The sequence below is a fragment of the Amycolatopsis echigonensis genome, assembly GCF_014174495.1.
In the GTDB taxonomy this organism is placed as follows: Bacteria; Actinomycetota; Actinomycetes; order Mycobacteriales; family Pseudonocardiaceae; genus Amycolatopsis; species Amycolatopsis echigonensis.
Genome location: NZ_JACJHR010000014.1, coordinates 54679 through 109923, shown reverse-complemented (window position 1 = coordinate 109923; position 55245 = coordinate 54679). Strand labels below are relative to the sequence as shown.

Genomic DNA, 55245 nt, shown 5'->3' with positions numbered 1-55245 from the left:
CGGTGAGGACTCCTTGTCACTCATGATAAGCGACCGCACGGAAGAAGGCCGGGTCCAGACGGCCCCGGCCTCCTCCCTCGCCGGCTGGCTCAGACGAGTTTCTGCGCCTCGAGCAGCGCGTCCCGCAGGATCTGTTCCATTTCGTCGAACTCCGCCTGCCCGGCGATCAGCGGCGGGGCGAACTGGACGACGACGTCGCCCCGGTCGTCCGGACGGCAGTAGAGACCGCGGTCGAACAGCGCTCCCGGCAGGAAGCCGCGGACGAGGCGCTCGCGCTCGTCGGCGTTGAACGTCTCGCGGGTCGCCTTGTCCTTGACCAGTTCGACCGCCCAGAAGTAGCCGTCGCCGCGGACATCGCCGACGATCGGCAGGTCCAGCAGTTTGCCCAGCGTGGCGCGGAACGCGTCCTGGTTGTCCAGTACGCGCTGGTTGAGTCCCTCGCGTTCCATCAGGTCGAGGTTCGCGAGCGCGACCGCGGCCGACACCGGGTGCCCGCCGAAGGTGTACCCGTGTGGGAAGCCGACCTTAGGCCCGAGGAACGGCTCCATCACCCGGTCCGACGCGATCAGCGCGGCGATCGGGCTGTACCCGGAGCTGAGGCCCTTGGCGCAGGTCAGCAGGTCCGGGTGGAGGCCGAACTTCTCGCTGGCGAACGTCGTGCCGTGCCTGCCGAACGCGCAGATCACCTCGTCGGCGACCAGCAGCACGTCGTGCCGGTCGCAGATTTCCCGCACCCGTTCGAAGTACCCGGGCGGCGGCGTGAGGCAGCCGCCGGAGTTCTGCACCGGTTCGAGCACGACCGCGGCGACCGTGTCCGCGCCCTCGAACAGGATCGCCTCCTCGATCCGGTCGGCGGCCCAGCGGCCGAACGCTTCGAGGTCGTCGGCGAACTCCGGATGCCGGTACAGGTTGGTGTTCGGCACGCGGTGCCCGCCCGGCGCGAGCGGTTCGAAGTCCTTCTTCATCGCGGGCAGGCCGGTGATCGCGAGCGCGCCGTGCGGGGTGCCGTGGTAGGCCACCGCGCGGCTGATCACCTTGTGCTTGCCGGGCTTTCCGGTCAGCTTGAAGTACTGTTTCGCGACCTTCCACGCGGACTCGACCGCCTCGCCGCCGCCGGTGGTGAAGAAGACGCGGTTGAGGTCGCCCGGGGCGAGATGCGCGAGCCGTTCGGCCAGTTCCGCCGCCGGTTTCGTGGCATAGCCCCAAATCGGGAAGTACGCCAGCTCGTTCGCCTGCTGTGCGGCGACCTCCACGAGTTCGCGGCGGCCGTGTCCGGCCTGCACGACGAAGAGCCCGGCCAGGCCGTCGAGGATGCGGCGGCCGCGGTCGTCCCACACGTGCACGCCCTCGCCGCGAGTGATCACCGGGACCGGCGAGCCGGGGTAATTCCCCATGCGGGAGAAGTGCATCCACAGGTGCCGGGCTGCTGCCGACTGAGTGTCCATCGCTGATCCCTCTCAGACGTTCCGCGGGAAACCGAGGTCGAGCCCGCCCTGGCCGGCGCCCGGCCAGCGGGTGGTGACGACCTTGGCGCGGGTGAAGAAGTGCACGCCCTCGCTGCCGTGCGCGTGGGTGTCGCCGAACAGCGAGTTCTTGCGGCCGCCGAACGAGTGGTAGGCCACCGGGACCGGCACCGGGACGTTCACGCCGACCATGCCCGCCTCGACGTCGGCGGAGAACCGGCGGGCCGCGCCGCCGTCGTTGGTGAAGATCGCCGCGCCGTTGCCGTACGGACCGGCGTTGATCAGCTCGATCGCCTCGGCGAACGTTTCCACGCGCACCACCGAAAGCACTGGGCCGAAGATTTCGTCGGTGTAGATCGGCATGTCGGGGCGGACGTGGTCGAACACCGTGGGGCCGACGAAGAATCCCTCGCCGTCCGCGTCGAACTCGCCTTCTCGGCCATCCAGGACGAGCGTCGCGCCGGCTTCGGCACCCGCGGCGATGTAACCGGATACCCGGTCCTTCGCCGCGGCGGTGACCAATGGGCCCATGTCGCACGAGCGAGTGCCGTCGCCGGTCACCAGCGTCTTCGCGCGGTCGGCGATTCGCGGCACCAGCGCGTCGGCGACGTCTCCCACCGCGACCACGACCGACACCGCCATGCAGCGTTCGCCCGCGGAACCGAAACCGGCGCTCACCGCCTGGTCGGCGACCAGGTCCAGGTCGGCGTCGGGCAGCACCACCATGTGGTTCTTCGCACCGCCGAGCGCCTGGACGCGCTTGCCGTTCCCGGTGCCCGTCTCGTAGACGTACCGCGCGACGGGCGTCGATCCGACGAACGAAACCGCCTCGATGTCCGGGCTGTGCAGCAGCGCGTCGACCGCGGTTTTGTCGCCGTGCAGCACGTTGAACACGCCTTCGGGCAGACCCGCTTCGCGCCACAGCTCGGCGAGCCAGTTCGCGGCGGTCGGAACCTTCTTCGACGGCTTCAGCACGACGGTGTTCCCGGCCGCGATCGCGATGGGGAAGAACCACATCGGGACCATGGCGGGGAAGTTGAAAGGCGAGATGATCGCGACCGGACCGAGCGGCTCGCGCAGCGACGTGACGTCGATGTCGGTCGACGCGTTGGCCGTCGCCGCGCCCTTGAGCAGTTGCGGGATCCCGCAGGCGAACTCGACGACCTCCAGTCCGCGCGCGACCTCGCCCGCCGCGTCGGAGAGCACCTTGCCGTGCTCGGCGGTGATGATCTTCGCGAGTTCTTCCGACCGCGCGTCGAGCAGTTCGCGGAACCGGAACAGCGTCCGGCTGCGCTTCGCCAGGGAAGTCTTGCGCCAAGCGGGAAACGCGGCTTTCGCGGCGGCGATCGCGGCCTCGGCGTCCGCGGCCGAGCCGAGCGGCACGCGCGCGGTGACCTTCCCGGTCGCCGGGTTCGTGACGTCCCCGTAGCCGTCCGGAGTGCCTGCCACCTCGCCGCCGGCGATCCACTGGGACAGCGTCGGCACGGAATCGCTCATCGAGCCACCTTTCTTCCGGGTATTCGCCCTCCGAGGGTCCCTTCCGCACCGGGCGCGGGTAACCGACGAATCGTCGGTTTGTCAGGGCTTTGCTTGACATTTCGTCGGGTTATGCTGACGTTGTGCACCTGACCCTGCGAGACGTCCTCGAGCTGCCGGTGATGGCCGCCGGGTCACCCGTCGTGCGCTCGGCGGCGGACGCGGTCGACGTGCCGGTGCGCTCGGTGCACGTGAGCGAGCTGAGCGATGTCGCCGGGACGCTGACCAGCGACGTCCTGGTGCTGTCGATCGGGCGCGCGTTCACCGAACCCGGCTTTGACCCAGTGGCCTACGTGCGCTCGCTGCGGGACGCCGGTGCGATCGGGCTGGTCGTGGAGCCGGGGCAGCATCTGAAGTCGTTGCCCGACTCGTTGGTGCAGGCCGCTCGCGCCGCGCGGTTTCCGCTGGTGGAGCTGCGCAGCACGGTGCGCTTCATCGAGGTGACCGAGATCGTGCACGCGCGGATCGTCAACGCGCATTACGAGCGGTTGCGGTTGGCCGAGCGTGCGCACGAGGCGTTCAGCACGGTGGGTTCGGCGTCGCAGGCACCGGACGCGGTCCTCGCGCATGCGGCGGATTTGATCGGGCTGCCGGTGGTGCTGGAGGACCGGACCCACCGGGCGCTCGCGTTCGCTGGCGTCGGTTCGGCGGAATCGCTGCTGCGGGATTGGCCTGCCCGGTCGCGGCGGGTGCCGTTTTCCGCGGCGACCGAGGTAGGCGGTCCGGAGGGCTGGCTGTGCACGCCGGTCGGGCCGCCGCGCGAACGCTGGGGCCGGCTGGTCGTGCCCGCGCGGTCGGCGGAACAACCCTCGGCGTGGATGGTGCTCGAACGCGCGGCCGAGGCGCTGACCGTCGGGAAGCTGCTGGAACGCTCACCGCTGTCGGTGGAAATCGAAGCGCAAGGCGATTTGCTGCGGGATCTGTTGCACGGTGCGGACGAGGGTTCGGTGCGTGCGCGGGCTCGGGCGTTGGGGCTGGCCTCGGCGGCGTACTACACGGTGCTGGTGTGCCGTCCGGCTCGGGCTGGGCAGGAGCGGGCGCTGCTGGACGCGGTGCTGACCAGCGACGGGATCGGCGGCGTGCTCGCGGAAGGCCGCGTGGCCGCGGTGTTCCCGTGTTCCTCGACGGCCGCGGAGAAAGCGTTGCTGGAGCGGGTGGTCGCCGGGGTTCCGGAGGGGTTGGCAGCCGCGTTCGGAGCGGCTGGGCCAGTGCGTCGGCTCGGCGAATTACCGGCGGCACTGCAGGAGGCGGTGCACGTCGCGGACGTCGAATCGCCTGGGGCGCCTGGACTTCGGCGCGCTGGAGACTTGGGCGTGCGCGGGTTGCTGTGGTGGTTGCGGGACCATCCGCGGCTGCACGAGTTCACCGAGGCTCAGCTGCGGCCGTTGCTGACGTTGCCGGAACCGCGCGCCAGCCGGGCGTTCGCGACGTTGCGGGCGTTTGTCGAATCGGGCTATTCGATGACGGAATTCGCGAAGACGCTGAACCTCAGCCGTCCTGCGGCGTACTCGCGGCTGGCGACGATCGAACGGCTGCTCGGCGTCGATCTGTCCAATCCGGACACTCGGCTTTCGGTGCACCTGGCCGTTCTGGCGCACGGCCACCGCGATTCAGCTTCCGGCTCCCCAGCGCAGTGACAGCCGGTCGGCGGCGCGTTCGGTGCTGATGTGCATCATGCTGCCGAGGATGGTCGCGCGGTCGATGACGACGATCGTGCCGTCCGGGGTGCTGGTGGTGCGCTCGCTGACCAGCACCGGGGTGTTGACGGGTTCGTCGAGCAGGCGGGCGAGTTTGTCGTCGAGAGAGTCCGGGCGGATGGTTTCGGCGGCCCGGTCCACCACGACGTCAGATTCGGACAGTGCGCTGTAGAGCGAGTTTTCGGTGAAATCGATGTCCCGCAAGCGTTCCCCGTGCGGGGGAGCGACCCAGGACACCTGGTGAATCGCCCGGCGACCGCCGAACTCGCGCACCCGCTCGAGCCGCAGGCCGGAATCGGTGGTCCGGGCTTGCAGCCGTGCGGCGACGCGAGTGGGCAGCCGCCGCACCGCCTGGCTGACGACCTCGGTGCGCACGACGTAACCCTGATCGCGCAGGTCCTCGGTGAAGCTGCGCAAGGAGCCCAGCTGGTACGAGGCTGGTGTCGGCGCCACGAAGGTGCCGCGGCCGGGTTGTTGCACGATCAGGGCTTCGTCGCTGAGTTCGCGCAGCGCCTGCCGGAGCGTCATGAGCGTGACGCCGTAGGACGCGCTGAGCTCCCGTTGCGGCGGCAAGGCCTCGCCGGGCGCGTACTCCCCGGCACGGATCTTCGCGGCGAGATCCGCGGCGATCGCTCGGTATCGGGCCATGCGCGTCCGTTCTGGTCCAGTTCTGGCTTGACCAGCGGATTCTAGTCCAGCGCGGCCCGCATGGTCGCGACGTACTCGCCGACCTGCTCTGGACCAGCGCCGTCGAGCACCCGCCGCATGATCGCCGCGCCCACGATCACGCCGTCGGCCACACGGGCCGCCTCAGCGGCGTGCGCTGGCTGCGAGATGCCGAAACCGACCAGGATCGGCAGGTCGGTGGTGGCCTCCAACCGGGCGGCCAGCTCGATCGCGGAGGCAGGCAGGTGGTCGCGTTCGCCGGTCGTGCTCATCGACGAGACGGCGTAGACGAAACCTCGGCAACGCGCGGCGATCTCGTGTGCGCGGTCGGCTGGCGTCGCGGGGGAGACCAGCAATGCCAGCTCGATTCCGGCGTCGACGGCGTCCGTCTCGATCGCGGGTACTTCCTCCAGCGGCAGGTCCGGAACGATCAGCCCGGTGACTCCGGCTTCTTTCAACTCGGCACAGAACCCCTTGCGGACGGCCAAGTTTGCGTAGGTGCTCACGATGACCGGAACGTCCACTGTGGTCTCTCGCAGGGCATTGAGGACGCTCTGCGGAGTCGTTCCGTTGGCGAGTGCGACGTTCGACGCCTCCTGAATGGTCGCGCCGTCCAAAGTGGGGTCGGAGAACGGGATTCCGACTTCGATCGCGTCCGCACCGGCTTGCGCCAACGCCGGAAGATAGGTAGTCCACTGTGGAGTGATTCCGCCAGTGACATACGGCATCAGGATCTTGCGGTCGGTTTTCATGCGCGGGACTCCTCGGAGCGGGCGATCAGCGTGGCGATGTCCTTGTCTCCGCGGCCGGACAGGGTGAGCAGAATCGTCGAGCCAGCCGGAAGTTCCGGCGTGCCAGCGGCTTCGGCCACCCAGGCGAGCGCGTGCGCGGATTCGAGCGCCGGGATGATTCCTTCAGTGCGAGCCAATTGCGCGGCCGCCGCGACTGCGGCTTCGTCGTTGACCGCGACATACCGCGCCCGGCCCAGGTCGCGCAGATGCGCGTGTTCCGGTCCGACACCGGGGTAATCCAGCCCGGCCGCGATCGAATGGGCTTCGAGGATCTGCCCGTGCTCGTCCTGCAGGAACAGCGACCGTGACCCGTGCAGCACCCCGGCCTGGCCGGATGTCGCGCCCGATCCGCCGACCGCTTCCACTCCGACCAGCCGTGCGCTGGTGTCGGCGAATCCCGCAAAAGTCCCCGCCGCGTTGGACCCGCCGCCGACGCACGCGACGACGAAATCCGGCACGGTTGCGTGCTGCTCGCGAGCTTCGTCGCCGATCACGCGCTGGAATTCCCGCACCATCCACGGGTACGGATGCGGCCCGACGACCGAGCCGAGGCAGTAGTGGGCTTCCTCGGTCGAGCTGACCCAGTGCCGCATCGCCTCGCTGGTCGCGTCCTTGAGCGTGCGGCTGCCGGAGCGGACCGGGACGACCTCCGCGCCGAGGTAGCGCATGCGGAACACGTTGTGCGACTGGCGTTCGACGTCCTGCTCACCCATGAACACCGTGACCGGGAGGTCGAGCAGCGCGCCCGCGGTGGCCGTCGCGACGCCGTGCATCCCGGCCCCGGTCTCGGCGATCAGCCGGTGCTTGCCCATCCGCTTCGCGAGCAGCGCCTGCCCGATCGCGTTGTTGATTTTGTGCGATCCGGTGTGCGTGAGGTCTTCCCGTTTGAGCACGACGCGCACGCCAAGTTCCGCGGACAACCGCTCGGCGGGCGTCACCGGCGTGGGCCGCCCGACGTGCCGGGCGAGCATCGTCTGGAGCTGCTCGCGGAAGCCGGGGTCGACCCAGGCCTTCTCGAACGCGTCGGCGACTTCGAGGCAGGCGGGCACCAGGGATTCCGGCACCCAGCGCCCGCCGTACTCCCCGAAGCGTCCTTTCTGGGTCGGGGTGCGCATGAGCATCTCCTTAGAGTTCTATAACTGTCTCCACTGTTATAGAACTCTTGGCGGTGGAGTGCAAGCCCGTCAGCGCCCCCGCAGGACCTCGACGCCGTCGCCGTCCAGGTCGTCGAGGAACCGGGAACGGCCGGTCATGGCCATGATCAGCGCGAGCGTCGGGCCGGACACGAGTGGTCCCGAGCCGCCGGAAAAATCACTGTCGGTGGCTTCGAGGCGGAGGCCGCGGACGCGTCCTTTGGCGAGTACGACGAGGTCGGAACCGAGGTAGTAGCGGGCCACCGCGGTGAGCGTGCCGACCGGATACTCGCGGCGGATTCCGAGCGGACGGCGGATGTCCTCGCCGTGCACGACGGTTTCTCCGAGCATCGCCACGACCGGTAACGGCGGCTTGGTCGTGCTGGTGACGACCCGGCGGAAGCGGGCCGCGGTGTCGGCCGGGCTGTCGCCGAGGTACTCGGCCAAACGCATCGCGACCTGGCGATCGAAGTCGAAACGGCAGCGGAGCACGCCTGCCATCCAGCGCGCCGGCGTGAGCGAAGCGCCCGCGGTGAGGTGGGCCAGCACCTCGCGGACGGAGAGGCCCGCGCACAGCGACGGCGTGCTCCAGCGGGCGTCGGACAGGTGGGCCAGGTCGTCGGCCAGCGCGGCGCGTTCGGCGTGGATCTGCGGCCAGAGTGCGGTCATGCCAGGTCTCCTCGGTAGTCGTTGCCAGGTGAGACCGGCCGGATGCGGCAGAATCGTCGGGCGTGGGGGAATTTTCTTCGGAAGCCGCGTTCACCCGGGCGGTGGCCCCGTTGCGTGCGGAATTGCGTGCGCACTGTTACCGGATGCTCGGCTCGATTCACGATGCCGACGACGCCGTGCAGGAGGCGTTGTTGCGGGCGTGGCGCGGGCTGCCGGGATTCGAGGGCCGGAGCGCGCTGCGGACCTGGCTGTACACAGTCGCCACGCGCACCTGCCTGGACCTCATCGACCAGCGCGGCCGTCGTGCGTTGCCGGTCGACCTGGGGCCGTCGAGCGAACAGGTCGTGCTCGACTCGGTTCCGCGCACCGACGTGGCTTGGCTCGGTCCGTACCCCGACGTGCCGGGGGCTAGCTACGAACAACGCGAGGCGGTCGAACTCGCTTTCGTCGCCGCGTGCCGTCATCTGCCGGGGAACCAGCGGGCGGCGCTGCTGCTGTTCGACGTCCTCGGCTTCTCCGCCGCCGAGATCGCCACGATGATGGAAACGTCCGTGACCTCGGTGAATTCCGCCCTGGCCCGCGCCCGCCGGACCATCTCGGCCCGCGTCCCCGCTCGCACTCAGCAGCAGACGCTCCGCACCCTCGACGACGCCCGCCTGCAGGAACTCGTGACCGGTTTCGCGACCGCCCTTGCCGAAGGCGATGTCGACGGCCTGGTGAACCTGCTGACCGAGGACGTCACCTGGTCGATGCCGCCACTGCCGCATTGGTACCGCGGCCGCGACGCCGTCGTCGAGTTCGCATTCCAGGTTCCGATGACGCGTTGCCCGAGCTGGCGGTTCCGGCTGACCAGCGCGAACGCCCAACCCGCGGTCGCGTTCTACCTCGGCGGTTCACCCGCGGCGCCGCACGAGGCGTGGTCCATCACCGTCCTGACCCTGTGCGAGGATCGGATCTCCGACCTCACGTCCTTCCTCGGCGGAGAGCATTTCCCGGCCTTCGGTCTGCCCGCGTCGGTTACGCCTTAGGCGCGGCCCGCACGTGCGCGCGCTGGCCCTGCCGTCCGATCAGGCACAGGTACTCGACCGGCTCCGCCGACGCCGCGCCGAACCAGTGCGGCACCCGGGTGTCGAATTCCGCTGCCTCGCCGGGAGAAAGTGTCAGGTCGTGCTCGCCGAGGAGCAGCCTTAACTGTCCATTGAGGACATATGTCCACTCGTAGCCCTCGTGGGTCTTGGGATCGGGTTCCGGTGGCTTCCGTTGTCCGGGCACGATGAATTTGTACGCCTGGATTCCGCCCGGACGGCGCGTCAACGGCAGGATCGTCACGCCGTCGGCGCAGCTGATCGGACGGAGGTGGATGCGCGGGTCGCCGGTTGGCGGAGCGTCGACCAGCTCGTCAAGGGTCACGCCGTGCGCGCGGGCGAGCGGCAGCAGTTGTTCGAGGGTGGGCCGCCGGTGGCCGGACTCGAGCCGGGACAGGGTGCTGGTCGCGATGCCGGTCCGCGCGGACAGCTCGGCCAGCGTGACCTCCCGTTTCCGGCGCAGCTCGCGCAACCGGGGGCCGACTGCGTCCAAGGCGCGTTCGTCGTCCATCTGCCGAGTTTGACAGATTGGCAAGGTTGCTTGCCAGTTGTGCCCGAGGGCTCGCAGGGTGGAACGGGAACCAGGAAAGGAACCGTTGTGCCGCATGCATTCGATCAGGCCTATTGGGACGAGCACTGGGCTGGCGCCGCCGGGCACGCGCAGCTCGGACCGCATCCGCAGCTCGTCGAGGAGGCGGGGAAACTCCCGCCCGGACGAGCGCTGGACGCCGGCTGCGGGGAGGGTGCGGAAGCGCGCTGGCTCGCCGAGAACGGATGGCAGGTGACGGCCGTCGACCTGTCGGAGGAAGTGCTGCGACATGCGCGCGAACGCTCGAGCAAGGTCGAGTGGGTCTGCGCTGACCTGCTGAACTGGACCCCGTCCGGGCAGTTCGACCTGGTCGCCACGCACTACGTGCACGCCGCCGGCCCGTTGTTCGGGCGGCTCGCGGAGTGGGTCGCGCCGGGCGGGACCTTGCTGGTGGTCGGGCATCACCACGGGGAACTGCATCCCCCGGAGTCGACGATCACCGTCCACGACGTCGGGCTGGACGACGAGCAGTGGGTGATCACGGTCGCCGAGAACCGCACCCGGAAGGTCCCCGGCGGGGAACTGCACGACACGATCCTCTGTGCGCGAAAGGTTTCTTCGCCGAACGCGTAATCGGTGGCGGCCCGGGGCTGGTCGGCAGTGCACTGGAGCGGTGGCGGCATAGGACGAGATCTCCCGGCTGCCGATCGCCCAGGCCGACCCGGCTGCCGGTTCGGGACAGCAGCGTCGCCGCGGTCGTCTCGGTGCTCGCGCGCACCGACATGCCCGCGTATTTCGCCGTGCTGCGCGAGGTGGCGAGAGTACTGCGGCCGGGCGGAGTGTTCGTGCACGTCGGCGTCCATCCGTGCTTCTGCGGCGGATTCGCCGACCGCGGCGACCCGGCCGCCGTGCTCGTCCGCCCTGGCTACCTCGACGGGCACTGGACCAAGGAATCCTGGACCGACCAGGGAATCCCGCGACAAAGTCGGGGCGACGCACCGGCCGTTGCCAGCATTGCTGAACGCGTTCCTCGACGCCGGTCTGACTTTCGAGCGGTTCGCCGAGACCGGGGCCCCGCTCCCGATCGTGCTGGCGGTTCGCGCGGTGAACCGCTAATTCGGATGCGCGCCGCCGGGAAGATCTTTACCCTGGCGATCGTGATACAGCACCAGCTCTACCTCTGAGGGAGCACCGCCTCCACCGGTGCCGCGCGCGTTCGCGGCACCGGCCCTCGTCCTTGTTGCTGATCACGTTTCCTCGGAGGCATTTCCTTCATGACATCTCCGCTTTCGCCTGCGCTGGTGCGCACGGCGCATGTCCGGCTGTCCGACGTCCACGTCGCCTTCGGCGGCCGTCCGGTGCTTGCCGGGGTCGATCTGGTCGCGGCGGCCGGCGACCGGGTCGCCGTTGTCGGCGAGAACGGGCGGGGCAAGACCACCCTGTTGCGCGTGCTGGCCGGGACTCAGCCGGTCGACCGCGGCGAGGTCCGCCGCGCGGGCACGATCGGTGTTGCCGACCAGCAGATTCCCTTGGGAGAGCTGGAAACCGTCGGTGATCTGATCGATCTCGAACTGGCGGCTGTCCGCAATGCGTTGGCCTGTTTGGAAGCCGCGACGACCGCGCTCGCCGAAGGACAGTCCGGTGCGGACGACGCCTTCGCCGCCGCGCTCTCGGCCGCCGAAGCCCTCGACGCGTGGGACGCGGACCGGCGCGTCGAGGTTTCGCTGGCCGCGCTGAACGCGGTCGACGATCGGAGCCGTCCGCTCGGCACGTTGTCGGTCGGGCAGCGGCATCGGGTCCGGCTGGCGTGCCTGCTCGGCGCGGGGCATTCCGTGCTGCTGCTGGACGAGCCGACCAACCACCTCGACGCGTCCGGTCTCGCGCACCTGACCGAGCAGCTGCGCGCGTACCCGGGTGTGGTCGTGCTGGTGAGCCACGACCGCGCGTTGCTCGCCGACGTCGCGACGTCCGTGCTGGACCTCGACCCGTCGAGCGACGGCCGGCCGCGCGGTTACGGCGGCGGCTATGCGGCGTATGTCGAGGCCAGGCAGGCCGAACGGGCTCGGTGGGCGGCACTGCACGCCGAGCAGCTCGCGGAACGACAGCGGCTGGCGGACGACCTTTCCGCCGCACAGAACCGATTGCGCGACAACTGGCGTCCGGAAAAGGGCCACGGCAGGCACACCCGCGCGACCCGTGCGCCCGGGTTGGTCCGCGCCGTGCACCGGCGGCAGGAGGAGCTGAGCGCGCACGTAGTGGCTGTTCCGCCGCCACCGGCTCGGTTCGCCATGCCGGAACTGCCGCAGCACCAAGGAACAGTCGCCCTGCGGGCGGCCGGGGTGGCCGTCGCCGGACGGCTGGACCACCCCGTCGACCTCACCCTCGGCGGCGCGGACCGGCTTGTCGTCACCGGCCGGAACGGGGCGGGAAAGTCGACCCTGCTGGCGGTTCTGGCCGGGGCGCTGGAGCCGACGTCGGGCACCGTCACGCGCGCCCGCTCGGTGCGGATCGGCTGGCTGGGCCAGGAATCCGGCCTCCCCGCCCGGCGGACTGCTGCCGAACTGCTCGAACAACGGTTCCCGGGCGCGGCTGACCTGGGCTTGCTCAGCGGATACGACCGCCACCGCCCGATCGCCGAGCTGTCGACCGGAGCCCGGCGACGGCTGGATCTGGCACTGGTTCTGGCCGCGCGCCCGCAGGTACTGCTGCTGGACGAGCCGACGAACCACCTGTCCGCGACGCTGGTGGACGAGCTGACCGACGCCCTGCACTCGACCCCGGCCGCGGTGGTGCTGGCCACGCACGACCGACAGTTGTTGCGCGACACGGCTTCCTGGCCGCGGTTGGCGCTCTAGCCCGGACCGCACCCGATGTGACGCACCGAACGGCACATTGGGTGCGGCCGCAACAACCGCGAAACATCCGCGAGGCAGCCTGGGGCCATGCCGTTGCTGATCGACCGAGCCGACTTCGCGAACCCGCAACTCCGGGCCTTCCTCCAGGCGCACTTGGACGACCTCGCACCGACCGCCCCCGCGGAGAGCAGGCACGCCCTCGACCTGGCCGCGCTCCAGCGTCCCGAGGTCCGGCTCTGGACCGTCCAGGACGACCAGTGCATCGTCGGCACCGCAGCCCTGGCGGCACTGGAACCGCGGCACGAGGAACTCAAAAGCATGCGCACCGACCCCGCCCGCCGCGGGGAAGGCATCGCCCGCAGGCTCCTGGATCACCTGCTCCAGGACGCCAAAGACCGCGGCATCGAACGTATCTCCCTGGAGACCGGCAGCATGGAGTTCTTCGCCCCGGCCCGCGCTTTGTACCTGCGAGCGGGCTTCACCCCGTGCGCACCGTTCGGAAGCTACCGGGACGACCCGAACAGCACCTACTTGTCTCGTCGCCTCTGAGCTGTCACAGATGTCCGCGGAGGACAGCGACCCTGACCGCCGTCAGTCTCGCCTGGCCGCGATCCCGTCGTACATCATCCGCCGCACGGCCTCGCTCAGCCGGCGCTGGTCGTCGGGATCCGGGTTGCGCAGCGAGGCGATCGCCGACGCCAGGATCATCCCGTTGATCGCCCGCGCGCTGTTCTCGATGTCGAGATCCGCGCGCAGGTACCCGAGTTCCACGCCGTGCGACAGATACGCCGCGGTCAGCTCCGTGGCCAGTTCGAAGAAGTCCAGCACCCGCGCCGCCATCGCTTTGTCGATACCGGCGGCTTCGAACAGCAGCAGCCGCGGCACGCGCGGGTCCTCGCCGAAGATCTGCGCCAGCGCGTCGCCGATCCGGGCGGTCTGCTCGCGGTAGGCGTCCAAAGTAGACACCGCGTCCGGCGCGTTCTCCGCGGTGAGCGCGGTGACGATGCGGGCGACCAGGTCGTCGATGACGTGGTCGACGATGTCGCGCTTGTTCTGGAAGTAGCGGTAGAAGGTGCCGTGCCCGATGCCGAGCTTCGTGGCGATGTCGGAGATGCCGGTGGCGTGGTAGCCGAGGTCGGCGAAGCAGTCGAACGCCGCGTCGATGATCTCGCGGCGCAGTTCCTGCTTCTTGCGCTCGGCGCGCGTGGTGCGGGCGCTTTCCTGGGACTCGGCTGTCACGCACTGCAGTGTATTGCCAAGGTCGCCGGAGTGACATACCGTTCCGTTACTGACAAGTAGTTCCGGACGAGAGGTCGGACATGGACGCGCAGTACGACGCAATCATCGTCGGCGCGGGCTTCGGCGGCATGGGGGCGGCCATCCAGCTCCGCCGCCTTGGCTACCGCGACCTGCTGATTCTCGACCGCGAGGACGACCTCGGCGGGACCTGGCACGTGAATCGGTACCCGGGGCTGGCCGTCGACATCCCGTCGTCCACCTACTCCTACTCGTTCGAACCCAATCCCTACTGGTCGCGCCTGTTCGCGCCGGGCGCGGAGCTGAAGAAGTACGCCGAGCACGTCGCGGACAAATACGGCCTGCGCGGCTCGATGCGGTTCCGCACCGTGGTGACCGGCGCGACCTGGGACGGCTCCTGCTGGCGGGTCAGCATCGAAGGCGGCGAGACGGTCACCGCTAAGTACCTGCTCACCGCCACCGGGTTCCTGTCGCAGCCGAAGATGCCGGACATCGAGGGCATCGAGAAGTTCGCGGGCAAGGTCATCCACACCACCGCGTGGGACGACAGCTACGACCTCGCCGGCAAACGTGCCGCGGTCATCGGCACCGGCGCTACGGCTGTCCAGCTCATCCCGGAGATCGCCAAGGTCGCCGCGGAGCTGACGGTCTACCAGCGCACGCCGATCTGGGTCAGCCCGAAGCCGGACTACGCCGTGCCGAAGCCGCTGCAGCAGGCGTTCGCGAAGCTTCCGCTGGTGCAGCGCGCGGTGCGGCTGGCGGGCAGTTCGGTGCTGGAGCTGATGATGATCTCCGGCGTCGTGCAGTACCGGCAGTTCCGCGGAGCCAACCGGATCGCCGAACGCTGGTGCCGCGCGCACCTGTACCGCCAGGTCCGCGACCCCGAACTGCGCCGCAAGCTCACTCCCGACTATTCCTTCGGCTGCAAACGGCCGACGTTCTCCAACGACTACTTCCCGGCCTTCACCCGTCCGCACGTGCACCTCGAAACCACCAGCATCGAGCGGATCGACGAGACCGGGATCGTGACCGCGGACGGCAAGCGCACCGAGATCGACACGCTCGTGCTGGCCACCGGCTTCAACCTGTGGGACACGAACTTCCCGGCGATCGAGATCATCGGCCGGGACGGCAAGAACCTCGGGAAGTGGTGGCGCGACAACCGGTTCCAGGCCTACGAGGGCGTCACCGTGCCCGGGTTCCCGAACCTGGTTTCGCTCAACAGCCCGTATTCCTACAGCGGCCTGTCGTACTTCACGACCATCGAATGCCAGATGAAGCACCTCGACCGGCTGTTCAAGGGGATGCGCGCCCGCGGTGCGGACACCTTCGAGGTGACCCAGCGGGCGAACGACGAGTTCCTCGACCGGATGAAGCACAAGGTCGGGCACTCGGTGTTCGCGCTCGGCCAGTGCGCGACGGCCAACAGCTACTACTTCAACCAGCACGGCGAGGCGACCCTGCTGCGGCCGACGTCGACGATCAGCGCGCATCGGGAGGCGGCGCGGTTCCCGCTGGAGGATTACAGTTTCGCCTGAGCCCGGGTGAGGTGCGCCCGCCAGGGGAACCTTCGGCGCACGAGCGGCGTCGTGGGTGGCGTGAAGACTGAGCAAGACGTCCTGGCCCGCCTCCGTACGCAGGCCGAACCCGTCCTCGGCAAGGGCGGGGCGGCGCGGATTCGCGCGTTCGAGAACGGCGACCTGTACGTCGAGGCGCGCACCGCGTCCACGATCTGGGCCTGGCTGGTCGACTTCCTGCTGGTCACCGGTCTCTCCGTGGCCGCGGCGGTGGCGTACTACTTCACATCGACCGCCGTCGACGCCGCGGTCGGGGCGAGCCTGATCGGCGTGGCGGGCCTGTTCGTGCTGCCGCTGCTCTACGGCTGGTTCTACGGCAACGGCCGCGGACTCGGCGCGTTGTTCAACGGGATCCGTCTCGTCCGGCTCCGCGACGGCGGCCGGATCGCGCTCGGGAAGGCGGGCTGGGCGATGCTGATCCGCACGCTCGGCTTCGTGATCATCGCGCTCGGAGTGCTCAACGGCGACGTCACGGTGACGAACGGGGTTCGCACGAGCATCGACGTCCGCGAGACGGAGCGGCTCCGCGCGGCCGGTTTGGCCGGGAAACCGTGAGCGGATACGAGGTCCGCGCGGTCGCCGACACTCCCGAACAACGGCTGCGCGACTACACCGCGCGGCTGCGGGCGATCGTCACCATGCGGCGGGTTTACCGGGTGATGACGGCCAGCCTCGCCGGACTCTTCGGCGTCAGCGGGCTCTTGGCCGGGGTGCTGGCGCACTCCGCCGCGGGAGGTTTCAGCCTGGCGGGCGGCGGGGCCTTCTTCGCGGTGCTGTGGCTCGGCGGGGTCTTGATCTGGCGTGGCAGGCCCGCGACCGAACGGGCGATGAACCCGGATTCTCGTCCGCCCGCCGGCCGTACGCCGGGGAACGTGCGCGGGGCTTTCTTCGCCGCAGCGGGAATGGGCGCCTTGGCCGCTGTCGTATGTGGACTGTCCTTTATGTCCAGCCACGCGCCGGACGCTGTGCTGAAGCTGGCGATTGCCGGGGTCGGTACCTTCGTGGTCTTCGCCGTGTTGTTCGTCCCGCCGGGATACGTGTACGCCCAGTCCGACCAGTACTTCGCGAAGTGGCTCAACCGCAACCGCGCGGCTTACGAGGCCGCGGCGAGGCGGCTTTAAGGCGTACGACGGCGCAGCGTCGCCGCTCCGAGACCCAACGCCAGCACCGCGCAGCCGAGCACGACGAGGATGTTGCGGGTCAACGTCGTCGTCCAATCCGCGCTGTGCGTCACCTGGGTCAGCGCTTCGACGGCATAAGACAGCGGCATCACGTCCGACAGCCAGTGCAGCACCCAGCTCATCTGGTCGCGAGGCTGGAAAAGCCCGCACAGCAACGTTTGCGGCAGCACGAACAACGGCATGAACTGCACGGCCTGGAACTCGCTCGTCGCGAACGCGCTCACGAACAGGCCCAGCGCCATGCCGAGCAACGCGTCGAGCACGGTGATCAGCAGCAGCGACCACACCGAACCGGCCACCGACAGTCCGAGCCACCACAGGCTGACCGCCGTCGCGACCGCCACCTGCAGCACCGCGACCAGGCCGAACGCCAGTGCGTACCCGGCGAGCAGGTCGAATTTCCCGAGCGGCATCGTCATCAGCCGTTCCAGGGTGCCCGCGGTGCGTTCGCGCAGGGTCGTGATCGAGGCGATCAGGAACATGATCACGAACGGGAACACGCCGAGCAGCGCGGGCGCGATCCGGCTGAAGACCTCGGCCGAGTTGAACACGAAGCGCAGCAACAACATCAGCAGCGTCGGCACGAGCACGAGCATCACGACGGTGCGCGGGTCGTGCCGCAGCTGGGCGAGGATGCGGCGAGTGGTGGCGAGGGTGATCGAGACAGTCATCGCTGGGCCTTCACCAGGTGCAGGAACGCGCGTTCGAGGTCTTGTTCGCCGGTGGCCGCGCGCAGGGCGTCCGGCGAATCGTCGGCGAGCAGCGCGCCGTCGCGCATCAGCAGCAACCGGGTGCAGCGGGCGGCCTCGTCCATGACGTGGCTGGACACCAGAAGCGTGGTGCCGTCCGCGGCGAGGCGATGGAAGACATTCCACAAATGCTCGCGCAGCAACGGATCCAGTCCGACGGTCGGCTCGTCGAGCACGAGCAGTTCGGGTTTGCCGAGCAGTGCGACAGCGAGACTCGCCCGGCTGCGCTGGCCGCCCGAGAGGCGGCCGACCAGTGCGTCGGCGTGCGAACCGAGACCGACCTGCTCGATCGCCTCGGCAATCGACCGGGACGGCGCGCCCAGCACGGAGGCGAAGTAGCGCAGGGATTCGGTGACCGTGAGGTCGGCGTAGACCGCCGGCGCCTGCGTGGCGTACCCGATCCGTCTGCGCAGCCGACGGCTTCCGGCGGGTTCGCCGAGCACCGTGACCGTGCCGCCGTGGGTCACCTGCACGCCTACGACAGCGCGCATCAACGTGGTCTTCCCGCAGCCGCTCGGCCCGAGCAGCCCGGTGACCGACCCGGGCTCGACGCGGAAACTCACGTCGCGCAGCACCTCCCGGCCACCCCGGACGACGCGCAGGCCGTCAATGACCACCGCGGAATTAGTCATGTGTTTAATTCTGCGCGCGCGGAATTTCCCTGTCAAGCACGGGAGCGGTGCGGGGTGGCGCCTGGGGCGGGTGGTCAGGCGCGGTCGACGTACTGCTGTACCGCGGGGGCGATCAACGCGACGACGTCCTCGTGCGAGGCTCGGGCGAGGGGGTCGACCTGGACGACGTAGCGGACCATGGCCAGACCGACCAACTGGGCGGCGATGCCGGTGACCCGCAGGGGCGGGATGTCGAGCGCGTCGGCGATCTTGTCCAGCAGCGCGCCCTGGATGAAGCCGCGCAGCATGTCCGCGGCCTGTTCGGTGGTGGACACCGAACGCAGCACGCCGAAGAACGCGTCGCGGGAAGCCGGGGTTTCCCAGAGTGTCAGGAACAGCCGGACAAGGCGTTCGCCGACCTGCGGCCGCGGGCCGTCGAGGATGGCGGCAACCACGGCACCGGGGTCGGCCGGGAGGTGCAGCGCGGTCGCGAAGACCTGGTCCTTGCTGCCGAAGAAATGGTGCACGAGCGCGGGATTCACGCCCGCCTCGGCGGCGATCGCGCGGATCGTCGCGCCCTCGTACCCGTTCCGGCCGAACAGGTCGCGCGCGGCGGCCAGAATGGCCTCCCGCGTCTCGGTCTGCCCAGGGCGGCGTCCCGTCCGTGCCATCGGCGTCCTTTCGTCCGCTCCAGTATCGCGGGACCACCGGCGGTACAGCTGGCCGTGCCTGATCTTTTCCGTGAAGACCGACGAGGCGGCGCGGCCGGGCTGGTATCGGTCGACGTGACGCACGCGGTCACCTGCGCACTCCGGAACCGCCCGGTCTAAAGGCTCAGATGATGCCGGTCCTCAGCGCGTACGCGACCGCGTGCGAGCGGTTCCGCAGGTCGAACCGCACCAGCAGCGTGCTGATGATGGGCCTCGCCCTCACTGGCGTGGAACTCGTTCGTCAACCTGGTCGCGCGGACGTCCTCCGGTTCGGCCGCCGGCACCCGAGCGGCCAGTGCGTCGAGGATGTTCTCGCGCGTCGCGGAACCTCGGTGCAGCACTGCGGACAGGCCGAATCCGCCGAGCCTGCTCAGTTCGGCTTCCTTGATCCGGTCCGCGACCAGCACCGTGCGCACGTCTGGAATCAGCGCCGTCCGGCGGATCCGCGCCAGGTCGGCCAGGGTTTTCTCCCGGAGCTCCGGCACGATCACGAGCAGGATGTCCGCACGCGGAACCTCGCCGGGAGCCAGCACTGCGTAGCCGGGCGTGCCGCGCAGATACGCGGCGGCGCCCCCGCCGCTGATGGGATCGTGGGCGATGATCGCCACGCGTTCGGGCAATGCGCTCAGGTCAGCTCACAGACCAGTCGTTCCCGGCGGCAGCGCCGCGTCCCCTCCGCTTCAGCCGAGGATCCGTGGTTCGGCGGGCATGGTCGATCCCCCGCGCTGCCGAAACGCGGTAGTGCCTGCGGTACCTCGGCAGCCCAGCATCCAGTGAAGGAGCCAATCGAACGTTAGTGCTTGTAACCGCAGTTGCACCATAGCACTGGACGCGAGTCCAATGTTGATGATTGCCGCACGACCGGGTGGCATTCATGGGCCGCTTCGCCGCGCTGAGCATTCCGGGACCAGCCCCGCGCGCACCGCGCTACCTTCGCCGCGCGCCGGCTAAACGGTCTTGAACGTGGCCATCATCCCCATGTCCTCGTGTTCGGCGTTGTGGCAATGGAACATGTACCGTCCCCGGTAGCCGTCGAACCGCGCGATCACCTCGACCGCTTCCCCAGGCTGAAGGTCCACAGTGTCCTTTCGGCCGACGTCGTGCGGCGCGGGATCCTTGCCACCGCGGGAAAGCACCTGGAAGTGCACCAGATGCAGGTGGATCGGATGGTGCAGGTCGGCGACGAACCGCCAGATCTCGACGTCGCCGAGCTTCGGCTGGGCCGCGACCTTGGTCGGGGTGAATGCTTCGCCGCCGATGGTCCAGCCGTGCCTGCCGTTGAACTGTCCACTTCGGAACGCGAACTCGCGCGTCACCGTCGCTTGTGCACGGTCAAGCCGCTCCACTTCGGACAGTTTGGCCGGGACATGACTGTCGTCGTTCGCTCGCCGGGTGACCCGGAAACGCATTACCTGCGCGGTGGACCCGGTGCCAAGACGGTTGACCAACGTGACCTCGGTGCCGAGTGGATAGGCCCCGAAATCGACCACCGTGTCGTACCGTTCGGCGGGTGCGATCGGCAGATGCTCGTGTGCGCGCGGGGCGTCGAGCAAGCCCTGATCCGAGCCGATCTGCGTGAACGAGGGTCCGCTCGGCGGCGGTGGGGTGAGCGCGAGGTCGTAGCGGCGGGCGTTGGAACCGTTGAGGAAGCGCAGCCGGTACCGGGTCGCTGACACTTCCGCGACCGGCCACGGCGCGCCGTTCACCAACAGCACGTCGCCGAGAACTCCTGCCGCGTAAGCATCTTCGACCCCCGGCACGATCCGCAAGGACGGATCCAGCGACGGGTACCGCATCGACCCGTCCTCGGCGAACGCGCGATCGGTGATCATCAGCGGCAGTTCCCGCTCACCGCGCGGCAGCGGCAGGGCGTCTTCCTCGGCGTCGCGGACGATGTGCAATCCGGCGAGTCCGCGATACACGGCCGGACCGGTGAAATCCATCCGGTGGTCGTGGTACCAGAGCATCGCGGCCTTCTGCCGCAACGGGTACGTGTACTCGCGGGTGCCGGTGGTGACCACGGCGTCGGGGTCGGCCATTCCCGAATGCCCGTGCCCGGCGCTGGCGAGATACCGGCCGTCGGCGGGCAGGACGAGGTCGGTGGCGTATCCGTCGGACTCCGGTGGCGTGCGTCCGCCGTGCAGGTGCACGACAGTCGGTACCGGAAGTTCGTTGCGATGCCGGACTATCGTGGTCCGGCCGCTGCGTGATTCGATTGTCGGTCCGGGGAAAATGCCTTCGTAGCCCCAAATCGGTGTGCGCAGCCCAGGCAGGATTTCGGCGGTGCTCGCCCGTTGCACGATCTCGTATCGATCGACGCCGCCGTCCCGGGACACCGGTTTCAGCACCGGCGGCAGCGGCAACGGCACCTGAAACGGTTGCGGCAGTGGCACTTCGCTGGTCAGCAGTTGACCGGTGGTGGCGGCCGGCCGCAACAACCGAGGGGTGACGAACCCGGCGGTGAGCACCACTCCCGCACCACCGGCCAGCCCGAGAAACCGGCGGCGCGACATCCCGCTCATCGCCGCGCCCCGGTCCGCCAGATGCCGAACAGCACCCCGAGCGCGATCGCGACCAGTGCGACGCCGAGCGGAATGTGCAGGTCAAGCGCACCTGCTTGCCCCGCGAAGTACTGCGCGGTTTCGCCGCCGGCGAGCAGCAGGCTCGCCCAGAAGGGCCACTGGACGCCGCCGCGCCACCAGTACAGCGCGGCAGGCACGAGCTGCGCCAACGCGACCGTCGACACGATGTTCGCGCCGAGTTCGTGCATCGCCAGCATGCCGTAATCGCCGATCAGATACCGTCCGGCGAACACCGGCTGGCCCAGGATCGCGACGGCGTGCACCGTCACGAAAACCCGCAGCACCACCAGCAACGTCCGCCCGCGTGTCAGGACCGCTTCGGCCACCGCTTCCCCCTTGTGCGCGTAAGTCTTCCCCCGAACAGACGCTAAGCTGAAGTTCTCATGCCGTCCAAGACCAAATTCGCCATGCATTCATGATCTCGGAGCTATGGGATGGACCTGCTGCAGCTGCGCTACTTCCAGGCGGTCGCCCACCGCGGCCACCTCAGCCAGGCGGCGGCCGACCTGCGGATCGCCCAGCCGTCGCTGAGCCGGGCGATCGCGCGGCTGGAGGCGGATCTCGGCGTGCCGCTGTTCGAACGGGCCGGGCGGGGGCTGCGGCTCAACCACTTCGGCGCCACGTTCCTGCGCCGCGTCGACCGGGCGCTGCGCGAACTCGACGACGCCCGCCAGGAACTCGTCGACCTGGCTGGTCTGGACCACGGCCGGGTCGCGGTCGCGTCGGAAACCCTGCTCACGCTCACCGGCCTGATGAGCGCCTTCCGCGCGGAGTACCCCGGCGTCGAGTTGCGGCTGTACCAATCGTCGGCGGAAACCATGGCGCAGCAGCTGTGCGCGGGCGAGGTCGACCTGTGCTTCGCTTCGCAACCGCTGCTGCAGCCCGGCCTGAAAACGCGGGAACTGCTGCGTGAGGAGGTGCTGCTCGCCGTGCCCAGCACGCACCGGCTGGCGCGGCGCAAGCGCGTGCGGATGGCGGATCTCGCGGACGAGCCGATGGTGACCACCCGTCCTGGCTACTGGCCGCGCGCCCTCGCCGACCGCCTCTTCGCCGAGGCCGGACTGGAGCCGAACTACTCCTGTGAGAGCGACGAACCCGGCGCGACCGGTCAACTGATCGCGAGCGGGCTGGGAATCGGTTTGGTGCCGGACGTTGCCCGGCAGTCCGTCAAGAGCGAGGCGGCGGTCGGGCTGCGGCTGGATGTCCCGGATTGCTCTCGGACGTTGTCGGTGGTGTGGCGTGCGGACACCTATCTGTCCGCGGCGGCGCAGCGGCTGACGGAGTTCGCGACGGATTACTTCGCGGCTTGAAGACCTGCGGACGCTGCTCTTCGACCGGCTGGCCGACGAGCAGCTGCGCCGTCTGGCGGGATCTCAGGGGTAGCTGAGCCTCCCCAGGGCGGGATGATTTGCCCGATTCTCGACCATGGGCGGTTGTTGCCCGGTCACGAACTGCTCATGCTGAACAGCTATTCGGCACGAGCAGGGGAAGCCAGATGCAGCAGCAGAGCTTGGCGGTCCGGTGGTCGGCGCGAACAGTCCGGTCCGGCCCGTTTCACCGTGCGTTGTCCGAGGCCGTCGACCGGCGCGGGTTGTCCCTTTCGCGGCTCCGCGCGCACCTCGCCGCGCACGGGGTTTCGGTCGCCGAGTCCACGCTCAGCTACTGGCAGCGCGGCCTGCGCAGTCCGTCCGCGCCCCGGTCGCTCGATGTCGTGCGCGCTCTGGAGTCGGTGCTGAACCTGCCGCCGGACAGTCTGGTCGTGCTGATCGGGCCGCACCGGAGCGCGGACGCCGACCGCCGTCCGTCGCTGCCGGAACTCCAGCAGAGCTGGGCCGAGACGTTCGCCCTGCGCGACGAGCTGAGCGGAATGCCCGGCAGCGAGGAGAACGCGGACCTCGACGTCGCGACGGTGGTCGACGTGCTCACCCTCGGTGCGCAAGGGCGGACCGAGGAGATTTCGTCGACCATGGTGGTGCGGGCGCGAAGATCCGGCCCGGACAGTTTCCTGGTGACGCACCAGGACGAGGACGGCAGCGACGTTATGGCGACGGAGATCGTCGCGGTCGACGGCTGCCGGGTCGGGCGGGTGCGGCGCAGCGCGCGGTCGGCGGGGATGGTGTTCGAGCTGCTCTTCGACCGGGGCCTCGCCGAGGGGGAGACGCACACGTTCGGGTTCACGCTGCGTCCCGCCGCCTCGGTCCGGCCGGGGAATTTCCACCGGGTCGTGCGCTCCCGCATGTCGGCGTACCTGCTACGGCTGCGCTTCCACCCGGCCGCGCTGCCCGCGCGCTGCCTGCGGACCATCCGGCCTCGGGAGGACCTGGAGCTGCTGGTCCGCGAGCCGCTGTTCTGCGGGCCGGGGAACACGGTGAGCGCCTACTTCGAGGAACTCGGCGTGGGCATCGCCGGGGTCGATCTCATTTGGGAGTGATCCGGCGTTTCGTCCAGCGCCACACCAGGAATCCGCCGCCGAGGGCCACCGCGGAGCCGAACACGATCAGCCCGGCGGTCAGCGAACCGGGCGGCCCGGAGTCGCGCTGCTGGAGAACGGTCTGCTTGAACCCGATCCCGCCGGTGTGCTGGTAATCCGACCCGGGCAGTTTGTTGGCATACCGGGAACGCACCTGCTGCTGGTATTCGGCGATCGGGGTGAACTGGCCGACCGGCGACTGCGGAAGGCTGGCCTGCAACAGCACGACGCCGTCGCGGCCGAGGTCGTACCACCCGTTGATCTGCGGTTCGTTCAACAGCACCGAACCCGGGCGCAGCCGGGCGCTGAGCGTCTCCTCGTCGTTGCCGGACAACACGTTCCCGACCGACCAGCCGCTCGGCGCGGAGTGGTCGGGCGCGGCGCGGAGGGTGGCCTTCGCTCCCGTGGCCGCGGTGGCCGTCACCGCGATTGCCCGCAGCACGCCGGCCGGTGCGCCCGGTTTCGCCGTGACGAAGTCGGGATTGAGCGTGTAGACCGGGATTCCCTTGTGCCCCACCGTGATCCGGCCCGGGTCGGCGTGGCCGGCCTGCCGGAAGTTCGACTTGGCGAAGCTGATCGCGCGTGCGGTTTCCGCGGCTTTGACCGCGGCCGCGACGTCCTGCTCCGACGGCGGCGCGACCCACGAGGCCCCGGCGGCCTCGGCGGGACCGGCGGACAGGAGCGCCGCGACCGCGATCGCCGCGCCGGCGGCGAACCTCCGGCAGATCTCACCCATGGCGGCCGGTCAGCCCTTCCTGATGTTGACGATGGTGTCGTTCCAGGTGAACTGGGCGTTGCTCTGGTACTGGTTGTAGTCCCAGGTCTGGTACCGCTGGTAGCTCGGCCACGGGTCGCCGATCATGATCGAGTTGTTCGAGCTGTCGTATCCGTAGATCACCTCGGCGTGGCCGCCGCCGGAGGTCCAGTAGATGCCGGTCAGGTTCAGGATCCCGGAGTTGACCTGGTTCTGGATCGACGAGTAGCTGATCGGCCCGTTCGCGCTCTCCGCGGAGAATCCGGTGCCCTGGAAGCCCTGCACGATCTCCGAGATCTGCCCGCCCTCGTTCGGGCAGTAGCCGACCTGGGTGCCCTTGCCGGCCGCGCAGAATTCCTCCTGCGATGCGGTGCCGCCCTGCGACTGCTCGATGCTGGAGCCGTCCGCGGCCCAGCACCATTGGTCGTTTTGCTGCACCTGCTGGGTGTAGTCGAGCTGCTTCGCCGCGGGCAGCGCGTACGCGGCGCGGGCGCCGACCGGCCGGATCTCGCGCACCTGGGTGTGCGTGGCGGTCTTGACGAGGCCGTTCGGCTGGTGCGCGTCATTGGTCGACTGGGCCAGCGCGGTACCCGGCAGCAGCGCCACGGCAAGCGCGGCTGCCCCGGTCGCCACCGTGATCCGGACTGTTCTCCGGGCGGGTCGGTAATCCATCGAATCTCCTTGTGCCAGACGGGGAAGGGAGCTCGCCGGGGTCGACCCGGCCGAGCATCACTGTGTGCTCGCCCGCTCCCGCAGAGCAACGGCTCCGGCACGCGGTGTGAGTGTTCACAGCCGCTTTCGCGGGAAAATGACTGGCACCGCCGCGGTTTCGCTCACCGCGGCGACAGGTAATTCGCAATATTCACAGCGCATTCACACCCGTTGAACCGCTGCGCTCAGGACAATTCGGCCTGTCGCCGCCGCAGTTCGTCGATGACCTGGTCGACCACGGCGCGGTGGGCTTCGAGCCGGGCGAGCGTCAGGCTGATCGCCTCCTGCACCTGTTCGACGTCCTCGGCCGCGATCTCGACGTGGTCCGCCCGTTCGGCGGTGGTCGTCCCGACGATCAGCGGACGGTCGACGCGGGGGAGAGGCCGCCCTTGCGGTTCCCGGTCGAGCCAGGACGCCAGGTCCCGCATCTCGTCGTCCAGTCGTACCGTCCACGACTGCCGGCGCCGCTCCGACCGGCCGGGATCGCGGCGTTCCCAGCCCGCCACGACCATGTCCTCGATCGCCTTGGCCGCGGTGCGGCACGCGACTTCCAGGCGGGGCAACGGATCCAGCCCGACCGTCGAGATCTCCTCCAGGATCGGTTCGCCCGCGGTCCACTCCCCGTCGACGGTGTGGGTTTCGGCGACGTCGTGCGCCGTGGCGAGCAGGGCGCTGATCGCCTCGCGCACCTTCGCCACGTCGGCCGGGTCCAGGTCTTCGTCGGTCAGGCGGTGCTGCGACTCGGCGCGCGGCGGGCGTTCCTTGCCCGGCCAGGAACGTTTCCCGCCGCGCCGCCGGTAGTGCTGCTGCATCGCCTGTTTGGACCGGTTGCCGTACTCGGCCCCCAGCTGTTCCCAGGTCCAGCCGCGGTCGAGAACCGCTTCGATCAGCGTGACCTCGGCGCGGTCCAGGTCGTGCCGGACCTCCGGGACCAGGTGCAACGCCCCCGCCGCGTCGTCGGCGCTGAGGTCTTCGCCGGGGTGGCGCCCGGATCTCGCCGCGCGCACCAGTTCGCTGAGGAAGGGGTTGTCGCGGTGCCGGAAGTACCGGGTGGCCATCGCCTGCACGGAGTCCGTCATGTCCGTCAACGTATAGGTTGACGTCGAAATCCGTCAACTGATCCGTTGACGGATGTGCGTCACCAGGTCACGGGCAACTCATGGACGCCGTAGATGTTCATGCCGGTCCGCAGCGGCACCTCGCTCGCCGGGATCGCGAGCGCGAGCGTCGGGAAGCGGCGCAGCAGTCCGGCGAACCCGGCGCGCATTTCGATCCGGGCGAGCTGCTGGCCGAGGCATTGGTGCACCCCGTGGCCGAACGACAAATGCGTGCGCGCTTTCCGCTCGACGTCGAGCGTGTCGCCCTCGGGGAAATGCGAAGGATCGCGGTTGGCGGCCAGCATCGAAACGAGCACGGTCGACCCCTTGGGGATCTTTTCGCCGCCGAGTTCGAGGTCTTCGGACGCGTAACGGAACAGGACGTCGACCACCGCGAGATACCGCAGCAATTCCTCGACCGCGTCGGGAATCAGGTCCGGATCGGCGCGCAGCGCGGCCAGCTGCTCCGGGTTTTCCAGCAGCGCGAAAGTGCCGAGCGCCAGCATGTTCGCCGTCGTTTCATGCCCGGCGAGCAGCAGCAGGAACCCGATCCCGACCAGTTCCTCGAGGCTGAGATCGTCGTCGCGGGCCAGCTCGGACAGGATGTCCGAGCCGGGGTCGGCGTGCTTGCCGGCCGCCAGTTTCCCGAGATACGACGTCATCGCCGTCCACGCGGCCATTTTGTCTTCGATGCTCTGGTCGCGGAGCATGATTTGCGCGGAGTTCTTCTGGAACATGTCCCGGTCCGCATACGGGACGCCGAGCATTTCGCAGATCACCAGCGACGGCACCGGAAGCGCGAATTCGGCGACCAGATCGACCGGCTTCGGGCAGGCGGCGAGGTGATCGAGCTGCTGTTCGGCGATTTCGACGATGTGCTCCTCGAGCCGTTTCATCCGGTTGACGGTGAACGTGCCGGTGAGCTTCCGGCGCAACCGGGTGTGGTCCGGCGGATCCATCGTGAGGAACAGGCCGGGCACCTGCGGCGACGGGTCGAACTCTTCCTGCGCCTCGGGCATGCTCGGCGTTTCGTAGGGCACGTGCACCGGGCCGAGGTCCTGGCGCGAGCTGAACCGCGGATCGGCGAGCGCCTGGCGGACCTCGGCGTAGCCGGTGACCAGCCAGCCGTTGTGCCCGTCCGGGAACTTCAGCGGGCTCACCGGCCGGGTCTCCCGCAGCCGGGTGATGGCGGACGGCGGGGCGAACGGGCCTGCGTCGCGGTCGAGCGGCAGGCCGGGCGGGCGGGTCATCTTCGGGTCCCCTCTCCGGTGGTGGTGCGACCAGCGTCACCGCGGCGGCTGACATCCCGCTGACACGGCGCCGCCTCGACTAACATCGGCAGGCATGCCGGACACGCAGTACGAAGACCTGCTTCAGCACGTGCTCGACGCCGGGGCCCGCAAGGGGGACCGCACCGGTACGGGCACGCGGTCGATTTTCGGGCACCAGCTGCGCTACCGGCTGGCCGACGGGTTCCCGCTGATCACCACGAAAAAGGTGCACTTCCGGTCCATCGCCTACGAATTGCTGTGGTTCCTGCGCGGAGATTCGAACGTCACCTGGCTGCGTGACCACGGCGTCACGATCTGGGACGAATGGGCGGCCCCGGACGGCGACCTCGGCCCGGTGTACGGCGTGCAGTGGCGGTCCTGGCCGACGCCCGACGGCGGGCACATCGACCAGATCAGCGAGGTCCTGCGCACGCTGCGCGAGAACCCGGATTCGCGGCGGATCATCGTGTCGGCCTGGAACGTCGCGGACATCCCGCGGATGGCGCTGCCGCCGTGCCACGCGTTCTTCCAGTTCTACGTCGCCGACGGCGAACTGTCCTGCCAGCTGTACCAGCGCAGCGCGGACCTGTTCCTCGGCGTGCCGTTCAACATCGCGAGCTACGCCCTGCTGACGCACATGATCGCCGATCAGGTCGGCCTGCGCGTCGGCGATTTCATCTGGACCGGCGGGGACTGCCACATCTACGACAACCACGTCGAGCAGGTGCGCAAGCAGCTTTCCCGGGACGCGCGGCCGTTCCCGTCGCTGAGTCTGAAACCGGCGGAGAGCCTGTTCGACTACCGCTACGAGGACATCTCGCTGGAGGGCTACGACCCGCACCCCGGAATCAAGGCTCCGGTGGCCGTCTGATGATCGGACTCATCTGGGCGCAGGCGGCGAACCGCGTCATCGGCCGCGACAACGCCTTGCCGTGGCACATCCCAGAGGACATGAAGCACTTCCGCACCGTGACCGCGGGCGCGACGGTGCTCATGGGACGGCGCACGTGGGAGTCGCTGCCGGAGCGCGTCCGGCCGCTTCCGGGGCGGCGGAACCTGGTGGTGTCCCGCACGCCGCAGGAAGGCGCGGAAACGTTCCCCAGCCTGGAGCAAGCGTTTGCGGCCGCCGACGGCGACGTCTGGGTGATCGGCGGCGCGCGGATCTACCAGGAGTCGCTGCCGTTCGCCGACCGGATCGAAGTGACCGAACTGCGCGAGCCCTTCGAGGGCGACGTCTACGCGCCGGAGATCGGCCGGGAGCCGGACGCGGTCGGCGAATGGCAGGAGTCGAAGAACGGCCTGCACTACCGGCACCTGAGCTGGGGGTCCTAGCTGACCGCGGGCCCGACGGTGAGCGTGTCCCCGTCGAGCTTCGCGACCGGCCCGATTCCCGGTGGCGGTCCCGGGAAACGAGACCGCTGCCCCGTCGGCGATCCGGTACGCCCCGGCCCCGCCGCGAGTGGCGATGACCGCGCGCACGCCGGGATCGCGGTAGGCGTCGTTGAGATCGGCGAGCCGGACCTGGTCGCCCGGCCGGATTCGCGGCGGCAGCACGACGTCGGTCATCCGGACCCTCGGCTTGCCCGGCCGCGGACGATGGGCGGCACATAACCCGTGGCGACCACCTCGCCGTCGAACCAGGCGGTCAGCTTTGCCGCTTCTTCTTCCAACGCCGCCGCGGCAGCGAGAGACAGCGGCTCGATCGGCACGACCCGCACCGTCCCGTCCGGCTGCTGAGTCCAGGTCCCGACGATCCGGCCGTTCCACCACGCGGTCGGACCGGCGTTGCCCGCGCCGTCGAAGAGGTGCGGTCCGTGGTCGCCGAGGTAGAAGTCGCGGCTGCGCCAGCCCATCGTCGTCGGGTCGAGGGTCGGGAGAAGCGCCGCCCAGTCCTCGTCGAGCCGGACCTGCTCTTCATCGTCGGGATGCAGCCACGCCGGCGTTCCGTCCTCCAGCAGGGCGGGCGTCGCACCGACGTCGTCCAGCGCCCGGCGGACCGCGGTTTTCGTCGCGCCGAGCCACCACCCGAGGTCGTCCTCGGTCCCCGGCCCGAACGACCACAGCCACCGCCGCACCAGCTCCCGGTAGCCCTCCCGTTCGTCCAGGACGCCCGGATCCTCGCCGAGCCACTGCTCGACAGCCGTCCACACTGGACGCGACACCTGCCAGCGCCCAGCGTTGTCCCCGCGAACCACCGAACCGGTCGCCGCGAGCACGGAAAGCACCCGGGATCCCACCGGGGCGAGCTCGGTGGGCCGTCCCTCGGCGGCGATCCGTGTGTTCAGCTCGGGAAGGCGAGCGCGCAGCTGCGCCGTGGTCCCGGGTGCTTCACGGATCGCTGCTAGCGCCTCGGCGCACCGGTCAGCGACCCACGCCGGACCGTTGTCGATCCCGGCGAGCTCGGCGTCTTTGGCCAGCCGCGCGGTCAGCTGGCGAACCACCCTGGCGGAGGCGCTTCCTCTCGCGGCGGCGAGCAAATCGACCGGGAACGCGAAGACGGTCCGGCGCATGGCCAACTGCCGCACCACAGTCCGTCGGCCGAACAAAGCGTCCGAAATGGACACTCGGTCGGCGCGGGACCGAGCGTACGCGGACAAGTAGATGCTGCTGGACTCAGTGGCGTGCAAACACGTGACCGCGCGGACGGCGTCCTCCACACAGGCCGCGGCGCTCGCCAGTGCGTGCCGCAGCCCGATCCGGTCTCGTCGCTCGTCGTCGGTCACCTTGCGCATGGTTTCGATCATGCCGGAAATAGCGGTCACTCCCTGACCGCTACTGCTGCGAACCTCGTTTCCAGCGCGGGAAAGAGTCCGGCGCGGGAATCGAGGAGTCGAAATCATGGCAGTGCACGCCGTCGCCCACTTGAACTTCCGGGGCGAGGCCAGGGAGGCACTCGAGTTTTACCGGTCGGTGTTCGGCGGGGATATCCGGATCACCACGTACGGCGACTTCGGCATGCCCAAGGACGCGCCCGGCGCGGATCACGTGGTGTTCGGCCAGGTCGTCGGCGAAAACGGGTTCCAGGTGATGGCCTACGACGTCCCCGGCGGGGCCGCCGCCGCGCCGGTCGGCGAAACCACGCGAGAGAACGGGATGACGATCACCACGGAGAAGTTCTTCCTGCCCGTCGACGGCGATTCCGTCGACGAGGTCGGCGAGTTCTGGAAGAAACTGTCCGAGGACGCGACGGTGATCGAGCCGTTCGGCCCGTCGCAGTGGGCCCCGGCGTTCGGCATGCTCCGGGATCGCTTCGGGGTCACCTGGATCCTGCAGGTCGCCGGCTAGCCCGCCGGTCCGCGGCCGGAGTTCTGCGCCGGCCGCAGACCGGCTTCTCACACCCGGGCGCGTCCGCTCACTCGGCTGGCTCGGCGCGCGCGATGGTCTCGTCGGCCCACGATCGGATGGCCTCGAGCTGCGAGGGGCTCAGCGTGTCCAGGAAGTGGCGGCGAATGTTGGCGCCGTGGACCACCAAAGCCTCCTGAATGACCGAACGGCCGTGCGCGGTGAGGCTGATCCCGGTCCGCCGCCCGCTGGGGCCGCTGCGGGTCGGGGTGACCAGATCGCGCGCCTCCATCCTGGTCAGCTGGTGCGAGACGCGGCTCTTCTCCCAGCCGAGGGATTCGACCAGGTCGGCGACGCGCGCCTCGTGGCGGGGGATGCGCCACAGGGTCACGAGGACGCTGAACTCGGCCTTCGAGATGCCGCACTCGCGTTGCAGTCCACGATCCAGTTCGCGGGTGAGCAGGCGTTGCGCGCGCACCCAGGCGTTCCACAGCTCCCAGTCATCGGGCGTCATGGGCAGAGAGCGTACCTGGAGAGTTGACTCATCAACTCCAACGGGCCTAGAGTTGATGTATCAACTTCTGGGAGGGTTCATGCGGACATTGCTCAAGAACGGGACCGTCGTCAGCCTTGATCCGGCGGTGGGGGATCTCCGGCGCGGAGACGTGCTGATCGAGGACGGCCGGATCGCGGCGGTCGGCGCGGCGATCCAGGCCGAAGCCGAAATCGTGGACGCGACGGGCAAGATCGTCCTGCCCGGGTTCGTCGACACCCACCGGCACACCTGGCAGACGGCGTTCCGGGGGATCGGCGCGGACTGGACGTTCGCCGAGTATCGCGACGCCATGCACGGCGTGCTCCGGCCGCACTACCAGCCGGAGGACGTGTACCTCGGCAACCTCCTGGGCCGTCTCGAAGCGCTGAACTCGGGTGTGACGACCCTGCTCGACTGGTTCCACTGCTCCGACCGGCCGGAGAACGCCGACGCGGCGATCGACGCGCTCCAGGAGTCCTCGGGAAGGTCGATCTTCTGTTACTGCGCAACGGAACCCGAAGACGTGAGCCGGGTGCGGAAGCGGCTGCCCGCCGACGAAATGACGTTCGGATTGCGCGGGCCGATGTTGACCACAATGGACACCACGGCCGCCGACGTCGCGCTGGCGCGGGAACTCGGGCTCCGGGTGAGCATGCACGCTCACGGCGCGGTGTGCGATTCGATTCCCGAGATGCACGAACGAAACCTGCTTGACGACCGGACGACGATAGTTCACGGCAACGGCTTCACCGACGCACAGCTGGCGATCCTCGCGGACGCGGGCTGTTCGGTGACGGTCAGCCCGGACGTCGAGCTGAAGATGGGGTTCGGGTGGCCGGAAACGGGACGGCTGCTGGCTGCCGGGATCCGGCCGTCGTTGTCCATTGACGACTGTCCGTCCGCTGGGGGTGACATGTTTTCGGCCATGCGTACCGCGTTCGCCGCGCAGCGCGGTCTGGACGGCGGACTCGTCGCGCGCGATCTGCTCGAGTTCGCCACTCTGGACGGAGCGCGGACCTGCGGACGGGAAGGCCGGGCGGGCAGCATCAGCGTCGGAAAGGACGCGGATCTGGTGCTCATCGACGCGGAGGACCTGTCGGTGTTCCCGGTCAACGACCCGGTGTCCACAGTGGTCACTTCGGCGCATCCGGGGTTGGTGGACAGCGTTTTCGTCGGGGGACGGGCGGTCAAGCGGGACGGCCGGTTGCTGGGCGTCGACCTGCCGAAGCTCAGGGACCGGGTGCTGGAATCGCGCGACCGGATCGCGGCGGCGGCCGGATTGGTGCTCGCGTGAAGGTCCTGGAGACGGACCGGTTGCTGCTGCGGCGCTTCACCGAGGCCGACGTCGAGAACCTGGTCCAGCTCGACAGCGACCCGCGCGTGATGCGGTTCCTCACCGGCGAGCCGACGCCTCGCGCCGAGATCGAGCAGAAGGTGCTGCCCGCCATCCTCGGCGATTACGAGAAAGGCCCGGCTGGCCGGTGGGCGGCGATCGAGCGGGCAACGGGCGAGTTCATCGGGTGGATTTCCCTGCAGCCGCCGGAAGACGGCAGCACGACGGAGCTGGAACTCGGCTATCGGCTGAGGGCGCGAGCCTGGGGCCGCGGCTACGCGACGGAGGGCACCCGGGCGGCGATCCACAAAGGATTCGCCGAACTGGGCACGCAACGGGTGTGGGCGCAGGCAATGGCGGTGAACACCCCGTCGCGCCGGGTGATGGAGCGGGCCGGGCTGAAGTACGTCCGCACGTTCCACCTGCACTTCGACGATCCGTTGGCGGGCACGGAACACGGCGAGGTCGAGTATGAGCTGACCCGGGACGAGTGGACCGCTAAGAGCCGACGCTGAGCCAGTCGGTTGGCGGAGCGCGTCGGCGACCGGCTGCTGCTGTCGAGTTCTCTGTCGCGGCTGGCACCGCAGAGCAGGAATCTGGAGCTCGCGCTCTCGTATTACTTGCGAACGCTCGGCGCGTTTGACCGACCAGTTGTCACCGTGGGCGGAGATCGAGGTTCGGAACCGGCTTGGCGCCTGTCGGCAGGCTCAGGGCGCGGAGGAGGCGGCACGGGAGCAGTTCGATCTCGCTGCCGCGGTGATGACCGAGGCGAACTGATCGGCCCGCCCGGCCGGGTCGGCCACCGCGCCGACCCGGCCGGTCCGCTTCCCGATCAGACGGAGCGGATCGCCTCGACCTCGAGGACGAGTTCGATTTCCTTGGAGACGAGCAGACCACCTGATTCGAGCACCATGTTCCAGGCCAGTCCCCACTCCTCGCGGTTGATCTTGCCGCGGGCGGAGAACACCGCGCGATCGTTTCCCCACGGATCGCGCGCGTGGCCGAGATACTCCACGGCGAGGGTGACCGGATGCGAGACGTCCTTGATGGTCAGGTTTCCGACCATGGTCGCCTCGCTGCCGGACGCGGTGACCGACACCGATTCGAACGTCGCTCGCGGATGATGTTCCACGTCGAAGAAATCGCCGGAACGGAGATGCTCGTCCCGAGTCTGATCGCCACTGTCCACAGTGGCCATGTCAATGACCGCGCGCACGGTGGTGTCTTCGATTTTCTCGCCGATCTCCAGTGTGGCGTCCACCCCGGTGAACCGGCCGCGGACCTTGGTGAGCAGGAAATGTCTGCCCACGAACCCGACCTCGGCGTGCCCGGGGTCGACCTTCCAGGTCCCCGCGGCGGGAAGTTTCGTTCCGGCGACTACGCGAGTTGCGTCTGTCATGGTCTGCTTCAGTCCCTTCTGGCGCTCAGTTTCCGGATTCGGTCGGCAGTCCGGCCGCGATCCAGTCGGCTTTGCCCTCGTCGTAGTCGAAGACCTGGGTGTAGCCGAGTTCCGCCAGATGCTTCGCGACGGTGCCCGAGTTCTGGCAAGGCGAGTCGGCGCAGTAGACGATCACCGCGGAGTCCTTGTCCGGCAACAAGGTCGGCGCGAGCTTCTCGACGTCGTCGACCGGCAGGTTGAGCGCGCCGGGCAGATGCGCCTTCGCGTAGTAGTCGGCGGGCAGGGCCTCGACCACGATCGCCGAGCCGGCGTCGATCCGCTGCTTGACCTCATCGCGGGTGATGGGTTTGACCATCGTTCCTCCTCGAAGAATTTAAGTGCGTCCGCACGCACTCTATGCGTTAGGTGCGCCCGCACGCAATGACCTACACTGGGAGACGTGAGCGACCCGAAGATCGGCCTGGAGGCGTGGCGGGCGATGCTGCTCGCGCACAGCGCCGCGGTGCGAGCCATCGAAACCGACGTGCAGCGGGGCGGGACCGTGCCCCTGGCCTGGTACGACGTCCTGCTGGAGCTGAACGCGGAGGGGAAGAAAGGGCTGCGGATGGCGGAGGTCGCCGACCGGGTGGTGCTCAGCCGGACGCGGGTGAGCCGCTTGGTCGACGAGATGGTGCGCGCCGGGCTGGTGACGAAGCGTCCGGAGCCGGACGACCGGCGGGTCAGCTGGGCGGTGATCACCGACGAGGGCGTCCGCGCGCTGCGCAAAACCGCGCCGGTCTACCTGCGGAGCATCGAACGGCATTTCTCCGCGCACGTCAGCGACGAGGAGGCCGCGGTGATCGGGAAGGCCTTGCTGCGGGTCGCCGAGAGTGGAAAGACCGTGCGGCCGGCCTAGCGCAGCCTCCACCGATGGTCCGCGGTCCCGTTATCGCTGAACTGCACGACTTGGGCACTGTCCGCAGTGGACATCCGGTCGACGCCGAGCACCTTGCCGGAGTTGCGGTTCACGATCCGGAACCAGCCGCTGCCGTCGTCGAGCAGCCGCCAGTCGTGGTCCGGGGTGCCGTTGTCCGTGTACTGCACGACGATCGCGCTGTCCGCAGTGGACATCTGATCGACGCCGAGCACCTTGCCCGAATTGACGTTGCGGATCCGCAGCCATCCTCCGGCCGCCTCGAAGGTCCACAAGTGATCGGCGGTGCCGGTGTCGCCGAATTGGACGACCCGGGCGCTGTCGGCGGTCGACATCCCGTCGACACCCAGCACCTTCGCCGAATTCTGGTTCTCGATCCGTACCTGGCCGTCCGGCACCAGCTGCCACAGATGGTCGGCGGTCCCGCTGTCGGTGTACTGGACCACTCGGGCGCTGTCCGCAGTGGACATCTGGTCCACGCCAAGCACTTTGCCGGAGTTGCGGTTCGCGATCCGGAACCAGCCGTCGCCGTTGTCGACGAGCCGCCAGAGATGATCCGCGGTGCCATTGTCCGTGTACTGCACCACCTGTGCGCTGTCCGCAGTGGACATCTGATCGACGCCGAGCACCTTGCCGGAGTTGTGGTTGCGGATCCGGTACCAGCCGTCGCCGTTCGCGATCAGGTGCCACACGTGGTCAGCGGTGCCGTTGTCGGTGTATTGCACGACCTGTGCACTGTCTGCCGTGGACATGCGGTCCACGCCAAGCACCTTGCCCGAGTTGAGATTCACGATCCGGAAACCGGCCCCGCCGCCGCCGGGCAACCAGGGAGTACCGTCCGGCGCGGCTGTCGGGAAGGACGTGATCCGCAGCCGCGCCGCACCCATCGGGATCAGCGTGACCGATTCGACTTCCGCGGTGCTGCGTGCCGGTGAGGACTGCAGCGGGGTAACGACATGCTGGTCGTCCGCGGTCCATTCGGCGATTTTCCGGGCCGGCGCGGTGATCCGGACCGGCGCGGTGTCCGGGGTGAACGGATTGTCCGGCAGCGGCCCGCCGGTCGCGACGAAGGTCATCGCCGAAGCGTCGCCAGCCAGGCCGTAATTCCAGGGCGTAGTCGCGTGCACGGCGTACTCCGGGAACTGCGCGGTACCACCGAGCTGCTCGTACTGTTCCCCGACCCGCAGCGAATACGTCAGCGGACCGTGGTCGACCGACAGGGAATCGTGGTTCGCGTGCCAGGTTCGCACGGAGGTTCGCTGCGGCAGGGTCAACGTGACGACGTCGCCGTTGCGCCATACTCGCTGGACTTTCGCATACGCAGGCCCGGCCGGAATCGTGACCGGTGCGCCCGCCACGATGAGCCGCGGAGCCGCGCACCAAGCCGGAACCCGGAAATGCCAAGGGAAATTCACCGGCTTCGGCGTCCGGACGGTGAACGTGATCGTCTCCGAGAACGGATATGTGGTGTCCTCGTCGATGGTTACGGAAGTGCCGTCGCCGACCTTCGCCGTGACGCTGCTCGCCGAGTACATCGACGCCGCGAGCCCCTTGTCCGGGGTCGCCAGCCAGAGTTCTTCGGTGAAATACGGCCAGCCCATGCCGTAGTTGTGCGGGCAGCAGCGGTACTGGTCGACGCCGCGCAGATAGGCCTGCATCGCGAAGCCGTTCTGGAATTGGCCTTCGGTCTTGGGCACGTTGTCGAGGTCGATGCTGTTCGCGCTGGTGATGTAATGCACCGCGCGTCCGGCCGGATCGAGCGCGGCGGGCAGCGAATTGAACGCGAGGTCCTCGCAGCGGTCGGCCCACACCGGGTCGCCGGTCAGCCGGGTGAGCAGTTGGTGGCTCGCCATGAACTCGACGATCCCGCAGGTTTCGAAGCCCTGTCGCGGATCGCCGAAGCCCGGTCGCGCGTTCTCGTCCCCGGCGAACCCGCCGCCGGCGAATTGGCCGTAGGCCGCCATGATCCGGTCATAGTCCTGATATGTCGCTTGGACCAGGTTCGCGTCGCCGGAGCGCAGCGAGTACTGGGCGGGTTCGCGGAATCCCTGCGCCACGTTGACGTTGTGCAGACTCGGCAAATTGTCGACCCAGTTCGCCCCGTAGCGGTGGATCTTGTCGGCCAGGTCGAGGAGGAACGCGTCGCCAGTGCGGTTGTACAGCCAGAAAATGCTGTCCAGGCCGTCGCCCCAGCGCATGGTCAGCCAGTCCGCGTCGAAGATGTCGGTGCTTTGCGCGTTCATGTACCGGAAGAACCGGGTCAGCATCGGGACGATGCGCGTGTCGCCGGTGTATTCCTGCCAGGACCGCAGCGCTTGGCTCATCGGCAGATACGGCCAGAAGTGCGGCCCGCCCCGGAATCGGGTGCGCAGTTCGCTCGGTCCGAAGAACCCGTCGGCCTGCTGGGTGGCGATGACCGCGTCGATCCAGCGCCGGGCCGAGGCCAGCGCGGTGCTGTCCCCGGTCACGATGGCGAGATCGACGTACCCGCGCAGCCAGTACGGCAGCTCCTCCCAGCCGCTGCGTTCGGGATGCACCCAGCCGGTGGTGTCGAAGTCGAGGAAGTGCGAGGTCTCGGGGTAATGGCCGCAGAGACCGTCGAGCTGAAGCCGCAATTGCCCAGCGAGCCAGCCTTTCGGCTGGACCGCGCCGGGAGGGAGCCGGAGGAACGCGGCGGGGGCGAGCGGGGCCGCGTTGGACGGGTAGAACCCGCCGCGCCTTCGGTCGCCCACTGCCTCGGCAGTCCCGGCGGACGCCGTGGCGAGCAGCGTGGCGACGGCCCCGGTGACGAAGTGCCTGCGGTTCAGCGGCATGGGCGACCAGCCTCCACTCGGCGTTACAACGTTGTAAAAACAGAAGTACCGGGTGGCACAGCGACAGACAACCGCCGTTCGGCGCAGTGGAGAGTGCGGTCGCCGTCCGAGACAGGACAGCCCTGAGACAATGACCATGAAGCACGGAAAATGCTGTGGCCGGAGAAAAAAAGTGTGCCCTCGGCAGGACTGCCCAAGGATGGGAACGGGGCTGACCAGGAGGTTCTCGCCGGGACGTTGGTGGTGGAGGCCACCTTCGGACTCAGGTCCGCGAGGAGTTCGTCGTGAGTGCCAATTCGCGAACGGTGGCGCAGTTTGTCACGGTCACCATGGGATCAGTCGTTGGACTCACGTTCACGTTCGGCTTCGGGAATGTCTTGACTTTGGCGCTGAAGCTGCAGGTTCCAGTGTTCGTGGCCCCGCTGGTGGCGCCCGCTGTCGACCTGACCGTCCTTGGGTTGCTGGTGGGTACGCGGCATCTGGCGTTGTCGGGCGTTGGCGACGACGTGCTGCGCCCGGCGCGTCGCCTGCTGCTGGCCGCGAGTGTGGTGACTCTGCTGTTGAATGTCGCTGATCCGGTATGTGCTGGTCAATGGGGCAGAGCAGCGTTCGACTCGGTAGGCCCGCTGCTCCTGGTCGGCTGGGCTGAGGCTGGCCCCGGCCTGCTTCGGGCGTTGAGCGCTGCCAGCACCGGTGCCGGATCAGCGTGGTTGCCCGGGTCTTGCGCTGTGGGCCACCGGGATGAAGGCGTGGAGCGGGCGATGTGCGAGCCGTTGGCGCCGGACAGCCGGGAGCGGCTGGGGGCCGCGGCCGGGGGCGCTGGTGATCTTGACGGGGAGTTGGTGGAGCGGGCCCGTCGGGCCGATGCTGAGCACTGGCGACTGCACAGGCGTCCGATTTCTGCGGAGACGTTGCGGAAGGAGCTTCGAGTCGGGGCGACGACATCGCGGGCATTGGTGGCGATGGTTCGTCTGGGGAACGCGTCGGCACTGGGGAAAGGGTATGCGGGCGACGCGCACGGTGCTTAGGTGTCGCCTGCCGGGACCTCACCTCAACCATCGCTAGAGCTCAAAGTGCCGAACCGGGGCCAATTCGGCTTGCCGAAATGACCGGCACGTTCGCTTCGACCGTGCGTCGACCTGGCAGGGAGGGATAGCGTTGGGCATAGTGACCCGAGCTTGCCGGCAGGGTGGCGGCGGTGAGGAAGTGATCGTGATGCGCTCGGAGGAATCGTCGTTGCCCGCGCGGCGTCCGTGATGCGGGCCCGAGCGTTCCTGCATCCGGCGCTGTTCTACCGGGGTGCCGCCGAGTTCTTGGCGGGCGTCGTCCCGTTCGTCCGGGACGGGCTGGCCGCGGACGAGCCAGCAGCGGTCGCCGCGCCGCCGGAGCACGTGGACCTGGTGCGGGCCGAGCTGGGTGCGGACGCGGATCGGGCGCTGCTGGTCGACATGACCGAGGCAGGCCGCAACCCGGGGCGGATCATTCCGGGCGTGCTGCGCGCGTTCGCCGACGCGCATCCGGACGAGCATGTGCGGATCGTCGGGGAGCCGGTCTGGGCGGGCCGGTCGTCGGCGGAGTATCCGGCGTGCGCTCAGCACGAGGCGTTGATCAACCTGGCTTTCCATGGCCGGTGGGCGACCATCCTGTGTCCTTACGACGCCGAAGCGCTGGGCGCGACCGAGCTGGCGGATGCTCTCCGGACGCATCCCTGGCTGATCGAGGGCGCGGGGGAGTGGCGCGAGAGCGGCGATTACGCGCCCGACGCGGTGGTCGCCGACTACAACCGTGAGCTGCCGCCGCCGCTCGGCGCGCGGTCCTTTGCCGTCGCCGAACCCGATCTTGGCGACCTCCGTCTGGTGACGGCAGAGACGGCGCGGCGGCACGGCCTGCCCGAGGACCGGGTCGAGGACGCGGTGATGGCGGTGTCGGAGCTGGCGGTCAACAGCGTGGAGCACGGCAGCGGATCCGCGGTGGTGCGGCTGGGGTTCGCGGACGGCGAACTGGTGTGCCAGGTCCGGGACGAGGGGTGGCTGGCGGATCCGATGGCCGGCCGCCTCCCGGCTCCGCCGGACCAGGTCCGCGGCCGCGGATTGCTGCTGGTGAACCATCTCGCGGACCTGGTGCGGATGCACTCCGACCCGGCCGGGTCGACGGTCGAGGCCCGGTTCGCCGCCGGGTGACCGAGGGTCGCGGGCGGCTGTGCGTGCCTGCCGGAGGACGGCACCCGGACCGGACTGGTGAAGGCTGTGCGGGCGACCGCGGCGGCTGGCGACATCGGGAAAGCGGCCGGGGCGCTGCGCGACGGGGGCTCGCTGACCCTCCGATCGAAACGGTCTTCGTCCTCGGCGTCGACGCCGAGTCCCGGCTGTCGTCTCCCGCGTCGTCCGGGCGAAGGGACGCCCGCTCTCGGATCCGGGTCAGTCACGAGAAGAAACCCGGCCAGGGCCACCGGAATTGATTCTTGTGCTTTTCGGCTGCGGCGGGTTCACCGCTGAATACCGGGGGAGAAGAGGTCTGAAGCCCGGCATGGAACAGACCTGGGGCGGCCGTGAGCGGCGGGCAAGCCGGGTCCGTGGTCGCGGGCGGAGCCGGTCGGTTCTCCCGGACGGCGGGCGAGCGGTCCCCGCGCTCAGCGACCGGTGGTCGGCAGGGTGAGGACCTGACCGGTGTCTCCGGTGCTCACCGTGACAGGCGCCGCGACCAGGCCCGCCCGGTAGTTGAGGTCGCCGCTGGCGAGCATGACGCGGATCGCGTGCCCGGCCGGGAACTGGTGCACGACGGCGGGCAGTGTGATGCGCGCGGACTTGGCCGGATCGGACAGCCGGACCGGGGCGATCAGGTTGTGCACGAGGCTTTCCGTGCCGTCCGGCGCCACGTCGTACAGCTTGGCGAACAGCACGAGCTGGCCGGCTGGACCGAGCGTGCTGCTGACCGCCGTGGTGGGCGCCTGCACCTTCACCTCGAGCTGCGGCTCGCCGACCACTTCGAGTGGCGCGGCCAGTGGGCGGCCGGTCCAGGAAGCGTAAGTCCCAGGGAGATTCTCGTCGGGCGGCAGGTTCGGCGAAAACGCGTCGATTCCGGACGAACTGGTCGGGAATCCGGCCGGGGGTGTGAGGAAGCTTTGTGCCCCGGCCCGGACACCGCTCGGATCGGTGACCAGGTCGCCGCTGCCGGAGAGGAAGAACTTCATGCCCGTGCCCACCGGGTAGGCGGGGGCGCTGCCGTAGGCCGGGGTGGCGATGCCGGTGTAGTCGATCCAGTCGCGGAAATAGGCGAATCCGGGGTATGCGTCCGGCTGGCCGCCGCGCAAGTACTGGTTGAACCAGCTGGTCACGCGGGCGGCTTCGTACTGGGCGGCCGGGTCCGGGCCGGCGAGGTCCAGCTCGCCGGGCGCGGGGGTGGCACCGGAGTGACCCCAGGACTGCCAGATCATCTTCACCGGCGTGCCCTGGGCCCTGAGCGCTCGGTACGTGGCGGCCGCCTCGTTGAGGTTGAACAGCGTGTCGTTCTCGCCCTGCGCCAGCAGGACCGGAACGCGGATCCGGTTGACGTAGGCGGACACCGACGCATGCCGCGTCAGCGCGAGCGTGTCCGGTGTCGGATAGCCCAGCGTCCCGGACGCCGCGAGGTCCGCGCAGATGTCAGTGGTGAAGTTGGGGCAGCCGATCACCCTCGACGGGTCGCTGGTGAAGCCCGTCGCGCTGTCCAAGACCGCGCCCTCGGTGAAGAACAGCAGCGGCCAGGTCAGCTTGGTGACCCCGGGGGTGGCCGAGGTGACGCCAGTGCGGAGATCGGTGTTGTTCGGGGCCAGCGAGTAGGACAGGTCGTTCCAGGTGATCAGCGGGACGAGGGTGTCGATCCTCGGGTCGACCGAAGCGGCCGCGAACTGCACCTCGCCGCCGTAGGAACCGCCGATCATGCCGACCCGGGGATCCGCGGCGTCAGTCCGGCCGGCGTGGTCCACCGGATCGCGCACCACGTAGTCGGCGCCCGCGACCGGCTGCGCGTGTGCCGCATCCGCGTAGGCGATCCCGTCGGCGCCGCCGAGGAAGCTCACCAGCTGGCTCGCGGCCTGCCCGTCCCAATCCGGGTCGTCCAGTGTGATCTTGCAGCCCGAACCGCCGAAGCCGAGGCCGGAATAGGACAATACCGCGTAATCGTGCGCGGCGAAGTATCGCGCGATTCCGGCCTGATCGTCCTTGGACCCGCCGAACCCGTTGGTGGTGAGGATGGACGGCACGCGGTGGCCCGGACCGGCGTCGGCTGGCGTGTACAGGTCGCCGACGATGTCGCAGCGCTGCACCCCGCCGGGCCCGACCAGCACGTCGAAGTGCAGGGTGCGCACGGTGTACGCCCCGGCCCCGGCCCCGGCCGTAGCGTCAGCCACTCCCGAAGGTGCGGTCAACAGCACTGCTGCCGCGATCAGGGCCACTCGGCGCGCACACGACGTCATCAGAAGACCTCCCGAAATGCGGTCCATGCCCGCTGTTAGGCAACGAGCTTCGACAGATTCGGTGACGCACGTCATAGTCGTCGCCGAGTTCCCTCTCCTTTGTCAGGCCGTCTGGCATCGAGGCTGGAGGAAACCATGCGGAACTCCGAGAACCGGCTGTCCAAGACGACGGTGTTCGCCGCGGCGGTCCTCCTGGCAGTGGCGGCACCGGCAGCGGCGAGCCGTCATCGGGCGGAGGCGGCCGGCTCCGCTTTCGCCACCGGTCAGTTGCAGGTGCAGAACGCGGGTGCGAGCGGGTGCGGCGCCAACGCGGCCGGCGAGCCGTCGATCCACGTGTCGAAGGCCGGTCTGGTGGGGCTCAGCTCCGAGAACGGCCTCGGCGGCGGCAGCCAGTACTGGCAGGGCCCGAGCACCGCGGCCGCGTGCGGGCTGACCTACGCGGGCCAGCCCAACGCGATCGGCGGCATCGGCCTGTCGGGCGGGGACACCGACAGCGCTTTCGCACCGGAGAAATCCGCCGCCGGCACCTACCGGATCTACGTCGCGAGCCTGAACCTCGCCTCGGTCAACGTCGCGGTGTCCGACGACAACGGCCGCACTTTCAGCCAAACCCCGGTCCAGGCCGGCTTGCCGCTCGACGACCGGGAATGGATCGCCGCCTACGGCGCCGACACCTCGCTGCTGACCTACCACGACATCCTCACCAACAACATCGATGTACTTCGCTCCGACAACGGCGGCACTCTCTACACGCACGTCGCCCGCGTAATCCCGGACACCGACTACAAAGCAATGAACAACGAACTCGGCAACCTGGCGATCGACCACCGCAATGCCTCTCCGGTGTCCGGCGGCTTCTGGGCCTACCAATCGTTCGTCGCGCCCAGCTCATCCTCCGGCAGCGAGTTCAACGAAGCGTTCCTCGGCGTCTCCGCCGACGGCGGGCACACCTGGACCAGCAAACCGATCCCCTGCACGACGGCCTTCGGCGCAGCCGGGCTGGGCCACAACTTCCCCAACGTCTCGGTCGCACCGAACGGCACCCTGTCCTACGTCGTCTCCAACGACACCGCCGTCTACGTCGCCACCTCGGCCGACCACGGCGACACCTGGAGCTGTTCCGGTCCGGTAAGCACTTCCAAGCGGGCTGTCTTTCCCTGGCACGTCGCCACCAGCGCGGGCACCGACCTCGTCTACTACGGCACCCCCGACGGGCAGACCTGGTACGTCTACTTCGCGCAGAACACCGGCAGCGGCTGGTCGACCACCCAGGTTGTCCCCGTGCACAAGGGTGCCATCTGCGAGGGCGGCGTCAGCTGCACCGGAGGCCGTCAGCTGCTCGACGACTTCGGCGTCGACACCGACCAAAACGGGTTCGCGCACATCGCCTACACCCAGGACAGCCCCGCCCTCGGCGGCTCGGGCAGCGCCACCGGCTACGCCGTGCAGACCGCAGGGACACCGGCGGGCTACCCGAACTGATCGATCGGGGCAGATCGCCGACGCGGACGTCGCAGTGCCGGATCGGTGCGGCGCGCCGCGGCAGCGCGAGGATGCGGGCGTCGAGCAGCGGCTTCGTCACGTAGGCGCCGGCACCGGCAATCCTCCGGCGGGGCCGGGCGAGGCGGTGCTCTTACCCGCCGCTGCCCGGACCCGGACCGTGGTGCCGCCGGCCGGGCGTGGTGGTCGGGCAACTGGGGCCGCACGCAGCGGTGGGTTGCGGGCTCGTCGGCTGGTCGGACGTGGTCGGCGCGGCGGTGGTGGAGGGCGTGGTTGCCGGGGCGGTCGTCGGCGTGTCCGGTGTGGTCTGGTTCGAGGTGGCCGGCGCCGGGTTGCCGGTCGTGGCCGGGGCGGCGGTGCCCGCGGGGGCGGGCGGGAAGTCGCGCGCGGGCTGCCCGGCGAGGTAGGCGTTCATGAAGTCCTGCCAGATGTAACCGGGTTCTTCGCGTCCGTAGACGTCGTAGCCGTGATCGGAGCCGATGCCGTTGTGGTAGTTGCCGTAGATCGGTGCGGGCTGCTGGGTGTTGCCGAACCAGACGGCGGTGACGTTTTGCGGGGTGTAGCCGACCATCCAGGCTTCCGAGTTGTGCCCGGTGTTGTTGAATTGGGCCGTTCCGGTTTTGGCCGCGTTCGGGCGGCCGCCTCGCAAGCCGTCGCCGGACGACGAGGCGACGTCGGTCATCGACGCGGTGACGGTGTGCGCGATCGCGGCGCTGGCGGCGGGGTCGGAGCCGAATGCCGGAACGGCCGCGGTGTCGAACCGGTACAGCTGGCTTCCGGTCCCGTCCGTCACTTTCGTGACGAAGTGCGCCGGGAGGTACTTCCCGTCGTTCGCGAAGGTGGCGTAGCCCTGGGCTTGGTCGATCGGCCGGACCGGGTACTGGCCGATCGAGATCCCGAGCTGGGTGCTGCCGGTTCCGTTGCCGGTGACCGGGTCGTCTTGCTGGAGCGAGTCGAAGGCGGACCCCAGCGAGGAAGTGATGCGTTTCGGGATTCCCGCGTCCCAGGCGGCTTGCCGCACGTTGTTGACTCCGGCCTGCGCGCCCATGCGGTAGAAGACGGTGTTGACGGACTTGGTCATGGCGTCCTTGACGGTGATCCGGCTGGCGCCCTCGCCGTCGGAGTTGTGCACCAATTGCCCGTCGATGGTCTGGTTGTCGCTGCCGTCGTAGACGGTGTTCAGCCCGATGCGGCCCGGGTCGGTGCGCAGGCCGGCGGCGAGGACATAGGGCTTGAACGAGGAACCGGGCTGTTGCGGGGTTCTGGCCAGATCGTAGGAGGTCGAGCCGTCCCCTCCGTAGTACGCCACGATCCCGCCGGTGGACGGGTCGACCGAAACCAGTGCGGCGCCTTCGTGCGGATAGCCGCGGTCGGCTGAGGTGATCTTCGCGACCGCGTGTTCGGCGTCGGTCTGCGCGGGGGGCTGGATCGAGGTGTAGATCTTGGCTCTGGACCGGGACAACGCCTGTTCCGGGAGGCCCTTCTTGGCCAGCTCGTCGAACACCGCGGCGACGATGTACTGGCGGGTGGGGGAAAGGGCCGGGCCGGATCCCGCGCTCGTCTGGGCGATCGGCGCCGGAAAGGCGGCCGAGTCGTATTCCGCCTGGCTGAGCCAGTGGTTGGCGAGCATCCGCCCCAGCACGTAGCGGTAGCGCTGTTGCTCGTAGGCGGGCTTGTCCGCGTAGGACGGCAGCTGGACCATCCCGGCCAGCAGCGCGGCCTGTTCGTTGGTGAGCTTGCTGACGTCTTCCCCGTAGAACGCTTTGGCCGCCGCCTTGATCCCGTACGCGCCGCGTCCGAAGTAGACGGTGTTCAGGTAGGCGGTCAGGATGTCCTGTTTGGAATAGGTGTTCGTCATCTTGTAGGACTCGACCATCTCGGCCATCTTGCGGGCGAGCGTCGGCTGGTCGTTGCCGGTGGCCTTCTTGACGTACTCCTGCCCGATGGTGGAGCCGCCGCCGGTGCCGCCGTTGAGCCGGTTCCAGACCGTGCGCACGATCGCGTTGAGGTCGAAGCCCGAGTTGGTCATGAAGGTCTCGTCCTCGGCGGCCATCTGCGCGTTCTTCATCGACTGCGGGATCTGGTCCCAGGTGGCCAGCTGGCGATTGCCTGCGGTTCCGGTCTTGGTGTACATCACGGAGCCGTCCGCGTAGTACAGGGTGACCGGCTGGTTGAGCGCGGCGGCGAGCGCTGTCGGATCGGGCACCCGCACGAACTGGTACGCGACGACGAAGGCGATGACCGGGCCGAGCAGGCACACGCCGGCCAGGACGTAGAGGCCGCGCCGGATGCGCCGCCAGAGCTTCTTCCGCGGCACTCGCGGCCGGGCGGGCCCGCTCGGCGGCGGCGGGTTGCGTGGGCCGGCCGGCCTGGGCCGGGCGGCCGGCAGCGGGGGCGGGGCGGGCAGCCGATGCGTGAGCAGTTCCGGCTCCGGCTGGTTGCGCGGATCCGCGGGCCGCCCCGGCCCGGCCGACCGCCGGGGCGGGATCGGCCCCGGGTGGCGGCCGCGGGGCCAGTGCGGCGGCTCGCCGGGCGGGTACGGGCGGTTCACGAGCGGTTCTCCGGCACCGCGGCGAAGGCGTCCCCTCGGGCTCGACGTGGTCGTGTTCCCGCTGCCGGGAACGCGAGGAGGTGAGGGCCGGGCGCGGGGAGAGAGGGCATGGGCTCGATTCCTGACGGTCAACGCTTCTACATTATTGTAGAAGTCGTGCTTGTGTGTTCCGCGTGACCGCGAGACGAATGCCAGGTCCGGAGTGCGGCGAGGAGGTCCGGTGTATCGCGGGAAACGGGTGAGCCGGGCGGCGGCGCTGGGCGGTGCGCTGCTTCTGCTGGCCGGGTGCGCCTCGTCCGGACCGACGCCGTACCCGCGGGCGCACCCGTCGGCAGCCGCCGCTGCTCCGGCAAGCCTTCCCCGGCCGGACCACGTCGTCGTGGCGATCTTCGAGAACGAGGGCGAGACCGAGGTCGACGGGGCGGCCGGCGCTCCCTATCTCTCCTCGCTCGCGGCAGCGGGGGCGAGCCTGTCCGATTCGCACGGCATCGCGCATCCCAGCCAGCCGAACTACGTGGCGTTGTTCTCCGGCTCTCCGCAGGGCGTCGCCGACGATTCCTGCCCGCGGGACCTCGGTGCGCGGCCCAACCTGGCGAGCCAGTTGACCGATGCCGGATTCCGGTTCGCCGGGTTCGCGGAAGGCATGCCGCGCGACGGATTCGCCGGGTGTTCCTCGGCTGACGGCGCCTACCGTCGCAAACACAACCCCTTGCCCGATTTCAGCAACGTGCCGCCCAGCGCGAACCGGACCTATCGGCATTTCCCCGCCGATTACTCGACGCTGCCCACGGTGTCGTTCGTGATCCCCGACATGTGCCACGACATGCACGATTGCCCGGTTTCCGCGGGAGACGGCTGGGCGGCCGGGAATCTGTCCGGATACGCCCGGTGGGCGCAGGCGCACAACAGCCTCCTCATCGTGACCTTCGACGAGGACACCGGGACCCCCGCCAATCGGATCCCGACGATCCTGTCCGGGCCGATGGTGCGCACGACGCGCAGCGCCCAGCCGATCGACCACTACAGCGTTCTTCGCACCGTCGAGGACATGTACGGCCTGGCACCGCTCGGAGAGGCCGCTTCCGCCCGGCCGATCACCGGCGTCTGGAAGCGGTGAGCCCCGGGCGTTTCCAGGACCGGGACGAATCCCGGGCGGTGCCCGGAGACGGTCCGCCGTCCGGCGACAGCAGCCGGGCGGCGGCGTCCGGCAGGTACCCTCGTGGTGCTCGCGGCCGGCGAGCCGAGCGGGCGCGCGGGCGGGGCCGTGCCGCGAGAACGGACTGAGGAGGACCATGCCCGGCGGAGACGGATCGCGGGCACGGCGCGCGGCGGGCGCGCTGGAGTCGGAAGTGATGGCCGCGCTGTGGGCTGCTCCGGCGCCGCTGTCCGGTGCGGCGGTGCACGAGGCGGTGGGGACGGATCTCTCGTACAAGACGGTGCTGACCGTGCTGACCAGATTGCACGAGAAGGGCCTGGCCGAACGGGCGGCATCGGGGCGCGGGCACGTGTACTCGCCGCGGCGGGCGCATGCCGAGCTCACTGCCGAACGGATGAACGTGGCGTTGCGCGAGGCCCGGGACCGGGGGGCCGCGTTGCAGAAGTTCGTGACGACCCTCGGGCCCGAGGACGCGGCGGCGCTGCGCGAGATGCTCGACGAGGGCGATCGTCCCCAGGGCGGCCGGCGGTGAGAGTCGACGTGTATCTGGCTTTGCTGCTTCCGGTGCTGGCGGTGCGCGGCCTTCCGCTGGCGGGCAGGCGGCTGGCGCCGCCTGCCGCGGTGCGCCTTCTTTGCGCGGTGGCGACCGCGGTCGGCGCGGGGACTCTGTGGGGATTGGTCATGGTCGCCGGTGCGGGGTTGAGCCATCTCGGGGAGATTCTCGAGCATTCGCCGATCTCGGCGGCCCAGTTGCGCCGGCTGGACCCGGTGCCGCGGATCGCCGGCCTGGTCGCGGCCGTGCTGCTCGCGGCGATCGTGGTCCGGGTGGCCAGTGCGCTGTACCGCCGCGGCCGGGTGCGGCGGGCGATGAACGGCGTCGTCGCCGGCGCGCGCGGCGAGCTGGTGGTGTTCACCGATCCCAGTCCGCACGCCTATGCCGTCGCGGGCGGCATCGGCCGGCCTGGCCGGATCGTGGTCTCCGACGGCATGCTGCGGGCGCTCGACGCCGAGGAGCGCCGCGTGCTGCTGGCCCACGAGCGCGCGCATCTCGCGCACCGGCACCATCGGTATCAGGCGGTCGCGGCCGTCGCGGTCGCGATCAATCCGGTCCTGATCCGCCTGCGCGGCCAAATCGCGTTTCAGCTCGAGCGCTGGGCGGACGAAGATGCCGCGACCGCGGTGGCCGACCGTGAACTCGCCGCGCGGTCGCTGGCCCGGGCGGCGCTGGCCGCCGTCCCGCCCGCCCCGCCCGCGCTCGCGTTCAGCGACCGCGGAGTCGGGGGCCGCGTCCGCGCTCTGCGAAGCGCTCCGACTGTGACGCGCCCGCTGTCGCTGCTGCCCACTGTGGCCGTGCTCGGTGCGGGCGTCGCGGTCCTGGCGGACGCCACCATCGCGTTCCTGCGGGTCGCCGGCGCGGTGCTCGGCTGACTGCCGGTTGCGAGCCTTTCCGCTCGCTCTTCCTACAAGCTGTAGGATCACCGGTCTGTGCCGTATCCGCTTTCCGCCGGAAGGACCAGCCAAGCCCGTGCCGTGGAATCTCGCCCTGTTCTGGGACATCAATCAGCTGGCCGCTCGCACCGGGTGGGCGCATCCGTTCATGGCCGCCTTCGCGTTGTGGGGCGGCCCGGTGATTCTCGTGCTGCTGCTGGCTCTGGGGTGGTGGACGCGCCGCGGCCGTGGCGGCGCCGCCCGCGCGCTGGCGGCGGCGGTGCTGACCGGAGTCGCGACCCTCGTCTCGCTGGGTCTGAACCAGTTTTTCGCCGCGCTGCACCAGGAGGTTCGCCCGTTCCTGGCTCTGCGCGGCGTCACTGTGCTGCTGAGCCATTCGGCGGACAACTCCTTCCCCAGCGATCACGCGGCGCTCGGCGCGGCACTGGCGGTGGGCGTTCTCGTGTTCGCGCGCGGCTGGGGGGTGCTCGCGTGCGCGGTCGCCGTATTCCTTGCCTTCTCGCGGGTGTACGCCGGGATGCACTACCCGCTCGACGTCCTGGCCGGGCTTGCCATCGGTGCGGTCGCCGCGTTGCTGCTCGTGCCGACGCTCGCCGGGCTGCTGGGCAGGCTCGTGCAGCGACGGATGCCGAACGTGCTGCGCCCGCTTCTTCTCGGCGTCGAGGCTCCGGCAGCGGGCGCGGCGGTGGAATGACGGCGGCGGTCAGCACTGCCCGCGGCGGGCCCCGGCCAGCAATGCCGGAGTCACGGCGGGCGGCGCCGCGCCGATGGCCGGACGGCCGCTCGGCGCGGCCGCCAGCAGCTGGAGCGCCCGGCGGGCATCGGGATTCGGGGTCACGTCGCTGAAGTCGCTGCCCAGCGCGAGATCGACGCTGCTGCCGGTCCGGCGATCGCGCACAAGTTGGGCACACGGTACGGCCAGGCTGAGAGTCCTGGCTGCCGCGGTGCCTGCCGGACCGAAGCGGATCTGGCCGAAACACCGCAAGTCGCCGGCCGGGTGCAACGGGTCGTCGGCAGGGGGCGACGCCTGCGGGAAACCGAGCTGGGCGAGTTCGCCCGCGGCGAGTCCGGCGCTTCCGCGCTGGCCGCTGCCGTTGAGCACGGTCACCGGACTGGCGGCGGCGGGCGCGGGAGCGACGCCGTCCAGCGCGTCGTAGGGCAGCGCGGCCAACGTCTGCGGCGCGGTGCCGGCGGCCGGGGGAGGACAGGCGACCAAGGCGGTGGCATCCGCGGCGCGCTGCAGTGTCGTGACCCAGACCGCGATCGCGGCGAGTATGAGGACGCTCAGCGCGGCGATTCCGGCGAAGGGCTTTCGCCGCCGGTAGCGCAGCGGATCGCGTCGTCCCGTCAAGGTCCGCATCGATCCCTTCCCGTCGTCTGGTTCGGCGCGGTCAGCCCGAAGCGGGCAAGCCTCATCCTACAACGTGTAGGATGAGGGCCAGGTCCCGCGACGAGCGCGGTGTCGTTCGCCGCGGGCCGGGCTCCGGCGCGGCGACGAGCGGCCGGGCGTCAGCGGTCCACTGTGGATTGGGGTTGCGCGATGGCACTCGGCTCGCGAAGACGCGCAGGCGCGAAACCGTTGTTCGGCCGCGTGGATCCCTACTGCTGGTTCGCCGTGCTCGGCCTCGTGGCCATCGCCGGGGTCGGGGTCGTCGCCCGCAGCGTAGTGATGACGATCATTTTTCTCGTTCTCGCGGCGGGCCTGGTGACGTTCGACGCGTGGGTCAACCGGCCGGAGCCGACGCGCCGCCCGGGACCGCCGCCGGTCGCGTCTCCGCGGGGGCGCAGGCCGGAAAGCCTTGGGCCGCAAGACCGGAGCCGCGCGGCGCCGCCCCGTCCGGCGGTTCCCAGGCCGCCCCAGCGGTTCGCCGCGCCGCCTCCGCGCGGCGAACGACTCCAGCGTCCGCAGCGTCCCCGTCGGATGCCGGACGGGCGATGAGCGCGGGCCGCGCGCGCGGAGTCAGGGATGCCGTTCGTGTCGCCGGACGGGAATCGGTTTTCGGCGTCCAGGACGGAAATGCTCTCATGGACTACACGAAGTCGGTCATCCGCGACCATCCGTCCGAAGCCGTCGTGGCAAAAGTGCGGCAGCCCTCGCGGCGGAGAGGTTCGGAGTCCTGATCGACGTGGCAGCGACGATCAAGGCGAAACTGGACGAGACCGTGCCCCCTCAGTTGATTCTCGGGGCCTCCAACCCGCAGCTGGCTCGCCGCAGATCGAGCCGCGGATCGGCGTGCCGCTGCCGTGCAATGTCGTGGTCAAAGCGCTCGACCCGGCAGTGATGGTCACGGTGCCCGGCCGTCAGGATCTGCGGCCTGTCACCGACGAAGCCGGGCAACGGTTGCACGCGGCCCTGGCCGCGGTGAGCACCGGTTAAACCGGGGGCGGGCCTTTCGCCGCCCCGGCGCTGTCGTCGCGCGGTCGCGCGGAGCGCCGCCGCCACAGCAGCGCTGCTGTCGCGGCGAGGAAAACGACCAGGGAAGTCCAGTCGTTGAGGCGCAGGCCGAGGAAGTGGTTCGCGTGGTCGACGCGCAGCGCTTCGACCCAGGCGCGTCCGACGGTGTATGCGGCCACGTACAGCGCGAACAGCTTGCCGGTGCGGAGGTCGAAGCGCTTGTCCGCCCAGAGCAACAGCACCGCGACGCCGACGTCCCAGAGGCATTCGTAAAGAAATGTCGGGTGGTACAGCCCGATGCCGGGGGTGTCGGGCGGGCGGTGCGCCGGATCGATGCGCAATGCCCAGGGCAAGGTGGTCGGAGCGCCGTAGAGTTCTTGGTTGAAGTAGTTGCCCCAGCGCCCGATGGCTTGCGCGAGGACCAGCCCGGGAGCGAGGGCGTCGGCGAACTCCAGCAGGCTGATTCCCCGCCGGCGGCAGGCGATCCAGGCGCCGAGGGCGCCGAGCGCTACGGCTCCCCAGATTCCGAGGCCGCCGTCCCAGATGTAGAGCGCCCGGACCGGATCGCGGCCGGGGGCGAAGTACAGTTCCGGGTCGGTGATCAAGTGGTAGAGCCGTCCGCCGACGATGCCGAACGGGACCGCCCAGATCGCGATGTCGAGCACGTCGTCGGGGTTGTGCCCGCGGGCGCGCCAGCGTCGCCGGGCGAGCCAGACGGCGACGACGATCCCGGCGATGATGCACAAAGCGTAGGCGCGGATCGGAACCGGTCCGAGGTGCCAGACGCCTTGCGGCGGGCTGGGCAGGGACGTCGTGACCATTGCGGACGGCCCTCCTCGGAGCTGAATTCTCTCGGTGGGAGAACTATAGATCACGGACCTGGAAGTCTTCTCCGCGGTGCTCGCTGTGTGCACCTGCGGTGCCGGACAAGCGCGTGCGGAGAAAACCTCAGTGATGTTGGACCACGCATGCGTGGTCCAGATCGTTCTTTCGCAGAATGATTCCCGGTCCTTGCGGCGGCACGGTGCCGCAGCGTCGGCTGCGACCGAACGTCAGTTTCCGGTCGGGTGGGCGTCCTCGCGGTCGCGGCGGCTGTCACGCTCCGAGGGACGACAGCGGCGAGACGCCGGCACTGGCCGGTGGTGCTCCGCCCCGGAGGACGATGGCGAAAAAGTCGCGTTGATCGGCGGTCAGGTAGCGGTCCGCCGAGCCGGGCATGGCAGGCAGCAGCTTCCGCGGCGAGCTGCCGGGCCGGTCGGGCCGGTAGGCGTTGAACGCGACCATTCCCGGGTGGATGTCCAGTTCCATGCCGCGCACGATTCCGGCCTGGACCATGGCCCCGGCGAGCGTCCGCAGGGTCAGTTTGTCGCCGGCCACGTAAAGGAGATTCCCGGCCCGGTCGGTGCCGAGCCCGGAACGCCAGGTGTACTGGAACTGGTTGCTGGCGCTGCCCCAGCGGCCGACGGCGTTCGCCCGCAGCCCGGGGACGGCGCTTCCGTTGTCGACGACCAGAGCGAGGTTCTGCCGTACCGCGCGGACGGCGGGGGACATGGTCGCGTCGCGGCCCCATTGCGCGATCGATATCCGGCCGGACCGGTCGATGACGACCGAAGCGGCGCCGTCCTTGAGCGGACGGGCAGTGCGGCCGTCCGCGTAGAACCCGCCCGCGGTGTCTTTGAACTTGAATCCGGCATTGAACGTGGCCAGCAGCGCCGGGCGCACGCCGGACGGCACCCGCGCACCCTCCGGCCAGCCGGAACCGCCCGGCTCCTTGGTGCCCGCGATGAGGGAGGCGCGCACCAGCGACTGGTTGATCCACGCGACGCCGGCGACCACGCTGGCGTGCGCGGGATCCGGCCGGATGAAGGTCGTGTAGTCGGCGACCGGGCCGCCCGCCGTACTCGCTCCCGGGGTCCAGCGTCCTTCTCCGGGCAGCCGGGGGAGTTGTGCCGGGAGATCGGCGGGCCGGGGGCCGGCGCCGAGGCTGGGGAGAGGCGGCGGCGCGGTCGGGAGCGACCCGGCGGGCGGGGGTGCGGCGGAGGGCGGATGCCTGGTGTACCACCAATTCTCGACGGTGTTGACGACGCCGCCGAGCCCGATCTCGCGCAGCCAATCGACAGTGCGGACCGCGAACGACGCCGCACCGGGATAGGTGAGGGCTCGGGTGTAGCTGCCGATCGGGTAGGCGAGCACCGCGACGACCAGCACCAGAATTAGCTTGCGCCGCGGGCGTTTGGGTCTGGGCATCGGTGTGCCGGCAGTGGCCATGACCCGACCGTAGGCCCGGTTGAGCGGGCAATAGGACAGCGTTCGGCAAGCGGAATGCAAAACGCGGCCGCGAAATGGGTGCGCGCTGTGAAAATGCTGAGAATTCGTTCAGCGAATGGTGTGTCGCGGTTATGCTCGGCAGATGAGGCCGAGTGCCTGCATTCGCGAATGCGTGGCGCGGGCCGGTGTTCGACGGTGGAGCAGCATCATCGCTATCGGCATTCTCGCGCTGGGCATGATCACGGCCGGCGTCGCCGTGCTGGCGTTGCTGAACCGCTCGCTCGTGTCGGGCGCCACCGATACCGCGTCGGCCAAAGCCCGGAATGTCGCCGCCGCGCTCGCCGCGGGCGGCCCGGTCGCTGAACCGGCGCTCACGGCGACGCCCGGGGAAACGGCGGCCGTGCAGATTCTCGACGCCGGCGGGCGGGTGGTGCGGTCGAGTGCCGAACTGGCCGGCGAGCCGCCGATCCTGACCGGCCTGCCGCCGGCCGGCGGCGAGGCGGTCGCCACCGTCGCGTTGCCGTTGGGGCAGAACAATGCCGAATACCGGGTGGTGGCGGTCAGCTCCGCCGGCTACACCGTGGTCGCGGCCCAGTCGCTCGAAGGCGCCCGGACGGCCGTCGCGCGCCTGGCGGTATTGCTGGTCGCCGCTGCGGTTCCGTTGCTCGCCTTGGCGTGGCTGGCGGTCCACCTGGCGCTGGGAGCCGCGCTGGGACCGGTGGAGGCGATGCGCCGTACCGTCGCCGAGGTCTCGATGACAGACCTGGCGGTCCGGGTCCCCGTCCCGCGCGCGCAGGATGAGATCCAGCGCCTGGCCAGCACGCTCAATGCGATGCTGGCGCGGCTGGCCTCCGCGCAGGCAGCGCAGCGCCGGTTCGTCGCCGACGCCAGCCATGAGTTGCGTTCCCCGCTGTCGACGATCACGGCGACACTGGATTTGGCGGCGCGGCATCCGGGACGGATCACCATGGCGGAGCTCGTTGACATCAACGGCGCCGAGGCTGCCCGGCTGGGCGAGCTGGTGGACGACCTGCTGGTGCTCGCGCGCACGGACGACGGCAGTGACGCACCGCCCGCCGCCGACGTCGATCTGGACGATGTGGTCCGGGCCGAAGCCATCCGGCTGAAGTCGATCGGCGGGCTCACGATCGAGGCCCGGGTACGGCCGGCGCGGATCCGCGGCAATGCGGCACAGGTCGCGCGCGCTGTCCGCAATCTGACCGAGAATGCCCGCGAGCACGCGGAAAGCACCGTGCGGCTGGTTTGCCGGCGAGAGGGCCGGCTGGCGGTGGTCGAGGTGTCCGACGACGGCGCGGGCGTTCCGGCCGCGGAGCGGTCGCACGTGTTCGGCCGGTTCGTCCGGCTGGACGCGGAACGCGACCGGGGCCATGGGGGAGCAGGGCTCGGGTTGGCGATAGTCGCGGGAATCGCCGCGCGCCACGGCGGTCGCGCCCAGTGCCTCGCACCGCCGCCCGGTCGGCACGGCGCCTTCTTCAGAGTCGAATTCCCGGCCGCCGAGGAGGACCCGGGAGCCGCCGCCGCGCGGGTCGCGGACGAGACACCGGACTGAGCGAGAGGTCGAGACTATGCGTGTTCTGCTCGTGGAGGACGAACCGCGGCTGGCCGAATCCGTGCGCCGCAACCTGGTCGCGGACGGATTCGCGGTGGATGTGGCCGGCACCGGGCCCGACGGGTTGTGGGCGGCCAGGGAGCGTCCGTACGACATCGTGGTGCTGGACATCATGGTGCCCGGGCTGTCCGGCTACCGCGTGCTCGAGACGTTGCGCGCGGAGGGCAACTGGGT

General features: G+C 69.6%; 57 protein-coding genes and 1 pseudogene (1 of these 58 only partly in view). 29 read left to right on the top strand and 29 right to left on the bottom strand.

All coding sequences use genetic code 11. The annotated features are described in order from the left end of the window. Positions 1 to 89 precede the first annotated feature (89 nt). On the bottom strand, positions 90 to 1445 hold the full coding sequence (locus tag H5411_RS12825; RefSeq protein ID WP_183123871.1) for an aspartate aminotransferase family protein: 1356 nt from the start codon (positions 1443 to 1445) through the stop codon (positions 90 to 92). A 12-nt stretch (positions 1446 to 1457) separates the two neighbouring features. After that, complete coding sequence (locus tag H5411_RS12820; protein ID WP_183123870.1) at positions 1458 to 2960, bottom strand: CoA-acylating methylmalonate-semialdehyde dehydrogenase; 1503 nt, start codon at positions 2958 to 2960, stop codon at positions 1458 to 1460. Between the two features lie 122 nt (positions 2961 to 3082). On the opposite strand from H5411_RS12820, the gene H5411_RS12815 reads away from it, so the two are divergent. Then, positions 3083 to 4636, top strand: a complete 1554-nt coding sequence (locus H5411_RS12815) for a PucR family transcriptional regulator (RefSeq protein ID WP_183123869.1) — start codon at positions 3083 to 3085, stop codon at positions 4634 to 4636. On the opposite strand, the gene H5411_RS12810 is transcribed toward H5411_RS12815, so the two are convergent. The 4 genes from H5411_RS12810 to H5411_RS12795 all read right to left on the bottom strand — a co-directional run bounded on the left by H5411_RS12810 (position 4610) and on the right by H5411_RS12795 (position 7955). Next, positions 4610 to 5344, bottom strand: coding sequence for a GntR family transcriptional regulator (locus H5411_RS12810; protein WP_183123868.1), 735 nt, complete (start codon positions 5342 to 5344; stop codon positions 4610 to 4612). The two genes, H5411_RS12815 and H5411_RS12810, sit on opposite strands and share 27 nt — an antisense overlap. Positions 5345 to 5385: 41 nt before the next feature. After that, positions 5386 to 6114, bottom strand: coding sequence for a tryptophan synthase subunit alpha (gene trpA / locus H5411_RS12805; protein WP_183123867.1), 729 nt, complete (start codon positions 6112 to 6114; stop codon positions 5386 to 5388). Further along, positions 6111 to 7268 (bottom strand): tryptophan synthase subunit beta, encoded by a 1158-nt coding sequence (gene trpB / locus H5411_RS12800; protein WP_312878179.1) that lies wholly within the window; start codon positions 7266 to 7268, stop codon positions 6111 to 6113. The genes trpA and trpB overlap by 4 nt, the downstream gene beginning before the upstream one ends. Positions 7269 to 7337: 69 nt before the next feature. Then, a complete protein-coding gene (locus H5411_RS12795; protein WP_183123865.1) occupies positions 7338 to 7955 on the bottom strand; it encodes a maleylpyruvate isomerase family mycothiol-dependent enzyme in 618 nt (205 codons plus the stop codon). Between the two features lie 62 nt (positions 7956 to 8017). Here H5411_RS12795 and H5411_RS12790 point away from each other — a divergent pair, with 62 nt between their 5' ends. Continuing rightward, entirely contained in the window at positions 8018 to 8983 is a 966-nt protein-coding gene (locus H5411_RS12790) for a sigma-70 family RNA polymerase sigma factor (protein WP_183123864.1), read from the top strand. On the opposite strand, the gene H5411_RS12785 is transcribed toward H5411_RS12790, so the two are convergent. Then, positions 8973 to 9551, bottom strand: a complete 579-nt coding sequence (locus H5411_RS12785) for a helix-turn-helix domain-containing protein (RefSeq protein WP_183123863.1) — start codon at positions 9549 to 9551, stop codon at positions 8973 to 8975. The genes H5411_RS12790 and H5411_RS12785 overlap by 11 nt on opposite strands. Before the next feature lie 87 nt (positions 9552 to 9638). On the opposite strand from H5411_RS12785, the gene H5411_RS12780 reads away from it, so the two are divergent. The 4 genes from H5411_RS12780 (at position 9639) to H5411_RS12765 (ending at position 12973) form a co-directional block, all read left to right on the top strand. After that, on the top strand, positions 9639 to 10202 hold the full coding sequence (locus H5411_RS12780) for a class I SAM-dependent methyltransferase (RefSeq protein ID WP_183123862.1): 564 nt from the start codon (positions 9639 to 9641) through the stop codon (positions 10200 to 10202). Continuing rightward, positions 10100 to 10753: a class I SAM-dependent methyltransferase gene (locus H5411_RS12775; RefSeq protein WP_220816846.1), complete on the top strand. Its 654-nt coding sequence runs from the start codon at positions 10100 to 10102 to the stop codon at positions 10751 to 10753. Before H5411_RS12780 ends, H5411_RS12775 begins: the two co-directional genes overlap by 103 nt. A 90-nt stretch (positions 10754 to 10843) precedes the next feature. Then, a complete protein-coding gene (locus H5411_RS12770) occupies positions 10844 to 12424 on the top strand; it encodes an ABC-F family ATP-binding cassette domain-containing protein (RefSeq protein ID WP_183123861.1) in 1581 nt (526 codons plus the stop codon). Between the two features lie 87 nt (positions 12425 to 12511). Next, positions 12512 to 12973 (top strand): GNAT family N-acetyltransferase, encoded by a 462-nt coding sequence (locus H5411_RS12765; RefSeq protein ID WP_183123860.1) that lies wholly within the window; start codon positions 12512 to 12514, stop codon positions 12971 to 12973. A gap of 42 nt (positions 12974 to 13015) precedes the next feature. Here H5411_RS12765 and H5411_RS12760 read toward each other — a convergent pair whose 3' ends face one another. Next, a complete protein-coding gene (locus H5411_RS12760; RefSeq protein WP_101437956.1) occupies positions 13016 to 13663 on the bottom strand; it encodes a TetR/AcrR family transcriptional regulator in 648 nt (215 codons plus the stop codon). Positions 13664 to 13743: 80 nt separating this feature from the next. Between H5411_RS12760 and H5411_RS12755 the strand changes: the two genes are divergently transcribed. The 3 genes from H5411_RS12755 to H5411_RS12745 are packed head-to-tail and all read left to right on the top strand — an operon-like array spanning position 13744 to position 16379. Further along, complete coding sequence (locus H5411_RS12755; protein ID WP_183123859.1) at positions 13744 to 15219, top strand: flavin-containing monooxygenase; 1476 nt, start codon at positions 13744 to 13746, stop codon at positions 15217 to 15219. A 60-nt stretch (positions 15220 to 15279) separates the two neighbouring features. After that, positions 15280 to 15813: an RDD family protein gene (locus H5411_RS12750; RefSeq protein ID WP_312878178.1), complete on the top strand. Its 534-nt coding sequence runs from the start codon at positions 15280 to 15282 to the stop codon at positions 15811 to 15813. Then, positions 15810 to 16379 (top strand): hypothetical protein, encoded by a 570-nt coding sequence (locus tag H5411_RS12745; RefSeq protein WP_183123857.1) that lies wholly within the window; start codon positions 15810 to 15812, stop codon positions 16377 to 16379. Before H5411_RS12750 ends, H5411_RS12745 begins: the two co-directional genes overlap by 4 nt. On the opposite strand, the gene H5411_RS12740 is transcribed toward H5411_RS12745, so the two are convergent. The 6 genes from H5411_RS12740 to H5411_RS12715 all read right to left on the bottom strand — a co-directional run bounded on the left by H5411_RS12740 (position 16376) and on the right by H5411_RS12715 (position 21417). Beyond that, on the bottom strand, positions 16376 to 17110 hold the full coding sequence (locus tag H5411_RS12740; RefSeq protein ID WP_101437960.1) for an ABC transporter permease: 735 nt from the start codon (positions 17108 to 17110) through the stop codon (positions 16376 to 16378). The two genes, H5411_RS12745 and H5411_RS12740, sit on opposite strands and share 4 nt — an antisense overlap. After that, positions 17107 to 17820, bottom strand: coding sequence for an ABC transporter ATP-binding protein (locus H5411_RS12735; RefSeq protein ID WP_101437961.1), 714 nt, complete (start codon positions 17818 to 17820; stop codon positions 17107 to 17109). The genes H5411_RS12740 and H5411_RS12735 overlap by 4 nt, the downstream gene beginning before the upstream one ends. 74 nt (positions 17821 to 17894) lie before the next feature. Then, positions 17895 to 18470: a TetR/AcrR family transcriptional regulator gene (locus tag H5411_RS12730; protein ID WP_183123856.1), complete on the bottom strand. Its 576-nt coding sequence runs from the start codon at positions 18468 to 18470 to the stop codon at positions 17895 to 17897. A gap of 155 nt (positions 18471 to 18625) precedes the next feature. Then, on the bottom strand, positions 18626 to 19129 hold the full coding sequence (locus H5411_RS12725) for a hypothetical protein (RefSeq protein WP_101437962.1): 504 nt from the start codon (positions 19127 to 19129) through the stop codon (positions 18626 to 18628). A gap of 327 nt (positions 19130 to 19456) precedes the next feature. Continuing rightward, positions 19457 to 21031 carry a multicopper oxidase family protein gene (locus H5411_RS12720; RefSeq protein WP_101437963.1) on the bottom strand — a complete coding sequence of 525 codons (1575 nt, stop codon included), beginning with the start codon at positions 21029 to 21031 and terminating at the stop codon, positions 19457 to 19459. Beyond that, the gene (locus H5411_RS12715) at positions 21028 to 21417 is read right to left on the bottom strand and encodes a hypothetical protein (RefSeq protein ID WP_101437964.1); all 390 of its coding nucleotides are present in this window, start codon (positions 21415 to 21417) and stop codon (positions 21028 to 21030) included. The genes H5411_RS12720 and H5411_RS12715 overlap by 4 nt, the downstream gene beginning before the upstream one ends. 108 nt (positions 21418 to 21525) lie before the next feature. Here H5411_RS12715 and H5411_RS12710 point away from each other — a divergent pair, with 108 nt between their 5' ends. Further along, positions 21526 to 22401: a LysR family transcriptional regulator gene (locus H5411_RS12710; RefSeq protein ID WP_183123855.1), complete on the top strand. Its 876-nt coding sequence runs from the start codon at positions 21526 to 21528 to the stop codon at positions 22399 to 22401. Between the two features lie 185 nt (positions 22402 to 22586). Continuing rightward, positions 22587 to 23522, top strand: coding sequence for a helix-turn-helix domain-containing protein (locus H5411_RS12705; protein ID WP_183123854.1), 936 nt, complete (start codon positions 22587 to 22589; stop codon positions 23520 to 23522). Here the strand turns inward: H5411_RS12705 and H5411_RS12700 are convergent. The 4 genes from H5411_RS12700 to H5411_RS12685 all read right to left on the bottom strand — a co-directional run bounded on the left by H5411_RS12700 (position 23509) and on the right by H5411_RS12685 (position 27373). Then, positions 23509 to 24297 (bottom strand): hypothetical protein, encoded by a 789-nt coding sequence (locus H5411_RS12700; protein WP_183123853.1) that lies wholly within the window; start codon positions 24295 to 24297, stop codon positions 23509 to 23511. The genes H5411_RS12705 and H5411_RS12700 overlap by 14 nt on opposite strands. Before the next feature lie 9 nt (positions 24298 to 24306). After that, the gene (locus H5411_RS12695) at positions 24307 to 24987 is read right to left on the bottom strand and encodes a papain-like cysteine protease family protein (RefSeq protein WP_183123852.1); all 681 of its coding nucleotides are present in this window, start codon (positions 24985 to 24987) and stop codon (positions 24307 to 24309) included. Positions 24988 to 25211: 224 nt separating this feature from the next. Beyond that, a complete protein-coding gene (locus tag H5411_RS12690) occupies positions 25212 to 26105 on the bottom strand; it encodes a hypothetical protein (protein ID WP_183123851.1) in 894 nt (297 codons plus the stop codon). A gap of 59 nt (positions 26106 to 26164) precedes the next feature. Next, positions 26165 to 27373: a cytochrome P450 gene (locus H5411_RS12685; RefSeq protein WP_183123850.1), complete on the bottom strand. Its 1209-nt coding sequence runs from the start codon at positions 27371 to 27373 to the stop codon at positions 26165 to 26167. A gap of 94 nt (positions 27374 to 27467) precedes the next feature. Here H5411_RS12685 and H5411_RS12680 point away from each other — a divergent pair, with 94 nt between their 5' ends. Together H5411_RS12680 and H5411_RS12675 are read left to right on the top strand one after the other, a co-directional pair. Then, positions 27468 to 28265: a thymidylate synthase gene (locus H5411_RS12680; RefSeq protein WP_183123849.1), complete on the top strand. Its 798-nt coding sequence runs from the start codon at positions 27468 to 27470 to the stop codon at positions 28263 to 28265. Then, on the top strand, positions 28265 to 28726 hold the full coding sequence (locus H5411_RS12675; RefSeq protein WP_183123848.1) for a dihydrofolate reductase: 462 nt from the start codon (positions 28265 to 28267) through the stop codon (positions 28724 to 28726). Before H5411_RS12680 ends, H5411_RS12675 begins: the two co-directional genes overlap by 1 nt. 105 nt (positions 28727 to 28831) lie before the next feature. Here H5411_RS12675 and H5411_RS12670 read toward each other — a convergent pair. Continuing rightward, positions 28832 to 28960: pseudogene (locus H5411_RS12670) on the bottom strand (LD-carboxypeptidase); the annotation flags it as partial. Next, positions 28957 to 30156 carry a winged helix DNA-binding domain-containing protein gene (locus H5411_RS12665; RefSeq protein ID WP_220816845.1) on the bottom strand — a complete coding sequence of 400 codons (1200 nt, stop codon included), beginning with the start codon at positions 30154 to 30156 and terminating at the stop codon, positions 28957 to 28959. The gene H5411_RS12665 and the pseudogene H5411_RS12670, both read right to left, overlap by 4 nt. A 76-nt stretch (positions 30157 to 30232) precedes the next feature. Here H5411_RS12665 and H5411_RS12660 point away from each other — a divergent pair, with 76 nt between their 5' ends. After that, positions 30233 to 30679 carry a VOC family protein gene (locus H5411_RS12660; protein WP_183123847.1) on the top strand — a complete coding sequence of 149 codons (447 nt, stop codon included), beginning with the start codon at positions 30233 to 30235 and terminating at the stop codon, positions 30677 to 30679. Between the two features lie 67 nt (positions 30680 to 30746). On the opposite strand, the gene H5411_RS12655 is transcribed toward H5411_RS12660, so the two are convergent. Then, complete coding sequence (locus H5411_RS12655; RefSeq protein WP_183123846.1) at positions 30747 to 31190, bottom strand: MarR family winged helix-turn-helix transcriptional regulator; 444 nt, start codon at positions 31188 to 31190, stop codon at positions 30747 to 30749. A 79-nt stretch (positions 31191 to 31269) separates the two neighbouring features. Between H5411_RS12655 and H5411_RS12650 the strand changes: the two genes are divergently transcribed. The 3 genes from H5411_RS12650 to H5411_RS12640 all read left to right on the top strand — a co-directional run bounded on the left by H5411_RS12650 (position 31270) and on the right by H5411_RS12640 (position 33321). Then, positions 31270 to 32505, top strand: coding sequence for an amidohydrolase family protein (locus H5411_RS12650; protein WP_183123845.1), 1236 nt, complete (start codon positions 31270 to 31272; stop codon positions 32503 to 32505). Beyond that, positions 32502 to 33059: a GNAT family N-acetyltransferase gene (locus H5411_RS12645; protein ID WP_183123844.1), complete on the top strand. Its 558-nt coding sequence runs from the start codon at positions 32502 to 32504 to the stop codon at positions 33057 to 33059. Before H5411_RS12650 ends, H5411_RS12645 begins: the two co-directional genes overlap by 4 nt. 124 nt (positions 33060 to 33183) lie before the next feature. Continuing rightward, positions 33184 to 33321, top strand: a complete 138-nt coding sequence (locus H5411_RS12640) for a hypothetical protein (protein WP_183123843.1) — start codon at positions 33184 to 33186, stop codon at positions 33319 to 33321. 55 nt (positions 33322 to 33376) lie between these two features. Here H5411_RS12640 and H5411_RS12635 read toward each other — a convergent pair whose 3' ends face one another. After that, complete coding sequence (locus H5411_RS12635; RefSeq protein WP_183123842.1) at positions 33377 to 33943, bottom strand: YceI family protein; 567 nt, start codon at positions 33941 to 33943, stop codon at positions 33377 to 33379. 25 nt (positions 33944 to 33968) lie between these two features. After that, a complete protein-coding gene (locus H5411_RS12630) occupies positions 33969 to 34298 on the bottom strand; it encodes a rhodanese-like domain-containing protein (RefSeq protein ID WP_183123841.1) in 330 nt (109 codons plus the stop codon). A gap of 84 nt (positions 34299 to 34382) precedes the next feature. Here H5411_RS12630 and H5411_RS12625 point away from each other — a divergent pair, with 84 nt between their 5' ends. After that, complete coding sequence (locus H5411_RS12625; RefSeq protein WP_183123840.1) at positions 34383 to 34838, top strand: MarR family winged helix-turn-helix transcriptional regulator; 456 nt, start codon at positions 34383 to 34385, stop codon at positions 34836 to 34838. Here H5411_RS12625 and H5411_RS12620 read toward each other — a convergent pair. Beyond that, positions 34835 to 37669, bottom strand: coding sequence for an RICIN domain-containing protein (locus tag H5411_RS12620; RefSeq protein WP_183123839.1), 2835 nt, complete (start codon positions 37667 to 37669; stop codon positions 34835 to 34837). The two genes, H5411_RS12625 and H5411_RS12620, sit on opposite strands and share 4 nt — an antisense overlap. Before the next feature lie 284 nt (positions 37670 to 37953). Between H5411_RS12620 and H5411_RS12615 the strand changes: the two genes are divergently transcribed. Beyond that, complete coding sequence (locus tag H5411_RS12615) at positions 37954 to 38697, top strand: hypothetical protein (protein WP_081655249.1); 744 nt, start codon at positions 37954 to 37956, stop codon at positions 38695 to 38697. A gap of 228 nt (positions 38698 to 38925) precedes the next feature. Continuing rightward, positions 38926 to 39849: a sensor histidine kinase gene (locus H5411_RS12610; RefSeq protein WP_037365766.1), complete on the top strand. Its 924-nt coding sequence runs from the start codon at positions 38926 to 38928 to the stop codon at positions 39847 to 39849. Between the two features lie 449 nt (positions 39850 to 40298). On the opposite strand, the gene H5411_RS12605 is transcribed toward H5411_RS12610, so the two are convergent. Further along, positions 40299 to 42056: a CocE/NonD family hydrolase gene (locus H5411_RS12605; protein ID WP_235079424.1), complete on the bottom strand. Its 1758-nt coding sequence runs from the start codon at positions 42054 to 42056 to the stop codon at positions 40299 to 40301. A gap of 201 nt (positions 42057 to 42257) precedes the next feature. Here H5411_RS12605 and H5411_RS12600 point away from each other — a divergent pair, with 201 nt between their 5' ends. Next, positions 42258 to 43604, top strand: coding sequence for a sialidase/neuraminidase family protein (locus H5411_RS12600; RefSeq protein WP_037365768.1), 1347 nt, complete (start codon positions 42258 to 42260; stop codon positions 43602 to 43604). Positions 43605 to 43755: 151 nt separating this feature from the next. Here the strand turns inward: H5411_RS12600 and H5411_RS12595 are convergent, their stop codons facing one another. After that, entirely contained in the window at positions 43756 to 46173 is a 2418-nt protein-coding gene (locus tag H5411_RS12595; RefSeq protein WP_143271427.1) for a transglycosylase domain-containing protein, read from the bottom strand. Positions 46174 to 46393: 220 nt separating this feature from the next. On the opposite strand from H5411_RS12595, the gene H5411_RS12590 reads away from it, so the two are divergent. From H5411_RS12590 to H5411_RS12575, 4 genes are all read left to right on the top strand, one after another. Further along, positions 46394 to 47290 carry an alkaline phosphatase family protein gene (locus H5411_RS12590; protein ID WP_101437981.1) on the top strand — a complete coding sequence of 299 codons (897 nt, stop codon included), beginning with the start codon at positions 46394 to 46396 and terminating at the stop codon, positions 47288 to 47290. A 175-nt stretch (positions 47291 to 47465) separates the two neighbouring features. Beyond that, positions 47466 to 47861 carry a BlaI/MecI/CopY family transcriptional regulator gene (locus H5411_RS12585; protein WP_037365772.1) on the top strand — a complete coding sequence of 132 codons (396 nt, stop codon included), beginning with the start codon at positions 47466 to 47468 and terminating at the stop codon, positions 47859 to 47861. Beyond that, on the top strand, positions 47858 to 48757 hold the full coding sequence (locus tag H5411_RS48925) for a M48 family metalloprotease (protein WP_037365774.1): 900 nt from the start codon (positions 47858 to 47860) through the stop codon (positions 48755 to 48757). Before H5411_RS12585 ends, H5411_RS48925 begins: the two co-directional genes overlap by 4 nt. Positions 48758 to 48854: 97 nt before the next feature. Beyond that, positions 48855 to 49472, top strand: coding sequence for a phosphatase PAP2 family protein (locus H5411_RS12575; RefSeq protein ID WP_037365777.1), 618 nt, complete (start codon positions 48855 to 48857; stop codon positions 49470 to 49472). Positions 49473 to 49481: 9 nt separating this feature from the next. Here the strand turns inward: H5411_RS12575 and cei are convergent, their stop codons facing one another. Further along, positions 49482 to 50138, bottom strand: coding sequence for an envelope integrity protein Cei (cei, locus tag H5411_RS12570; RefSeq protein ID WP_051166272.1), 657 nt, complete (start codon positions 50136 to 50138; stop codon positions 49482 to 49484). Between the two features lie 766 nt (positions 50139 to 50904). On the opposite strand from cei, the gene H5411_RS49285 reads away from it, so the two are divergent. Both H5411_RS49285 and H5411_RS47525 read left to right on the top strand, forming a co-directional pair. After that, a complete protein-coding gene (locus H5411_RS49285; protein WP_376772131.1) occupies positions 50905 to 51060 on the top strand; it encodes a hypothetical protein in 156 nt (51 codons plus the stop codon). After that, positions 51012 to 51155, top strand: coding sequence for a hypothetical protein (locus H5411_RS47525; protein WP_235079432.1), 144 nt, complete (start codon positions 51012 to 51014; stop codon positions 51153 to 51155). The genes H5411_RS49285 and H5411_RS47525 overlap by 49 nt, the downstream gene beginning before the upstream one ends. On the opposite strand, the gene lgt is transcribed toward H5411_RS47525, so the two are convergent. Together lgt and H5411_RS12555 are read right to left on the bottom strand one after the other, a co-directional pair. Further along, entirely contained in the window at positions 51152 to 51994 is an 843-nt protein-coding gene (gene lgt / locus H5411_RS12560; RefSeq protein WP_051166273.1) for a prolipoprotein diacylglyceryl transferase, read from the bottom strand. The two genes, H5411_RS47525 and lgt, sit on opposite strands and share 4 nt — an antisense overlap. Positions 51995 to 52268: 274 nt before the next feature. Beyond that, positions 52269 to 53441, bottom strand: a complete 1173-nt coding sequence (locus tag H5411_RS12555) for a phosphodiester glycosidase family protein (RefSeq protein WP_183123838.1) — start codon at positions 53439 to 53441, stop codon at positions 52269 to 52271. Between the two features lie 142 nt (positions 53442 to 53583). On the opposite strand from H5411_RS12555, the gene H5411_RS12550 reads away from it, so the two are divergent. Beyond that, positions 53584 to 55011 carry a HAMP domain-containing sensor histidine kinase gene (locus H5411_RS12550; RefSeq protein WP_051166275.1) on the top strand — a complete coding sequence of 476 codons (1428 nt, stop codon included), beginning with the start codon at positions 53584 to 53586 and terminating at the stop codon, positions 55009 to 55011. 16 nt (positions 55012 to 55027) lie between these two features. Beyond that, positions 55028 to 55245, top strand: partial view of a response regulator transcription factor gene (locus H5411_RS12545; protein WP_037365780.1) — the start only. It continues 463 nt past the right edge of the window; only the first 218 of its 681 coding nucleotides appear in the window; the start codon lies at positions 55028 to 55030; its stop codon lies off the right edge, out of view.

Excerpts from the sequence above, each read along its gene's own strand:
- H5411_RS12720 (WP_101437963.1), bottom strand. The coding sequence starts at position 21,031 with ATGAGCGGGATGTCGCGCCGCCGGTTTCTCGGGCTGGCCGGTGGTGCG.
- H5411_RS12690 (WP_183123851.1), bottom strand. The coding sequence starts at position 26,105 with ATGACGGACTCCGTGCAGGCGATGGCCACCCGGTACTTCCGGCACCGC.
- H5411_RS12610 (WP_037365766.1), top strand. The coding sequence starts at position 38,926 with ATGCGGGCCCGAGCGTTCCTGCATCCGGCGCTGTTCTACCGGGGTGCC.
- H5411_RS12585 (WP_037365772.1), top strand. The coding sequence starts at position 47,466 with ATGCCCGGCGGAGACGGATCGCGGGCACGGCGCGCGGCGGGCGCGCTG.
- H5411_RS12675 (WP_183123848.1), top strand. The coding sequence starts at position 28,265 with ATGATCGGACTCATCTGGGCGCAGGCGGCGAACCGCGTCATCGGCCGC.
- trpA (WP_183123867.1), bottom strand. The coding sequence starts at position 6,114 with ATGAAAACCGACCGCAAGATCCTGATGCCGTATGTCACTGGCGGAATC.
- H5411_RS12550 (WP_051166275.1), top strand. The coding sequence starts at position 53,584 with ATGAGGCCGAGTGCCTGCATTCGCGAATGCGTGGCGCGGGCCGGTGTT.
- H5411_RS12740 (WP_101437960.1), bottom strand. The coding sequence starts at position 17,110 with ATGACTGTCTCGATCACCCTCGCCACCACTCGCCGCATCCTCGCCCAG.
- H5411_RS12730 (WP_183123856.1), bottom strand. The coding sequence starts at position 18,470 with ATGGCACGGACGGGACGCCGCCCTGGGCAGACCGAGACGCGGGAGGCC.
- H5411_RS12655 (WP_183123846.1), bottom strand. The coding sequence starts at position 31,190 with ATGACGCCCGATGACTGGGAGCTGTGGAACGCCTGGGTGCGCGCGCAA.
- H5411_RS12600 (WP_037365768.1), top strand. The coding sequence starts at position 42,258 with ATGCGGAACTCCGAGAACCGGCTGTCCAAGACGACGGTGTTCGCCGCG.
- H5411_RS12785 (WP_183123863.1), bottom strand. The coding sequence starts at position 9,551 with ATGGACGACGAACGCGCCTTGGACGCAGTCGGCCCCCGGTTGCGCGAG.
- H5411_RS12770 (WP_183123861.1), top strand. The coding sequence starts at position 10,844 with ATGACATCTCCGCTTTCGCCTGCGCTGGTGCGCACGGCGCATGTCCGG.
- H5411_RS12700 (WP_183123853.1), bottom strand. The coding sequence starts at position 24,297 with ATGGGTGAGATCTGCCGGAGGTTCGCCGCCGGCGCGGCGATCGCGGTC.
- H5411_RS12620 (WP_183123839.1), bottom strand. The coding sequence starts at position 37,669 with ATGCCGCTGAACCGCAGGCACTTCGTCACCGGGGCCGTCGCCACGCTG.
- H5411_RS12635 (WP_183123842.1), bottom strand. The coding sequence starts at position 33,943 with ATGACAGACGCAACTCGCGTAGTCGCCGGAACGAAACTTCCCGCCGCG.
- H5411_RS12820 (WP_183123870.1), bottom strand. The coding sequence starts at position 2,960 with ATGAGCGATTCCGTGCCGACGCTGTCCCAGTGGATCGCCGGCGGCGAG.
- H5411_RS12705 (WP_183123854.1), top strand. The coding sequence starts at position 22,587 with ATGCAGCAGCAGAGCTTGGCGGTCCGGTGGTCGGCGCGAACAGTCCGG.
- H5411_RS12555 (WP_183123838.1), bottom strand. The coding sequence starts at position 53,441 with ATGGCCACTGCCGGCACACCGATGCCCAGACCCAAACGCCCGCGGCGC.
- H5411_RS12630 (WP_183123841.1), bottom strand. The coding sequence starts at position 34,298 with ATGGTCAAACCCATCACCCGCGATGAGGTCAAGCAGCGGATCGACGCC.
- H5411_RS12710 (WP_183123855.1), top strand. The coding sequence starts at position 21,526 with ATGGACCTGCTGCAGCTGCGCTACTTCCAGGCGGTCGCCCACCGCGGC.
- trpB (WP_312878179.1), bottom strand. The coding sequence starts at position 7,268 with ATGCGCACCCCGACCCAGAAAGGACGCTTCGGGGAGTACGGCGGGCGC.
- H5411_RS12680 (WP_183123849.1), top strand. The coding sequence starts at position 27,468 with ATGCCGGACACGCAGTACGAAGACCTGCTTCAGCACGTGCTCGACGCC.
- H5411_RS12650 (WP_183123845.1), top strand. The coding sequence starts at position 31,270 with ATGCGGACATTGCTCAAGAACGGGACCGTCGTCAGCCTTGATCCGGCG.
- H5411_RS12755 (WP_183123859.1), top strand. The coding sequence starts at position 13,744 with ATGGACGCGCAGTACGACGCAATCATCGTCGGCGCGGGCTTCGGCGGC.
- H5411_RS12695 (WP_183123852.1), bottom strand. The coding sequence starts at position 24,987 with ATGGATTACCGACCCGCCCGGAGAACAGTCCGGATCACGGTGGCGACC.
- cei (WP_051166272.1), bottom strand. The coding sequence starts at position 50,138 with ATGCGGACCTTGACGGGACGACGCGATCCGCTGCGCTACCGGCGGCGA.
- H5411_RS12810 (WP_183123868.1), bottom strand. The coding sequence starts at position 5,344 with ATGGCCCGATACCGAGCGATCGCCGCGGATCTCGCCGCGAAGATCCGT.
- H5411_RS12735 (WP_101437961.1), bottom strand. The coding sequence starts at position 17,820 with ATGACTAATTCCGCGGTGGTCATTGACGGCCTGCGCGTCGTCCGGGGT.
- H5411_RS12685 (WP_183123850.1), bottom strand. The coding sequence starts at position 27,373 with ATGACCCGCCCGCCCGGCCTGCCGCTCGACCGCGACGCAGGCCCGTTC.
- H5411_RS12795 (WP_183123865.1), bottom strand. The coding sequence starts at position 7,955 with ATGACCGCACTCTGGCCGCAGATCCACGCCGAACGCGCCGCGCTGGCC.
- H5411_RS12660 (WP_183123847.1), top strand. The coding sequence starts at position 30,233 with ATGGCAGTGCACGCCGTCGCCCACTTGAACTTCCGGGGCGAGGCCAGG.
- lgt (WP_051166273.1), bottom strand. The coding sequence starts at position 51,994 with ATGGTCACGACGTCCCTGCCCAGCCCGCCGCAAGGCGTCTGGCACCTC.
- H5411_RS12765 (WP_183123860.1), top strand. The coding sequence starts at position 12,512 with ATGCCGTTGCTGATCGACCGAGCCGACTTCGCGAACCCGCAACTCCGG.
- H5411_RS12825 (WP_183123871.1), bottom strand. The coding sequence starts at position 1,445 with ATGGACACTCAGTCGGCAGCAGCCCGGCACCTGTGGATGCACTTCTCC.